A 56,225-nucleotide genomic window follows, 5' to 3' on the forward strand; every position below is an offset into this window, starting at 1 on the left:
ACCTCACCGACCACTGTGAGGCGTTCCTGCGTGAGGCGGCCGGGGGCCGTGACGGCCTGCTCAATGTGTTCGTGCCGCACGCCACCGCCGGTGTGGCGGTGCTGGAGACGGGCGCGGGCAGCGACGACGACCTGCTGGCCGCGCTGCGGGACCTGCTGCCCGCGGACGACCGCTGGCGGCACCGGCACGGCAGCAGGGGCCACGGCCGTGACCATGTGCTGCCGGCCCTGGTGCCGCCGCACGCGACGCTTCCGGTCATCGGCGGGCGGCTGGAGCTCGGGACCTGGCAGTCCGTGTGTCTGGTCGATACCAACGTGGACAATCCGGACCGCCAGGTGCGGCTGAGCTTCCTGGGCTGAGGTTCCTGGGATGAGCTTCCCGGCCGGGGATCAGTCCTTCTGCGCCGACTGCGGAAGCCGGCGCAGCTTCAGCTCGGTCTTCGTGCCGAAGGCCCAGTCGAGCATCCGCACGGCGTCGGGGTAGCGGTTCGTGGGGTCGTTGAGGATGACGCCCACGACCGTGCGGTCGCCGCGGCGGGCGGCGAAGACCAGGCACGGCCCGGCGGCGGTGCCGGTGCCGGTCTTGATGCCGATCGCGCCGTCGTAGGACCCGAGCAGCTTGTTGGTGTTGTCCCAGCGGTAGGTGCGGTTGACGTTCACGGCCTTCTGGCTGGTGGTCGTCGTCTTGACCACCGTGGCGAGCGTGTCGTTCGTCAGCGCGTACCGGGCCAGCGTCGCGGAGTCGCGCGGGGTGGTGTAGTTGTTCCCGTCGCTCGATATGCCGTCGAACGAGTCGTACCGGGTGTTCGTCATGCCCAGGTCTTCGGCCGTCTTGTTCATCTTGGCTATGAACTGCCGGGTGCGGGCGGCCTCCGTGTTGCCCAGGCCGAAGGTGTCGGCGAGCGCGTACGCGGCGTCACAGCCGGAGGGGAGCATCAGCCCGTACAGCAGCTGACGTACGGTCAGGGTGTCGCCCGTCCGCAGGTCGGCGGTGCTGGCGCCATTGCGTTCCACGTAGTCGCGGTACGACTGCTTGATGGTGATCTGCTTGTCGAGGTCGAGGCCGCGCTTGTTGAGCACCGTGACCGCGGTCATGATCTTGGTGGTGCTGGCCATCTGCCGCCGGGTGTCGGCGTCCTTGCCCCACAGGGCCTGGTTCGCTCCGCTGTCGAGCAGGAACGCGCCCTGTGCGGCGATGTCGGACGGGCCGCCCTCGGCCTGGGCGGTCGTCGCCGTGGGCAGCACGATGGCCAGCGCGACCGCCGAGGCGATCGCAGCCGCGTACCGACGACGGACGGATCTGTTCCTGAGCTCCATGAACGGACCTTTTCCTCGTGAATCGGATATGGCGTGCCGATGATCGCACTAGTAACTCGCGAGGAAAAAACGGAATGTACGGTTCATTCCTGCTGGCCGTCGAAGACCCATGCGTAGGCCCGCGCGGCGTCGAACTCAGCCTGGCCGCCCGGGAACAGCAGCCCCGTCACGCCGCCTCCAGGAAGACGTCCGGCTCGGCCTGCCGCGGGCCACCTCCTCGGCCGAGACCACCGCGGCGAAACGATCCGTCAGGCCGACGCGCCTCAGCACCGCTTCGATGGCCCGGAGCGAGGAGCCGGACGCCACGGCCAGCGGCACCCCGGCCGCGTACGGCCGCTCCACATACGCCCGCATCCGGGGGAACGCCTCGGTGCGCGTGCCCGCCTGCACGGCCGCTCCTCGGGCGACGGCCGCACGGCCAAGCGCCCGCACCTCATGCCCCTGGGTGCCGGGCCCGCCCAGGAGGCGTGACCGAGCGCCTCCCGTACTCCCCGGCGCGAGTGCCTGCGGATTCTCGACTCAGGGGCAGACGTCGACGGCAGCTTGCCGGGGGTGGGCGTCGATCACCCTCGCGGGGCGGTCGGGCGCGCACCCCGCCGTCGCCGATGAGCGCGTGAACGCCTGCCGTGCGCAGGGTGGCCGGGCTCCCGGTCAGGTGGAGCGCTGCGCCGCCCGCCCCACCGACTCCACCAGCGGCACCATCCGGTACGGCACCCGCTCGCGCAGCACCATCTCGGTCCGCGTCCGCACCACGCCGGGCAGCTGCACCAGCCGCTGGATCACATCCTCCAGATGCGCCGGGTCCCGCGCGACGACGCGGGCCATCAGATCGCCGCCGCCCGTTATCGAGAACGCCTCGATGATCTCCGGTACGCCGCCGAGCTCGTTCGCCACGCCGTCCAGATGGCCCTGGGTGACCTCGATGTGGACGAACGCCAGCACCGGGTGGCCCAGTGCGGCGGGGGAGAGGCGGGGGCCGGTCCCGGTGATCACACCGTCGCGCTCCAGCCGGTCGAGCCGCGCCTGGAGGGTGCCGCGCGCGATCCCCAGCAGCCGCGCGTACTCCCGCGCGCTCGTCCTCGGCCGCTCCAGCAGCATCCGCAGGATTCTGGCGTCCAGCGCGTCCACGGCCATGGGCCACCGGCTCCCTCGTGGTCGTTCGTCCCGGCCCGCACTGTACCAATGGCCCAGTCGGCCGGGGTGGAGCCGCTCGGCCCCGTGGAACACGGCCAATGGCCCGCTCGTGGCGCAGCTACTGGGCGTTCTGCTGGGCCAATGGCTCAGTTTTTCCCGGCACTCTTGAGCCAACCGCCGAAGTGATGGTGTGATGGTCCGGTCGATGGCGCTGCGGATTCCCGCGGCGCCTTTTTCATGCCGGGTTTCCCATGGCTCCGCGCCGGGAGCCGCGGCGGTTTCGCATCAGGACGTCGAAGGGGCGGTAATCAGTGCTGAAGAGGGCGTTCGTGGCACCCGATCCGGGCCGGGCCAGGCTGCGGACCGCCACCCGCGCCGTGCTGGGCGTGGGCCTCGCGGTCACCGTCGTGGCACTGTCCGGGCTGCCGCTGACGGCCTCCATCACCGGCGGGCTCGCGGCGCTGCTCGCGTTGTTCACGGTCGCCGACCCGACCGCCCGCCGCCAGACGGTCACCACCGCCCTGCTGCCCGCCGTCGGCCTGCCCGTCCTCGCGCTGGCGACGGCCCTCCACGGGCTGCCGCTCGTCCGGGACGCGGCCTTCCTCGCCGTCGTCTTCTGCGGGGTGTACGCCCGCCGCTGGGGCCCCCGGGGCAACGCCCTCGGGATCTTCGGTTTCATGATGTTCTTCGCGACGCAGTTCCTCCACGCCGTCCCCGCCCAGCTGCCGCACCTGTACGCGGCGGTGCTCCTGGGCCTGGCGGCCGCCGGCGGCGTCCGCTTCGTGGTCTGGCCCATCGAGCGGCGCACCCCGCCGCCCGCGGCCCCGGCACCCCTCGCCGTCCGGGGCCTCGCGCGCGCCACCACCCGGCAGGCCTTCCAAGCCGCCCTCGCCTGCGGCCTGGCCCTCGCCGTCGGCCAGCTGGTCTCCCAGGAACGCTGGTACTGGGCCGTCGGCACGGCCTGGTGGATCTTCGTCAACACCGCCTCGCGCGGGGAGACCCTGGTCCGCGGCTTCCGCCGCGTAGTCGGCACCCTCGCGGGCATCGCCGCGGGCCTGCTCGTGGCCGTGCCCCTGCACGGCGCGCCCGCGCCCACCGCCGCCCTGGTCGCCCTCTGCGTCTTCGGGATCTTCTACACCGCCGCCCCCTCCTACAGCTGGATGATGTTCTTCGTGACCGTCATGGCCGGCCTGCTGTACGGGCTCCTCGGCGTGCTCCACCCCGGCCTGCTGGCACTGCGCTTCGAACAGACCCTCGTGGGCGCGGCGGGCGCGGCCGTCGCCGTCGCCGTCGTCCTGCCCGTCACCACGCACGCCGCCACCGACGCCTGGATCCAGCGGGCCCTGCTGGCCGTGCGTCACTGCACGGCCGAGTCCGCGCGCCGGCTGGCCGGCGACGAGACGGCCGACCCCGCCCCGCACGTCGCCGAACTGGAGCTCCTCCTGACCAAGGTGCGGGTCTCCCTCGCCCCGCTGCTCCACCCGCTCAGCCCGCTGCGGGCGCGTCGCGAGCGGGCCCTGGCGGTCCTCGCCCACCTCGACGACTGCGCCCGGCAGGCCCGCGGCCTGGCGGAGGTCGCCGCAGATCCGGCCGCCTCCCACGACGCCCGGCTGACCGCCGCCTGCGACCGCGTCGAATCCGCGCTGCTGGCCCTCGCCGGCCCCGGCGAGACACCCTGGGCCACGGCCGGGCCCGGCGCGGCCCCGCACCACCACCCCGGTGCCGAGACCGCCCTCGCCCACCTGCGCGATCTGGAGGCGTCCCTGGCCTCGCTGGCCGCGCCGCTGCGGGAAGGGCCGCGCGGGGTCTTCGCCCCCGCCGCCTGAGCGGCCCCGCCCCCGGGCCCTGCCGCCGTGCGGAGCCCTGAGTCCTGAGCCTCGAGCCCCGAGTCCTGAGCCGTGAGCCGTGAGCGGGCGGCGCGCCGGACCGGGGCCCGGCCGGTCGCGGCGTTGTCAGTGCCGCCGTGTAGCGTCGGAGCCACTGATAGTGATCGGTGCTCGACGGGCCACGACGGACCCGCCGGGCCGTGAGGGGGAAGACGGCATGGCGAACGGCAGCGAAGGACACCGGCGCCGGTGGGCGTACATCGGCTCGTTCACCGAGGCGGGCGGCGCAGGCCTGACCGTCGCCGAGGTCGACGCCGTGACGGGCGCGCTCAGACCCGTCCACGCCACCGACGAGGTCGTGAACCCCTCGTACCTCGCGCTCTCGCCCGGGGGCGACGTGCTCTACGCGGTCAGCGAGACCGACGAGGGGGCCGTCGCCGCGTTCTCCCTCGCGGATCCCGCGCGGCCCGCGCTCCTGGGCCCGCCCGTTCCCGTCCGGGGCGACGGGCCCACCCACCTGGCCACCGCCGGCCCGTGGCTGCTCACCGCCAACTACGGCTCCGGCAGCGTCAGCGCGCTGCCCGTGCGCGTGGGCGGGGCCCCGGGCGCCCCTTCGGCCGTGTTCCCGCACCAGGGCGGCGGCCCGGTGCCGGACCGTCAGACCGGTCCGCACGCCCACGCCGTGGTGCCCGACCCCACCGGACGCCGGCTGCTCGCGACCGACCTGGGCACGGACTCGGTGTGGATCTACGGGACCGACCCCGTCACCGGCGCCCCCGGCCCGCACGGGGAGGCCCGGCTGCGCCCTGGCAGCGGCCCCCGGCATCTGGTCTTCCACCCGCGTGGCGACCGCGCCTATGTGCTCAACGAGCTGGAGCCGACCGTCACCGTCTGCCGCTGGGACGGGGCGGCGGGGACGTTGGAGCCCTTGAGCGAGACGCGTGTCGTACCGGCCGGGACGGAGGGGCCGACGTATCCGTCCGCTCCCGTGATCTCCGCCGACGGCCGCTTCCTGTGGGTGGCCAACCGGGGCCACGACAGCGTCGCCACGCTCTCCCTCGACCCCACCGGCGACGAGCTCGTGCTGCTCGGCACCGTCGGGTGCGGCGGGCACTGGCCTCGTGACCTGGCCGCCGGCCCGGACGGACGGGTGCTGTACGCGGCCAACGAGCGCTCCGGGGACGTCACCTGGTTCGCCGTCGACCCGGACACGGGCATACCGGCGCGGACGGGCTCGGCCGTGATCGCGGCGGCGTCGTGCGTGGTCTTCGCCTGAGCCGTTGCCTTGCGCTGCCTTGCCTTGCCATCCCATGCGCTGCGCTGCCGCGGAGCGGTCCCTGCCCCGTCCGGGTGCGGTCCTTGCCCCGTACACGGGGTGCGTCCGCAGGTCCGCAGCAGCGCTGTGGGCCGAAAACGCCGGGAGGGGCCTCCGGCGGCGGAGACCCCTCCCGTGGCGGTACGGGCGGCCGGGTTACCGGGCGGCCGGGGCGCCCTGCGCCGTCGGCAGCGTGATGCCGAGCGCGGCCGCGTACGTGGCGAGGACGAGCTTGCCGACCGACGGGTACTCACCCAGCGGCTCGGCGGCGGCGCAACCGGCTTCCTTCGCCGCCATGGCCGTGAGGGTCTCGTCGACCTCGGGGCCGATGAGGCACGGGGCCAGCGCCAGGTTCCGGGAGCCGGAGGAGCGCAGCTGGTCGGCGGCGCGGGCGACGGCGCCGTCCTCGTCCAGCGCGGCGGGCAGCACCGGCACCGCGAGACGGGCGGAGAGCAGCATGCCGGTGATGCCGGCGGACTGCACGGCCTCCTCGCCGCCGACCGTCGCCAGGACGATGCCGTCAGCGGCCGTTGCGACTGTGAACAGTCGGGCGCGGTCGGCGCGGGCCAGCCCGGCCTCCGAGAGGCGGACGTGCAGGGCCTCGGCGAGCAGCGGGTGCGGGCCGAGCGCGTCGGTCAGCTCGCTGGCGCAGCCGCTGTTCAGTACGGCCTGGCGTATGCGGCGGACGACAGCGCTGTCCGGTCCCGCGAGCAGCGGTACGACGACGGCGTCGGGCGCCTGCGCCCAGACGGCGGCGCCCTCCGGGCCCTCGGCGGCCTCGGCCACGGCCATGCGGGCGTCGCGCTGGGCGGCGGCGTGGCCGAGGACGGCGTCCAGGGCGGGGAAACCGTCATCACCGGCGTCGCCGCCCTCGGTGACGTCCACGTAGCCGATGCGCGCGTCGAGGCCCGGAAGCTCCGAGCGGGCGATGCTCAGCAGCTCCTCGGCGAGGCGGCGCGTGGTGGTGTCGGGCGTCCCGGGCACGGCGAGCACCAGCGGGGGAGCGCCCGCCGGAGCGGCCGCGGGCTCCGGCCGCCGGTGCCGCCCGGGCTGACGGGGGCGCGGCATTCGTACTGGCAGGCCCGGCGTGGGCCCTGTGGGGGAGCTCATGGCGTTGCATGCTAGCCGTTCATACGACTCGTCCGTTTGGGTGGGGGTAAATGATCAAGGTCTGTCCGGCTTTATTCGGCGACTCGTCCGTTGGGTGCGGATGTGATCAGCGAACGACGCGCAGCAGTGCGCCGTCCACCGGCAGTGCGAGCGTGTCCTTGGCCAGCGCCGTGGCCACGCGCAACGCCCCCGTGAGGGGGTCGCCCTGGCAGGCCGTCAGTCGGGCTTGCGGAAGTTGCTTTTGCAATTCCTCCTGGACGGGGGAGAGCAGGGGCTCGCCCATACGGAACAGCCCGCCCGTCAGCGCCACCTCGGGTCCCGTCCCCGGCCCCGTCGTCTCCGGCTCCGTCGCCCCCGTCGTCCCCGGCTCCGCAGGTGACGGGCACGCCGCCGCGGCCGCCGCGGCGAGGTGGCGCGCGGCCTCCCGCAGGATGCCCGCCGCGACCGGGTCGTCCGCCGCGCAGCGTCCCACCTCGGGTGCGAAGGAGGCCAGGACGGCGGGCCGGTCCGGCCGGGGGTAGAGCTTTCCGGGCAGCCCGCACGCCGGGCCGAAGACCGCTTCCAGACGGGTCAGCAGCGCCGGTGATCCACCGACCCGCCCGTCGAACGCGCGCATCGCCGCTTCCAGCCCGGCCCGGCCGATCCAGGCGCCGCCACCGCAGTCGCCCAGCAGATGGCCCCAGCCGTCGGCGCGGCGCCAGCGGCCCTCCGGGCCGAGGGCGGTGCCGAGCGCGATCACGCCCGTACCGGCGGCGACGACCACGCCCGGGCGCTGCCCGAGGGCGCCCGCGTAGGCGGTCACGGCGTCGCTGGCCAGCGCCAGCCGCCGGGCGCCCAGTTCGGCGCGCAGCACTCCGGGCAGCACGGCGTGGAGGTCGTCCCCCAGGGTCGCCATCCCGGCGGCCCCCACGCACACGGCGTCGCAGCCCCGCGATCCGGCCTCGTGGAGCAGCCGCCGGGCGGCGGGCAGCACCCGGTCGAGCAGGTCCGGCGCGTCGATGCCACGCCTGCCCGTACCGACCGGCACGGTCGAGGACCAGGTCAGCGCGGAGCCGCCGCCGTCGGCCGGGGCGAGGGCCACCCGCAGGCCCGAGCCGCCCGAGTCGACGCCCAGGACCGTGCCCGCTCTGCCCCTGCCCGCCGTGCCGGTACGAAGCGACATGGCGCGCACCCTATCGCCCGGGCCCGGCCGGGTGTCAGGGCAGTCGCCAGTCGACCGGCGCCATGCCCTGCCGGGCGAGGAGGTCGTTGGTCCGGCTGAACGGGCGCGAGCCGAAGAAGCCGCGGTCCGCCGACATGGGGGAGGGGTGCGCCGACTCCACGCACGGCACCCCGCCCAGCAACGGCCGCAGATTACGGGCGTCGCGCCCCCAGAGCACCGCCACCATCGGCTTGCCCCGGGACACCAGGGCCCGGATCGCCTGCTCGGTGACCTCCTCCCACCCCTTGCCCCGGTGGGCGGCGGGCTTGCGCGGGGCGGTGGTCAGCGCCCTGTTGAGCAGCAGCACCCCCTGCTGGGTCCACGGGGTGAGGTCGCCGTTGGACGGCCGGGGCAGCCCGATGTCCGTGTGCAGCTCACGGAATATGTTCTCCAGGCTGCCCGGGAGCGGGCGCACCTCCGGGGCCACGGAGAAGCTGAGGCCGACGGCGTGGCCGGGCGTGGGATAGGGGTCCTGACCCACGATCAGTACTCTGACGTCGTCGAACGGCTGCTGGAAGGCGCGCAGCACATTCGCGCCCGACGGCAGATAGGTCCGGCCGGCCGCGATCTCGGCGCGCAGGAAGTCGCCCATGGCGGCGATCCGCCCGGCCACCGGCTCCAGCGCCTTGGCCCAGCCCGGTTCGACGATTTCGTTCAAGGGTCTCGCAGCCACGGCTGCCGTGCCTCCCTGTCCTTGCCTGTGGACGGTGTCGCTCTGTCCGGACGGTGTTCGCCGCGTCCGGACGGTGTCGCTGTGTCGACGCCCTCGCGATGGACGCTGGTGCGTGAGGCAAAGATCGTACGCGAGACGGGGGCGCCACCCGGTGGGGATGCCGTGCCGGGGAGCGCGGACCGGCCGGTGCGACGGCGCCGCGCGTCCTGCGGATTCACCCGTCGTGATGCCCGGTACCAAGCACCCGCTTGTCATCCTTTATGACTTAACCTCGGGCGGGCCTTGACGTGTCGGACGGGCGCCCGGGCCGCGGGGAATGTAAGCAGGAAGCATGCGCCTTCAGCACCGCCTGCCGGAGCCCGGCGAGTCGTGGCACCCCAGCCGCGCGCTGATCGCCGTGCCGCTGGGGCTGATCGGCCTGATCGTGGCGGTGGACCTGCTGACCGCGCCCAACATCCACCTCGGCCCCCTGCTGGTCGTGGCCCCCACGATCACCGCGGTGTTCGCCGGCCCCCGGCTCACCGCCCTCATCGGCGCCCTCGCCGTGGTCGCCCAGATCCTCATCGGCGTCTTCCACGGCGGGCTGTGGACGTCCAACCACCAGGCGCAGATCATCTCGCTCGTGGTGATCACCCTGTTCGTCGTGGTCTTCCGCTCCGTCCACGAAGGCCACGAGAAGGCGCTCAGCCAGGCCCGCTGGGTGGCCGACGTCGCCCAGAAGGTCCTGCTCAGGCCGCTGCCGGCCCAGCTGGGCCCGCTGCGGATCGCGTCGGTGTACATCGCGGCGGAGGCCGGGGCGCAGATCGGCGGCGACCTCTACGCGGCCGTACGCACCCCCCGGGGCGCCCGTGTGATGATCGGCGACGTACGGGGAAAGGGGCTGATGGCGGTCGGCGACGCGGCCCTGCTGCTCGGCGCCTACCGCGCGGCCGCCCATCGCGACCCGCCGCTGCCCCGGCTGGTCGCGCACCTCCAGAACGCCGTCTACTCGGAGCCCGAGGAGCCCACCGGCGACACCTCGGCCGGGGAACGGTTCGTCACGGCCGCCGTCCTGGACATCCCCGACGACGAGCAGGTGCTCCGGCTCATCAATTGCGGCCACCCGCCGCCGATCCTGCTGCGCGACGGCGAGCCGACGGAACTGGCGGTACGGGACCCCGCCCTCCCCCTCGGCGTGAACGGCTGCGTCACCGAGGAGGACTACGAGTCCGAGACCTTCCCCTACCGGGACGGCGACCTCCTGCTGCTCTATACGGACGGGGTCATCGAGACCCGTGACCCCGACGGCGTCTTCTACCCCCTCGCCGACCGGCTCCGGGCGTGGCGGGAAACCGACCCCCAGCGGCTCGCCCAGCGGTTGCACAGCGATCTGGTCGCTCACGCGGGCGGCTTCCTGGGCGACGACGTCGCCCTCATCGCCATCGAACGCCGGCCCGCCTGACCGGGCCCATCCCGCCCAGCGGGACGATCGCCCGCGAACCGGCGATGCGACCACCGGCCGTCAGCTCACCGCCCCCTCGCTCGAGCGCGCGGCGTGGAGCAGGCCCTCCCAGTCCGGGATCTTCACCGTGCCCCGGCCCAGCCGCCGTCCCAGCGCGGCCTCGGCCGCCTCGATCCCCAGCCAGCCCGGCCACTCCACCGGCTCCCCGCCGGCCGCGCGCAGCGCGATGAGCGGGTCCTCGGCGGGCTCGGCCGGGCGGCGTGCCAGGAGGGCCCGGGCGTCGGCGAGCAGCGCGCCCGCGGTCTCCTTGGCGCAGGGGCGGTTGGTGCCGATGACACCGGTCGGCCCGCGTTTGATCCAGCCCGCGACGTACTCGCCGGGCGAGGGCGCCCCGTCCCGCAGCACGCGTCCCTGGTCGTGGGGGACGGTGCCGAGGTCCGGGTCGAACGGCAGTCCCGGGATGGGCACTCCGCGGTAGCCCACCGAGCGCAGGACCAGCCGCGCCTCGATCTCCTCGAACCGTCCGGTGCCCACGACGCCGCCGTTCCCGTCCGGCGCCGTCCGCTCGAAGCGCACCGCCCGTACGGCCTCGTCGCCCAGCAGGGCTACGGGCCGCAGGAAGAACCGCAGCCGGATCCGCCGGAGCCCGTCCGCCTCCGGCCGTCCGGCCCACCCCCGCAGTACCTCCACATTGCGGCGGGCGGCCGCGGGCAGCGCGGAGGGGTCGGCCCACGCGGGGTCCAGCGCGGCCTCGTCGGCCCGTACGTGCGCCCCGGCGCCCGGCAGGGCGCCCAGTTCGCGCAGCTCCTTGGTGGTGAACCGGGCGTGGGCCGGGCCCCGCCGGCCCACCATGTGGATCTCCCGCACCCGGCTGGCGGCGAGCGCGGCCAGGGCCGCGTCCGGCACGTCCGTGGGCCGTAGGTCGTCCACGCGGCGCGCCAGCACCCGCGCCACGTCGACGGCCACGTTGCCGACGCCGATGACGACGGCGGAGCGCGCGTCGAGCGCGAACCCGCCGGGCGCGGCGTCGGGGTGGGCGCTGTACCAGGAGACGAACTCGGTCGCCGAGAAGCTGCCCGGCAGGTCCTCACCGGGGATGCCCAGCCGCCGGTCGGTGGCCGCGCCCACGCAGTAGACCACCGCGTGGTAGAGCTCCAGCAGCCGACGCGGTGTCACCTCGCCCGGGCCGTTCCCCACCGCGACGTTGCCGAGGAAGGTCACCCCGGGCAGCTCCAGCGAGGTGCGGAGGTTGTTCTGAAGCGACTTGATCTTCTCGTGGTCCGGGGCGACGCCGTAGCGCACCAGCCCGTACGGGCAGGGCAGCCGGTCGAGCACGTCGACCCTGACGCCCGGCACCGTGTGCTGTTCCACGAGGGACTGGGCCGTGTAGACACCGCTCGGTCCCGATCCGACGACTGCGACGCGAAGCACGGGGGCTCCTTCCCGCGGGTGCGTCCAGGATCGCATCGACGGCCGTTTCACGGCAGGGCAGAAGGGCCACACGGGTGCGGTTCCCCAGGGGTGGAGCGGGCCGGGGGGCCGTCAGACCCCGGGGGCGGGCGGCGGTTCGCCGGGCGGGAAGCCGAGCTCCCAGGCGAGCGCGTACCGCTGGAACAGCTCCGCGCGCAGCCGCTCGGCGGGCATCGGCGCCCCCGGCAGCAGGATCGCCACGACCGAGCCCATCAACAGGGCGCGCAGCAGGCGGTAGTCGGTCTCCGGGTCGGTGGAGCCGTAGCGGGCCATGGTGTCGCGGAGCAGGGCGGCGAGGCGCTGCTGCTCGGGGCACTGGATGAAGCCCTCGGCGGTCAGGATGCCCGCCATATGGGTGCGCATCAGCCTGGGCCGGTCCCGGGCGAGCCCCAGGACAGAGTCGATCGCGCGGGCCAGCAGGTCGTGCCCCTCGCGCGTGCGCGGTTCGCGCTCCAGGCAGGCGGCGAGCTCCAGGTGCATCAGCCGGTGCACGGCGGACTGGAGCAGCTGCCGCTTGCCGGGGAAGTAATAGGAGACCAGCCCGCGCGCCGTACCCGCCCGGTCCGCGATGTCCGCGAGGGTCGTGGCCTCGTAGCCCCGCTCGTCGACGAGTTCGACGGTCGCCCGCAGCAGGCGTTCGATGGAGCGGCGGCGCAATTCCTCGTTGACCGCCGGGCTGCGCGGAGACATTGCTCTTAACTCCTGCGTTGACTGGCTCCGAGCCAATATACTCAGGAGGGTGGCCGGTTGTCCCTCCCGGCGGGCGGGACGGCGGTTCGTCCGCTGATGTCCGGGTCATGCGGGGGATGATCCGGACATCAGCGCTCACGCGTGTCCGGTCGTCAGCCCGAGAGCTCCCCGGCGTGCGGGGCGAGGACGCCCGCGCCGACGAGGGCGAAGAGCAGCAGCCCCAGCAGAATGCGGTAGATCACGAACGGCATGAAGCTCCGGCTCGAAATGAACCGCATGAACCACGCGATGACGGCGTATCCGACGACGAACGCGACGAGCGTCGCGAAGAGCGTCGGCCCCCACGCCGTGTGCCCGTCGCCCGCGTCCTTGAGCTCGAAGAGCCCCGAGGCGAGCACCGCGGGCACGGCCAGCAGGAAGGAGTACCGGGCCGCCGCCTCGCGGGTGTAGCCGATCAGCAGGCCGCCGCTGATCGTGGCGCCCGACCGGGAGACGCCCGGGACCAGGGCCATGGCCTGGCAGAAGCCGAAGACCAGGCCGTCCTTGACGTCGAGCTCCGTCAGCCCCTTGCGCGTGCGTACGGCCCGGTGGCGGCCGCCCGTCGCGTCGCGGGCCGCCAGCCGGTCGGCGACGCCCAGTACGACGCCCATGACGACGAGGGTCGTGGCGATCAGCCGGAGGTCCCGGAACGGGCCCGCGATGGCGTCCTTGAGCAGCAGCCCCAGCACGCCGATCGGGAGCGAGCCGACGATCACCAGCCAGCCCGTCATCGCGTCGTGGTCACGGCGGGCCCGGCGGTCGGTGAGCGAGCGGGACCACGCGGAGACGATGCGCGCGATGTCCCGGCGGAAGTAGATGAGGACGGCGGCCTCGGTGCCTATCTGGGTGATCGCGGTGAACGCCGCGCCGGGGTCCGGCCAGTCCGCGAAGGCGGCGGTCAGTCGCAGATGGGCGCTGGAGGAGATCGGCAGGAACTCGGTCAGTCCCTGTACGAGCCCGAGGACGAGGGATTCGAACCAGCTCATGAAGTCTGCGCCATCCAAAGCGGGGGTCGTGGCGTGGCCCGGAACGGTGGCCCGTGCCGGCGCGGCGCCTTGATCCGGTGGGATGGTCGCAGAATGTCACGCTCGGTCGAACTGGCGTCTGTCGTACCGGCGTTCGTGGCGATAATTCACTCACTGGACGGCCGGGCGTCACCGGTGGTTCGCCCGTCCCGGCGCCCGCGTCGCCGCCAGGCCACGACGACCGCCGCCAGTCCGGTGACGGCCAGGAATCCCGCCGCGGCCAGGAACACGGGGGACGTGGGGGAGGCCGCGCGACTGCCCGCTATGACGTAGGCGGCGGTGTTGGGCGCGCTCCCCAGGGCGGTGGCCAGCAGAAAGGGCGCCCAGCCCATCCGGGAGACCGCGGCGCAGTAGTTCACGCCGGCGAACGGCAGCCCGGGGAAGAGCCGCAGCGCCAGCATCGAACGGAAGCCGTGGAGGCTCAGCTGCCGGTCGGCGGCCGTCAGCCACCGCCCCCGTACCAGGGGCCGCAGGGCGTCCTGCCCCAGTAGCCGGCCCAGCCCGAAGGAGAGCGCCGAGCCCAGCACCGTCCCCACCACGGCCGCCGTCGTGCCGAGCGGCGCGCCGAAGAGGGCGCCCGCCGCCAGGCTCAGCACCGGGCGCGGGACGAACGCCGCCGTGCACAGCCCGTACGCGCCGGCGAAGAGCACCAGTGCCGCCACCCCGCCCGACAGCCGGTCCGGCCAGCCGCCGGTGAGCAGGCGCTCCGGATGGAGGAGCAGCACGGCCACGACCGCCCCGCCGACCAGCGCGACGAGCAGCCCCAGCCGGGCCCGCGGGGACAGCAGCGCACGGGCGCGGCGCTCGGCGGGGCCGGGGGGCGGCGCGGCGGTATCGAGCATCGAAGGAGCGTAACCGACGTGGGCGTATGGACGGTGTGATCTTGGCGAGAAGGCGCAGAAGCAGAAACGAACGGTCATTTTCCGTTCGCCCGCCCGGCCCGCCGGCGTGCGGGGAAACGCAGCGGAAGAGCAGGCGGAAGAGCAGGCGGAAGAGCGGAGGGAAGAGCAGGGGAAAAGCATTCGACGGGCTCAGGGCCGTGCGCGAGCATCGCGCTTGGGGGCCGGGGCGGTCGGGCCCGGGGTACGGGCGACAGTGCCGCCGCGGCGCCCCGCCCACCACGTCCGGAGAGTTCCGGAGAGTTCCGGAGAAGCCCGGAGCGCTTCCGCAGACCCCTGAGAGAAGGAGCCATGACCCAGCAGGCCTATGCGCGCACCAAGCCGCATCTCAACATCGGCACCATGGGCCACCTCGACCACGGCAAGACCACACTCACCCGCGCCATCGCCGCGCGCCTCGGCCGTACCCCCACGCGATGGGTCCCGGCCGGACCCACGGTCGCCACCGCGCACGTCGCCTACGAGACGGACACCCGCCACTACGCCCATGCCGACCTGCCCGGAAACCCGCGCTTCGTCGGGAACATGCTGTCGGGCACCGCCGGGCTCGACGGCGCGATCCTCGTCGTCTCGGCGCTGGAGGGCGTCCGGCCGCAGACCGCCGAGCATCTGCTCCTCGCCCGCCGTGCAGGCGTGGAGCACTTCGTCGTCGCCCTCACCAAGGCCGAGGCGGCCCGGCCCGAGCGCGCCGACGTCGTCGAGGCGGACGTCCGGCGGCTGCTCGCCGCGCGGGGCGGCGACGGCCTTCGCACCCCTGTCGTCCCCGTCGTCCGGGTCTCCGCGCTGGGCGCGCTGCGGGGCGTGCCGCGCTGGACCGCCTCGATCGAGGCCTTGCTCGACGCCGTCGACACCTGCCTGCCCACCCCGGTCCGCTACACGGACGCGCCCTTCCTGCTGCCGGTCGAACGCGTCCTGGTCGTGCCGCGACGCGGGACCGTCGTCACCGGCACCGTCGAGCGCGGCACCGTCCGCCCGCGCGACCTCGTCGAGCTGCCCGAGGGGTACGGCCTCACCCATGTCCTGGGCGTGGAGACCTTCGGCCGCAGCATGGAGCTCGCCCAGGCGGGTGACAGCGTGGCACTGCTGTTGCGCGGCTTGCAGGGAGACGAGGTACGGCGCGGGGACGTGGTCGCCGCGCCGGGCAGTGCCACCGTGCACCGGCGCTTCACCGCCCGGGCGCGGCTGCTGACGGCGGCCGAGGGCGGCCGGCGAACTCCGGTCCGCACCGGCTTCCGGGCCCGCTTCCACCTGCGGACCGCCGAGGTCACCGGGGAGATCGGCCTCGGGCCGCGCGGCAGCGCCGGCCCGGGCGGGAGCGCGGCCCTGACGGTCGGGCTGGACCGCCCGCTCCCGGTGCGGGCCGGACTGCCCTTCGCGATCCGCGAGGGCGGCCGCACCATCGGCACCGGCACGGTGACGGCCGTGGCGGCGTGAGCGGGCGCCCGGCTGACGTGAGCGGGCGCCCGGTAGGGATGGGGAACAGGACAGAAGGGGGAACAATGGGGGAGTGGACGAACCAATACCCGTGACCCGCGAGGTCGACCATGGCACCGCCAAGCTCATGCCCGACGTGGACCGGGCGCGGGCCTGGCTGCTGACCATGGACGGCGCCCCCCAGTCGTACGTCGACCTCGACGACCCCACCCACCTCGAATTCGAGTACGCGCGCCGGATCGCCCACGTCCTCGACACCGTCGCCGAGCCGGGCGGCCCGCTGACGCTGCTGCACCTCGGCGGCGGGGCCCTCACCCTGCCCCGCTACGCGGCCGCGACCCGCCCCGGCTCTCGCCAGCGGGTCGTCGAGGCGGACCGCGGCCTGATCGAGCTGGTCGCCGAACATCTGCCGCTGCCCGCCGGGTCGGGCATCGAGGTGTGCGCCGGGGACGCCCGGGCCGCGCTGGAGGCGGCACCGGCCGGCTCCGCCGACATGATCATCGGTGATGTCTTCGGCGGCTCCAGAGTCCCCGCGCACCTCACGTCCCTGGAGTACGCACACGGCGTCGCGCGGGTGCTGCGGCCGGACGGCCTTTACGTGGCGAACCTCGCCGACGGCGCGCCCTTCGACTTCCTGCGCGCCCAGGTGGCCACGTTCGCGGCCGTCTTCGAGCACCTGTGCCTGATCGCGGAGGCCCCGATGCTGCGCGGCCGCCGGTTCGGCAACGCCGTCCTGGTCGCCGCCCACCACGAGCCGCCGCTCGCCGACCTCGCCCGCCGCACCGCCTCGGACGCGTTCCCGGCGCGGGTGGAGCACGGGGCGGCCCTGGAGCGGTTCGCCCGCGGCGCGGTGCCGGTGCGCGACGCGGACGCGGTGGCCTCGCCGGAACCGCCGGGCGGGGCGTTCACGGTCGGCTGAGCGCGTACGGGCCGTACGGCTCGTACGGCCCGTACGCGCTCCCCGGGCAGGGCGCGTCCCTCAGGATCCGTCAGGTCCGTCAGGATTCGTCAGGAGGAGACGAGCGGCCTGAGGGTGCTCATGACCTTCTTGACGGTGTCGTCGGAGACCTCCCGCTGTCCGCCCTTGACGCCGGAGAAGACCCAGACGGCGAAGTCGCCGTTGGTGTCCTTGAAGGCCACGCTGAAGGCCTTGCCGTCGCTGGAGCACTTGTTGGCCTGGGGCACGCCGGTCACCGTGGTGGTCGCGGTGGCGCCGCTGATGCCGTGGTCGCTCTTGAAGGGCGTGGCCTTGCCGATGTCGTACTTGCCCTGCTTCTTCTGGTCGAACATCGCCCACGCCCAGGCCGCCGCCTCGTTCTGGGCGGCCTCCTCCACGCTCTTCGCGCCCTGGCCGCCCTTGGTGCCGGCGATCCCGGAGGAGTAGGTGTCGTCGGTGCCCCGGTCGTTCTTGACCGAGCACTGCTCCCGCTGGAAGTAGGCGGGCGAGGACATGGCCTCGGCCAGCTTCATGCCCGACTTGTCGGCCTCGTCGCCGATCCGCACGGCCGCCCCGTCCTGGGGCACGTCCCAGTCGGCGGGGACGTCGAAGGCGAGGTGCCGCTTGGAGTTGACGACGACCTTCCAGCCGTCGACCACGGGCTTGACGCCGCCACCGGCCCGCGGATTGTCCAGCGGCGCCTGGGAGCCCGCGGCGGGCGACGGGGCCTGGGCGGACGCCGAGGGCTTGGTGTCCTTCGCGGCGGGCGCCGGGTCGTCCTTGCCGCCGTCGTCCTTGAGGACCAGGAAGCCGGTGACGCCGGCCGCGATCACCACCGCCGCCGCCACGGAGATCGCGATCACCGTGGTGCGCTTGTCCCGGCCGCCGCCCCCGCCCTGCGGCTGCGGAGCGCCGGGCGCCCCCGGCGGCGTCCACTGGGGGGCGCCGGGCGGCGGGGTGGGCGGCGCCCCGGCGGGCTGCGTCGCGTAGGGATTGGGCTGCTGGTAGCCCGGCTGCTGATAAGGGTTGCCGCCCTGGGGTTGACCCGGCACCTGCTGTGCGTACGGGTTCGCGTTCGGGTCCTGCGGGTTCTGCCCGCCCCCGGGCTGCTGCTGTCCTGGCCACATGGCCGACAACCATAGAGGCCGCGGGTAACGGTTGTGGTCGTCACCCCTTCCCGATCGTGCTACCGATTGGTAACTTACCGGCATGTCACAGACCACGCCCTCGATCGGCGACGCCCTCGCGGCCACCGTGCCCATGGTCCGCACCCTCAACCTCGTCTTCGACGAGATCACCGCCGAGCGCGCGGTCCTCCGGCTGCCCGACCAGCCCGACTACCACAACCACGTCGGCGGCCCGCACGCCGGCGCGATGTTCACCCTCGCCGAGTCCGCCAGCGGCGCGATCGTCCTCGCCGCCTTCGGCGACCAGCTCTCCCGCGCCGTACCGCTGGCCGTCAAGGCCGAGATCGGTTACAAGAAGCTCGCCATGGGCCCGGTCACCGCGACCGCCGAGCTCGGCCGCCCGGCCGCCGAGGTCGTCGCCGAACTGGACGCGGGGCAGCGCCCGGAGTTCCCGGTGCGCGTCTCCATCGCCCGCGAGGACGGCGCGGAGACGGGCGAGATGACGATCTGGTGGACGCTGCGGCCCAACAAGTAGCTGCCGCCAGAAGTAGCTGCTGCCCTGAGAGGGAGCTGATACCGACCGGCGAGACGTCCGTGGCGGCCCGGCCGCGATCCACCGCTCCGGCGCGGCCACGGACACACGCCGGCGGAAGGCGGCCGGCGGGTGCGCATGCCCCCTCCCCTGGCCGTGTCACAGCAGGGCCGACAGCATCGGGTGGGAGGTGGCGAGGAGGACCAGCCCCGTCGCGGCCGCCGCGAACGGCACGATGCGCAGCGGGCTGACCAGCAGGAAGCCCGCGTGCAGCAGGACGGCCAAGGCGAGAACGACGGGCGCGGGGAGCAGGCCGAGCACGGCGAGTCCGAGGAGGAGTTCGCCCAGGGCCGTGAAGACGGCGACGATGCGGCAGACGGTGCGCGGTGCGGGCCGGAGGAGCAGTGTGCCCAGTGCGGCCTGCTTCGGCCAGGGCAGGAAGTCGCGGTTGCCGGCGGCGGCCTGGGCGGCGTTGTAGACCAGGTTGTCGATGAGGACGCCGCCGTTCATGAAGTGCCGCGACCGCACTTTGCGCAGCCCGGCGACCAGGTACAGCTGTGCGGCGAAGAAGGAGGCGAGCGCCCCGCCCGCCGCCGTCCACGACGGGCCGCCCACTGCCCGGCCCAGGCCCGCCACGGTGAGGCAGCCCGCGAGGATCGCCAGACACACCCCGGCGTACCGGACGCCGCCGTACCGCCGGTTGACGAACACCAGGACCAGGACGGCCGCGGCACACCCGCCGAGAGCCGTGGCCGTGCCGCGCCCTGGGGCGAGCCGTGCACCGACGCACGCGACCGCCAGCGCCCCTCCCGTCGCGAGCATGACGTGCGCGAGGCGGCGGTAGCCGGCGAACGCGGCGGACGACGTCCAGCCGTGGCCGACGCGGTAGACCCGGCCGCCCGGGTAGTTCCGGGCGACGGCGCGGGCGTCGGCCATGACGACGCCGGCGTGCCACACCACGGCGACGGCGAGCAGCAGCCCGGCACCGAAGGCCGCGGTGCTCACGGCGCCCCGCCCAGCGCGTCGGCCAGGACGCGCCATTCGTGCCCGGCGGGCAGCCGGGCCACCCGCAGGCGGTGCCGGCCGGGATCGTAGTGCACCTGCCAGCCGCCGTCGGAGCCGATGATCAGGCCGTGCAACGGCATGTCGAAGCCCGCGCCCTCGAGCAGGTTCCGCAGCTCCAGGACCGTCAGGTAGTGGCCCGTGGGGGCGATCAGCAGCCGGTGAACCGGCAGCACGGTCAGGTCGTCGGGCCCGGACCACAAGTAGCCCTTGGCCGAACCGGAGTACATGCCCCAGGAGAACGGGCGGTTCGGCGAGATCCGCGCTCCCCACACGACGAACGCGGCCAGCAGCACCACGGATGCGGCGGTCAGCGCGGTGGAGGCCCAAGCAGGCACGGCCCGGCCCCCGTTCAGCGAGCGGCCCGGTAGACCGACACGTGATAGGGGCAGCCGTCCCGGAACGGCGCCCCGCCCCAGCTCCCGTACCGCTCCCGCAGCTCCAGCCCGGCCGCCCGGGCCATCAGGTCCAGCTCGCCGACGCCCGCGTAGCGGAAGGAGACATGGAGGTGCACGCTGCCACTCCCGTCGCCCGGGGTGATCGCGTAGTGCGAGTGGTACCGCTGAGCGGCGCGGTCGAACCGGCGGTAGCGCACGACCAGATCCCCGCCCCGATTGGGTACCACGCGGCCGCCCGACCACTCCGCACCGACCAGGACCTCGGGAACGATCGCGTCCAGGACGAAGGCGCCGTCGGCGCCGACCAGCCCGGCCGCATGGCGGAAGCAGCGCGACTGGTCTTCCTGGGTGGGGAGTTCGAAGAAAGTGCCACCGGCGACGAAGACCACGTCGACCGTCCGCCCGTCCGCCGGCAGCCGGGTGAAGTCGCCGATGGTCACCGGGATCCGGTCACCGCCGGGCTTGGCCGCCAGCCGCGCCGCCATCTCCGGCGACGCGTCGACCCCCTCGACCCTGACGCCGCGCCGGGCCAGCGGCAGCGCTATCCGGCCGGTGCCCACGCCCAGTTCGAGCGCGGTCCCGGAGCCGGCGAGCCGGGCGAGGAAGTCGACGGTGTCGGCGGTGAGTGCCTCCTTGCCGAACCAGCTGTCGTAGCGGTCGGCGAACCGCCGCGTGTACGGGGCGGCCGTGGCGGGCTCCGGCGGTTCGGGGGCCTCCGGGGATGCGGACACAGGCTTCTCCAAGGGGCTCAAGGGAAGGGCGGGGGAAGAGTTTTGGGAAGGGGCCGGGCGCACGGGCCGTCTACGGTCAGCCGAGCGGGTGCGGAAGGCGCTGCCGGGCCGTTCCGCCGGGCGACGTCGCCAGGTCCGGTTCCTTCGCGGGCAGACGCCGGGCGCCGGGGGCGACCACACGCACCACCACCGGATCGCCGTACCCCGCTCCTGGAACGGAAGAGTCCACCTCGACGACGTCCTCACCGGTCCGCTCGGCCAGCAGACGCGGCAGCGCGCTCGCCGCCGGAGCCTGAGGCCGAGCCCGACCCTGAGCCCGAGCCGCTGTCGGCCAGGGCGCCGTGATCGCTCCCCGCAGGAGAGCGGTGAGGCTGTCCTGACGGTGGAAGGCGTGCAGGGCGTGTTCCAACGGGCCGTTCGGCGGCCGTGACGGCCCATGCTCCCGCATCCTGTCCCATACGGCGCCGGCGCTCGCGGTGCCCATGCTCCAGCGCACCATCAGTGCCTCGCGGACGGCGGAGACCGCGGCCGCCGCCGGGTCCCCCGACGTGGCGCGGGCACCGAAGCTCTGTCGTGTCCCGTCGTCCGTGTGCAGACACGCCACCACGCACGCGGTGCTGCCCGGGCCGGGCAGCACGAGGCACCGTTCCCGCAGGCCCAGCACGGCCAGTACCCGCCGCAGGTTCTCGCCGAGCGGCGCCGGTCCCGACGGCGTCCGGCGGAGTGCGTTGTCGTACCAGGCGTGCCAGAACAGGTCGCGTTCGAGGATCTCCAGCATGGCGTGTTCACGCGCCCGCGCGGCCGTGAGGTGCGCCGCGAGCCCCGTGGAGCCGGGGCGCAACGGTGCCGGACAGCCGGCGGGCGGACGGTGCGCCAGGTAGACGGCGCACGCCGGTACGAGCACCTGGCCGCCGCCGGTCAGCGAATCCGCCGGCACCCAGGGCAGCGTCGCCTCCCGCACCTCGGCCAGCGGCCGCAACTCCGGCCAGGCCCACGGGTCCAGGGCGGGCCGGCCGCGCCGCCGCAGCGACGCGTACGACGCGACGACGGCCCTCTCCCGCGCCCGGTGCCCGGCGAGAACGCTGTGCACTCGCTCCATCAGCTCGCCCCGGGCCCGCCGCACGACATCCGCCCGGTCCGTGCCGGCAGCCGAACCGATGATCACCGGCTGCCCTCCGGCCGCGTCGTTCGCCATGAAAGCGTTACTGCGCGCGGCTGTTCTGCCGAGCACGAACCCGGGCGCGTCAGGGAACGGCCGCACTGTCTGGACCGGCCAGTCGGGAAGCCCTGACGGTGGCCCGGCCGTGCTGCCCGCCTTGCCGGCGCTACCCGAGCCACCCGTGGAACCCGTCACGAAGACCGCTTCGGCCTGCTCCAGCAGCTCCCTGCCGGTATCGGTCAGCGCCCCGCTCCTGCCGCGCAACGTCGCCGCGCCTCGTCTGCCCCGGTCCAGCAGGAGGGCGTGGCGGGCCCGTACGGCCGGTCCGTCCGGCAGCCGCCGGTACAGCAGCACGCTGCGGGCCAGCACCACGACCTGCTGGAACAGGCCGGCCAGGGGGCGCGGGTCGGGGCGTAGCGGAGTGCTCAGCAGTTCCCGGGCGCCGGACGCCCGGAGGAAGGGGGCGGAGGCGGCGGCCGCATCGCACCGGTTGTGGGTGCCCTCGTGCACCAGTGCCTCCGCGAGCCGGACGTGGCCGGCCGGCCCGTCGGGCTTGTGGCCGGTCAGCCGTCGGCTGTTGACGAAGACGGCGCCGTGCACGGTGAAGTCGGTGAACCCGTCGATCCCCCAGCCGCCGAGGAGCACCACCTGTCGCAGTGTCACCTCCAGTTCCGCGGACATCCGGGGCCAGCTCGTGCGCAGCGTCCGCCACGCCTCCGCGAAGACCTCCCGCTGCCCGGCATCCCAGTCGATCACGGCCGCCGTGCGCGCGGTGGGGGAGCCGTCGTCCGTACGCGGCCTGCCGGACCCGATGGTCCCGCCGGGGCGTCCGTGGCCTCCTGCTCCGCCGGCCGGTTCCGGAGCCTGCCGCAGTGCCCGCAGGACGCTCGCCTCCAGGTGTCGCTCCCCGGGAGGCGCCAGGTCCACCGCCCACCCGGTACGCTCCGCCGTGCGCCGGGCCCGGGCCGCGCTGTCGCGGGACCGGAGCACCACCATGCGCACCTGCTCCGTGGTGTGCTCCCGATCCGGGGGTGACGGGTGTTCCCCCCGTGTCAGCTGCAACCGGTGGGCCAGCGCGTGCATCCCCGGGTAGCTCAGATCGTCCCGCTGCCACGTTCCGGCGGCACAGCCGGCGGATGTGAGGACCCCGGCCACCAGGCCGCCCAAACGGTACTCGTCACGCGCGGCCGGTCCGGCATCCGGTTCGATCCGCACACACCCTCCTGAAGCGTCGTCCCGGCGGCGCGCCTTCACCGGTGGCCGGTCCGGCGAAGCGCGGCCCGGCCACCGGCGATCGATCGAGGGTCAGTCGTCGTCCGGAAGGTCGATCATGAGGGCGTACTCGGGGAGCTCCTCCCCGCCCACGACCTCGATCTCGAGCTCACGTACCTCTTGCATCTAGTGCTCCTCCTCCTCGTCGGAGGTCCGCACCGGCCGCGGTGAAGACTCAAATCGACCGTGACACTCCGGAACCGGGGAGGCAACGGTGAGTATCGGACATCGTGTCCCGCTGATCCGGTGCGGGCTCACGGCGCCGTCGGTGGATGCCGCAGAGGTGGCCAGTGGCCCGTCAGGGCGCGGTGGCGGGGCCGGCCACAGCGCGACCGCCGCGAGTGCGGCGGCCAGCGCGATGACGCCGAGCACCGCGGCGGTCACGGGCGGCCCGGCGCCGGCGGCGAGCCATCCGGCAAGCGGGTAGGTCAGCAGCCAGCAGCTGTGGGAGAGGGAGAACTGGGCGGCGAACGCTGCGGGAAGGTCCGCGTCGGCGGCGGAGCGACGGATGACCCGTCCGCCCGGGGTCAGGACGGCGGAGGAAGCGGCCCCTGTCAGTGCCCAGACGAGGTGGAGCGCCGCCCAGGACCAGGTGCTCGGGGCAACGGCGGTCAGCGCGGTGGTCGCGGCCAGGACCGCGGGCAGTGCGAAGGCGGCGGGCAGCATGACGGCACGGTCGCTGACCTTGGCCAGTACACGAGGCAGGGCGAGGGCGGTGAGCATGGAGCCGGCTCCGAAGGCGCCCAATGCCGGCGACACCGCTCCGGCGGGCCGGTGGAAGTGGTCGCGGACGACGACCACGGTGTCGACGTAGACGATCGCCCCGGCTGCGGCCACGGCGAGATCGAGAGCGAGCAGGGCCCGCAGGCGGGGAGTGGCCCAGAACAGGCGCGAGCCGAACGCGACCTCGGCGTGGACGCTGCCGGTGCGCTCCACGGGCGCGGGCTTGGGCAGGACGGCGGACAGGACCAGGGCGGCGGAGGCGAGGAAGCCGGCCGTGGTGCCCGCGAACAGCCAGTTGTAGGAGACGAAGGCCAGTAGCCCGGCGGCCAGCGCGGGGCTGAAGAGGCTTTCCAGGTCGTAGGCCAGGCGGGACAGCGACAGCGCCTGGGTGTAGTCGCGCTCTTCCGGCAGCACCTCGGGGATGGTGGCCTGGAAGGTCGGGGTGAAGGCCGCGGAGGCCGCTTGGAGCAGGAAGACCATCACGTAGATCTGCCAGACGTGGGTGACGAACGGCAGGGCGAGCGCGACCCCGGCCCGCGTCAGGTCCATCGCCACCATCAGCGCCCGCCGGGGTATTCGCCCGGCGAGCGCGCCCGCGACCGGGGAGATGGCGACGTAGGCGACCATCTTGATCGCCAACGCGGTGCCCAGCACCGCCGACGCGTTGTTCCCGGCGATGTCGTACGCCAGCAGCGACAGCGCCACCGTCGCCAGGCCCGTTCCTGCCAAGGCGACGACCTGGGCGGTGAACAGGTGGCGATAGGTGCGGTCGCGCAGTACGGACAGCATGGGCCCCGTCCCGGTCAGCACGGTATGACCTGGCCATCGTAGACGTCATGTGCGTACGTGTGCACATATCGATTCCGGCCCTGCCCTGCCTGTAGGCCCCGGTGTCCTGGCTCGGATACCAGCCGCAAAGTAGGTCGCGGCCGGCCGGACCCGCCCCGTTTCCAGGTGCTGGGCGTCTCGGCCTCACCGCCCGGGTCTTTGGCCCGTCTCACATGTTTTCGAGGTTGTCGGCAACGGTGGAGGTCGGGGTGTGGAGGGCGTCGAACGCCTCGAGGACGGGGGTGTGGAGGTATGCGCTCTGGATCCGGATGCGGTCGGGGCCCGGGGCGGGGTCGGCGTTTCCATGGGCCTCCTGCGGGCGCGCCTGGTGGAGATCGGCGATGCCGAGCCCGAGTTCGGCGTCGGCGAAGGCGGCTTCGATTTGGTTGTGCCGGCGGAGCCGGCGCAGCGGCTCGTCGACTCCCACGGGGATCGTCCCGGCGAGGTGCGCCGACAGCTTGTGTCCGTCCCCTCGCCCTGGGCCGGGTGCGTTCAACGGTCCGCGGCACTGGGGGTCGTCGGGTCCAGGCGTTCCGTTCCCACGTGCCCGGGCGCCGCGTTCTCCAGGTCGTCGATGCTGCCGGACATGATCGTGCGGATGTGTTCGGTGATGTGCCGGAGCGGCCAGTCCCACCACGCCACGGCGAGGAGCCGGGCGATGTCCGCGGCGTCGCGGCGGGTGCGGATGAGCCGGGCGGGGTTGCCGCCGACGATGCCGTAGTCGGGGACGTCGCCGGTGACCACGGCGCCGGCGGCGACGATCGCGCCGTGCCCGATGCGTACGCCCGGCATGACCGTGGCGCCGTGGCCGAACCACACGTCGTCGCCGACGACGGTGCCGCCACGGCCGGGCAGGTCGGTGATCAGGTCGAAGTGCTCTGCCCAGGAGCACCCCATGGTGGGGCCATGGGGTGATCTCGGTCTAGCGCGGGCTGTTCGCGGATGCCTCGTTCAAGGTGGTGACCGCACCCGGACCGGTGGCCCGTCGCGGGGCCGTGGAGCCTTCCGCGACCTTGGACCTCGCGAGCCACAGGCCGGTGAACACGGCGGTGGCCAGGGTGACGGCGCCGGCTGCGAGGAAGGCGTTGTCGAGGCCGGTCTCGAAGGAGGCGCCGTCGGCCTGCCGGGTGCGGACGACGGCTCCGAGGACCGCCACGCCGAGCACCGCGCCGATCTGGCGGGTGGTGCTGCTGATGCCTGAGGCGAGGCCGCCTTCCTGCGGGCCGACCGCCTGGATGGCGGCTCCCGTCAGTGGGGACATGGTCAGGGCGAAGCCGGTGCCGACGATCGCCAGCCGCCACCACACGTTCCCGTAGCCGGTGTCGGCGTGCACCGTGCCGAGCGCCAGCAGTCCCAGGCCGGCCAGAGCCAGGCCGGTGGTGACCACGACGCGGTAGCCGTACCGGGCGGCGAGCCGGCCCGCGTACGGGCTGACGATCACCATGGCGAGGGACATCGGCAGGGTCTGCAGGCCGGCGCGCAGGACCGAGCTGCCCTGGACGTACACGAAGAACTGGGAGAAGAAGAACGACGAGCCCATGAGCGCGAACCCGACGACGACCATGGCGGTGTTGGACACGGTGAACAAGCGCTGCCGGAACAGCCGCAGCGGCAGCATCGGCGCGGAGCGGCGCGCTTCGACGGCGACGAAGGCGGCGAGGAGGATCACCGCGGCGGTGAAGCTGCCCAGGATCAGCGACGAGGTCCAGCCGCGGGCACCGCCCTCGATCAGCCCGTAGGTCATCGTCCCCACACCCAGAACGGACAGCACCGTCCCCGGGACGTCGATCGCGGAGGCGCCGGGATTGCGGGTCTCTTCGAGGCTGCGCAGACCGGCCAGCAGGAGGACCACGCCGATGGGCAGATTGACCAGGAAGATGGCGGGCCAGCCGAAAGCGTCCGTCAGCGCACCGCCGGCCACGGGCCCTGCGGCCAGGCCGATTCCGCTGAGCCCGGCCCACAGCCCGATCGCCTTGACGCGTTCCTGCGGCACGGGATGGGCGGCGGCGAGCAGCGCGAGCGAGGCCGGGCTCAGCGCGGCGGCCCCGATGCCCTGCAACACCCGGCCGGTGACCAGCCAGCCGAGCGAGGGCGCGAGGCTGCACAGCACCGACGCGGCGGTGAACACCGCCACGCCGGTCAGGTACACCCGCTTGCGGCCGAACCGGTCGGCGAAGACACCGCCGGACAGCAGCAGCATGGCGACCAGCAGTACGTACGCGTCGACGATCCATTGCAGACCGGTCAGTTGAGTGTGCAGCCGGTGCTGCATATCGGGCAGCGCCGCCCCGACGATCGTGTTGTCGAGCAGCACCATGAACTGGCCCAGGCAGGTCACCGTGAGCAGCACGGCCCGGTGTGAACGACTGCCTACGGCCGCAGGCGAAGCCGCCATGGGGATTCCTCTCGATCGTTGGTCGCGCCCGGCCATGGCCGACGGGGCCGGTGGTGCCCCTGAGCGCTTTAAAGCAGTCGGCGACTGCGTTAGGCGACTGTATGAGGCGTCGCTCGTAAACGCAAGTGGCGGCTGCGTTAGGGTGGGGGCATGAACGAGAAGGAGCGGGCCCGGCGGCCCGGCGGGCGCAGCGCCCGCGTCGCCGCGCAGGTGCACCAGGCCGTCACCGAACTGATCAGCGAGCGCGGCTACGGCAACTTCACCGTCGGCGAGGTGGCGGCCCGCGCTGGCGTGGCCGACAGCAGCGTCTACCGCCGGTGGGGCAGCCTGGAGAACCTGCTCGGCGAGGTGGCGCTCACCCGCCTCAACGCGCAGTCGCCGATGCCCGACACCGGGAGCCTGTCCGGCGACCTGCGCACGTACGCGGCCCAAGTGGCCCGTGAAATCACCGGACCCGACGGTCCGGCGGTGCTGCACCTGGCCGTCGCCCTGTCGAGCAGCGGTCAGCGGGGCCTGCAGGCCGGTGCAGACCTCCGCGCCGAACGCACCCGGCAACTGCAGTCCATGCTTGATCGCGCCCGCGACCGTGGCGAGCGCGCACCCGACGCGCTCGACGTGCTGGACCACATCCTGGCCCCGATGTACATCCGCGTCTTGTTCGGCATGGGCCCGCTCACCCCGGACTACGTCGACGGGCTGGTCGACCGATTGCTGTGACCTCATCCCGGTCCCCGCGACCAGCCCTCGGCCGCGGTGCCAAGGCTCCGTGCTCGCCGGCACCCGCCCGGCCGGCTCGGGCATCCGGCCCTTGGCCGGCTCACGCGGGCTGGCTGAATCCGTCGGCTGACGGGCCGTCGCCGCGCGGGGTCGCGTTCCGCGACGTGACGGGCGACCGCGTCGACTCCGGGACGGGCGTACCGCTCCAGGGAACGGACCGTACGCGGGGCGGCCCCGCCGGGAGGGGCCGGGGTCAGTCGTGGGGCGGCAGCGAGCCGATCTGATGGTCGGCGACGTTCAGCGCCTCGTCGACCAGGCGTCGCAGATGCCCGTGCCGCAGGGAGTACACGACGCGGCGCCCGTCCTTGCGGGTGACGACCAGACCGGCCAGGCGCAGCTTCGCCAGGTGCTGGCTCACGGACGTGCGGGCCGCGCCGGTGGCTTCCGTCAGGGTCGTGACATCGGCCTCGCCCCGGCCGAGCCTCTCCATCAGCGCGAGCCGGGTGCGGTCGGAGAGCAGGGTCAGAACCGACGCGGCGACATCCAGGCGCTCGCCGCTGTCACGCTGCTGCGAACGCTGCGCATCTGCCATTTCCGTGCTCAGCCCCATCCCGACATCGTAGAGGTGGGTTGCGCACCTGTGCACACATGTCGCCGGTGCCGGTTCAGTACAGGTAGATGTCGGTGAGCAGGGCCGCGGCAGCGGCTACGAGGGCGTAGCGGACGGCCGTGCGGGCGGGCCGGGCGGCGAGGGGGCCCAGGCCGAGGGCCAGGGACGCGGTGGCAAGGGTGAAGACGGCCGATCCGGTGTCCTGCCAGCTGATGGGGAAGACGGCCACGGGTGCGTCGGTGAAGAACTGCTCGCCGTGCGCGGCACGGAGGATGGTGTTCCATGCGAGCGGGCCCGCGGCCGCCGCGAGTGCGGCGGTGGTCAGCGCCGCACGGTCGCGGCACCGGGCCGCGAGCAGGAGCAGAGCGGCGAAGACGGCGGAGAGGACGGCGCCGTAGCCGATCTGTGCCCAGCCGATCATGACGGTGGGGCCGATGCGGTCGCGTCCAGGGCCGGGCGCAGGGACTCGGCGAGGGCGACGCCGTCGCCGGTGGCCCAGAAATGCAGGTAGAACAGGCGGGGCTGTTCGTCCTGGCCGTGGTTGTGCAGTTCGACGATGTCGATGTGACCCTTGCGCAGAGCTTGGATGACCTTCTGGGTCTCGGCCTGGGTCATCACGAAGTCGCCGTTGATGGCGGCCTTCGCCGCCTTGACGCCCTTGGCCAGGGTGACCGGGTCGCCCATGGCGTGGATGTGGGTCCACCAGGCGTCGGGCTGCTGGGAGAGCAGGTGCTTGTGCACGGCGGTCTGGTCGATCCCGGCGGCCTGGAGCGCGTCGGTGACCTTCTGCAGCTCCGGTTCGGTGACCACGAGGTCTCCCATCAGCACGGCCCCGTCCTTGTACTGGGCGAAGGCCGCGTAGCCGCCCAGGGACAGCCCGGGCTTGACGGCGACGTCGTGGGAGGTGACCTTCAGGTCGGTGCGGGGCAGGGCGACGCGGTAGACGGTGCCGCCCATCAGAGTGCTGCTACGGCCGAGGGTGTCGGCGACACCCTTCCAGTCCGCGGCGGTCGTGGTCCTGGGCGGCTCCGGCTGCCCGCCCTGGTGAGGGCCGGTGTGCCCGGCCGCTCCGGCGGCGGTGACGCCGCCGACGGCCAGCGCGGACACCAGCGCCGTACCGGCTGCCAGCCGGGTACGCCGGAATTGCACGTGGCGGAACATCGCTCCTCCTCTGGACGGAAGCGCAAGGGAAGCGCAACGGCCGCACGCCGTCCGTACGGCCCACACATCCCAGGCAAGCGACAGATGATGAAGCTGCGATGAAGGTGCTCCCCGATGGGCGGTATCTTCACGACGCCTTCATGATCGACGGCAAGGCTTGTTCCCAGCACGGGACGAGGAAGAGGTGATGCCGGTGCGAGTCCTGGTGGTCGAGGACGAGCCGAAGATGCGCACGCCACGCTGCTGCGCCGGGCGCTCACCGAGGAGGGCTATGCCGTCGACACCGCCGCCGACGGCCCTCAGGCGCTGGGCCTCGCCCGGGCCGCCACGTTCGACGCGCTCGTGCTGGACGTGATGCTGCCCGGCCTCGACGGCTTCGAGGTGTGCGCGCGGCTGCGGCGCCAGGGGGAGCGGGTGCCGGTGCTGATGCTGACCGCCCGTGACGTGATCGCCGACCGCGTCGCCGGCCTGGACGGCGGTGCGGACGACTACCTCACCAAACCCTTCAGCCTCGACGAACTCCTCGCCCGTCTGCGCGCCCTGATCCGCCGTGGGCCCGCCGAACGCCCGCCGGTACTCCAGGCCGGGGACCTGCGCCTGGACCCGGCGACCCATCAGGTCCGGCGCGGCCGGACGGAGATCACCCTCACCGCCAAGGAGTACGCCGTGCTCGAAGCCCTGCTACGGCGCCCGGGCACCGTCCTGACCCGCGACATGCTCGTCGAGCAGTGCTGGGACTTCGCCACCAGCCCCTACTCCAACGTCGTCGACGTCCACATCCGCTCGCTGCGCGACAAGATCGACCGGCCCTTCGGCACCACCGCCATCGAGACCGTCCGCGGCGCCGGCTACCGCCTGCGCCGGGACGGCGGCCGTCCCCGCCCCACCAGCGCCCCGCCCTCGTCATGATCAGCAAAGTGCCGCTGCGGATCCGGCTGACGGCCATCTTCGCCCTGGCCATGGCCGCCGTCCTGGCCGCCGCCGGCTACCTCACCCTGAGCCGCTTCGCCGAGTCCCGGGACGAGTACGCGGGACGTGCCACCCCGGCCCAGCTCCTCGCCGGCCAGGACGCGTACGCCGACCTGCGCCGCGAACTGCTCACCGCCCTGCCCCTCGTCTTTCTCGCCGCCACCGCCGGCGCCTACCTCCTGGCCGCCGCCGCGCTCCGCCCCGTGGAACGCCTGCGCGCCCAGGCCGCCGCCGTCACCGACACCACCCCGCACCGGCGCCTTCAGGTCCCGCCCAGCCGCGACGAGATCGCCTTCCTCGCCGCCACCCTCAACGCCATGCTCGACCGTCTCCAGGCCGCACTAGAGCGCGAGAAGCGGTTCGCCGCCGACGCCGGCCACGAGCTGCGCACCCCTCTCAGCCTGCTGAAGACCGAACTCGACCTCGCCTTGCGACGCCCCCGCACCCCCACCGAGCTGACCGCGGCCCTCACCTCCGCCGCCGAGGAGACCCAGCGCCTCGTCGACCTCGCCGAAGACCTCCTCCTGCTCGCTCGCACCGACCAGGCCGACCACCGGCCCCGCGGCCCGCACACCATCGACCTGCCGCCCCTGCTGGAGCGGATCACCGCACGCCACCGAGCCGCCTTCCCCACGGCGGTCCTCACCGTCGACTGTCCCTCCCGCCTACAGGTGGTCGCCGAGCCCTCCCGGGTCGAGCGGGCCCTGACCAATCTGGTCGGCAACGTCCTCCAGCACGGGCGCGACCCCGTCGAGATCACCGCACACGAGACCCGGGGCCACGTCGAGATCCACGTCCGCGACCACGGCCCCGGTTTCCCGCCCGACTTCCTCCCGGCGGCCTTCGACCGCTTCACCCGCGCCGACCACGCCCGCACCACCGGCGGCACCGGCCTCGGCCTGGCCGTCGTCGCCGCCATCGCCCGCGCCGTGGGCGGCACCTACGGAGCCACCAACCACTCCGACGGCGGCGGCGATGTATGGATCACCCTCGCCGCCCGCCGCTGACCGCCCCGTGGAACAACGGGGAACGCCGCCCGGCCGCCGCCGCAGCAGCGGCCGGGCGGGCGGTCGTCCTACGTCGAAGGCCCCACCCGGGTCGCCCGGGTGGGGCCTTCATCGGTTCACGGGCTCGGTCAGGAGGTGGAGCCCTTCAGGTCCGCTATGACGAGCACGGTGACGGTCGCGCGGAACTGGAAGGCCGGGTTCGTCCGGGCGGTGGCTTCGTGCGGACGCAAGTTGGCGCGCACGACGACCGTGGCCTTGCGGCGGGCCTTGTTCTTCACCTCCAGCGAGACGGACGCGCCACCGATCGGCCATTCCGACGGGTTGCCGCTGACGAAGCTCTCGAGCTTGTACGACTGGATCGCCGCGTCGACGACGTAGCCGTCGCTGTCCTCCCGGATGTCGCCGCCCGGAGATTCGAAGTCGTAGGTGCCAACCGCCTCTTCTCCGGTCGGGGTAATACGGAGCTGGAGTTCGCGGGTCTTGAACGCGAGCGCCATGACTTTTCCTCCGATGGAAGTCGGGAAATTGATTTGGCCCGCTGCGCCGGTGAATTCGGTGCGGTGGGCTTGCGGGTCATTGTTAGCACGCCTCGCAACGCATCCGACAAATCGATGAGGAGCGTGGCGGAAGATTTCGGCCAGCCTCTGATTACGATGCGGATTCAACTTTATTGGCGGCATTTTTGAGCCGCTTCCATCCAACGGCGTTTACGTGCGTTTATGCCTGGTGAGGGCGTTCTTGACGCCATGTCGGCGGCAACGGTAACCGGACCCCGGATCCTGAAGATCGTAAAGCCCGGGTCCGGTGCGGCCCGCTGGCCGGATACCGTGGCGTTTACCGAAGCGGACTGCTCCGTTTTGCATTTCTTTATCGGCCCACCGGTAATGTCTTCCCCGGCTCGAACGGACAAGTGAGAGGTGGGCGGAATGCCCTTCGTCATCGCTCAGGGATTACCCGTGCCGGCGCGTCTGGCCAAGGGTCAGCAGGAGTTCTTCGCGATAGACCTCCGGCTGACGCCCGGCAGTGCGCCGATCAGTGGCAAGAAGGAAATGATCTGGGTGGAGTTCCCGATGGGGACGGTGTTCCCCAAAGAAGGGAAGGTCTATTACCAACCCCCGAAGAAGCCCCGGCAGGAGCTCGCGTACGACCCTTACGACGAGGCGAACCGGCGGCTTCAGTTCACCCACTCCATCCATCTCGGCGACCACTCGGACGAGGCCGACGGCTTCTACTCCATCAGCGTCCAGGTGCTGCCCGACGCCTTCGAGGACCTGCTGTGGGGGCGGCTGGGGATCGGTACCGCCACCGCGCCGCTGCGCATCCAGGTCGGGCCCGTCGGGCCTCGCCCCGTGCCCGGGAACCTGATCCGGAACGGCGGTTTCACCGACGTCCGCTTCCGGCCCGGCAAGGACTGGCGCCCCCTCGAGGGAGTCCTCTACGGGCGGGAGGCCCAGAAGCTCGACGCGTGGACCGTCGGCGAGTACAAGGGCAGGGGAGTCTGGGCGGCCTCGAGGACCGGCGAGCCCGGCAGGCTCATCGACCTGATCAACGGTGACGCCGACGGGCACCTCCCGGCCGACGCGGATCCCCCGTTCGACAAGGGCGAGAACGTCGTCGACATCAACGGCGACGGCACCTGCGGCTATATCGAGCAGACCGTCGACGTCACCCCCGGCGCTCCGTACGAGCTCGCGTTCCACACCGGCTACCACGTCCTGCCCAACCCCGAGGAGCCCTACCGCCGGCCCACCTACCTGCGGGCCGAGGTGCGGTACGGGAAGCCGGGCGCCGAGACCGTCCTGGCCTGGGACGACTACGTCCAGTACTACACCGGGAAGGGCGCCGTCGCCTCCCACGACCCCGACAAGAAGCTCAACGACCCCGGCTGGCGCGAGCGCCGGCTGCCCTTCCGGGTGCCCCAGGGCGTCACCGCGGTGACCGTGCGGTTCGCCAACCCCGGGCGGTCCGGCTTCGACGAGGAACTCGACGCCAACCCCGACGGCAGCTCCGGAATGCTGCTTGCCCACGTACGACTCGGCGCCACCCGGTAACCGCACGACGAACAACGTGGCTCGCCCTGCCCGGACGCGAGGGCGGGCCACCGGCTCCAGTGCCGCCCGCACGCCACCGCCCGAGGAGACGTCCCCAGCCATGAGTACGCCCCGTACAACAGCGCCCCCACCGGGCGAGGACGCCGCCCGCGTCCCCTTATCCGGGCCCGGTACCACGCCCGCCACCACCACCTGCGATCTCGAACTGGTCATCCCGGCCTACAACGAGGAACGGCGCCTCGCCCCCACCGTGCTCGCCCTCGCCGACCATCTGCGCGGCATGCCGTTGACCGCCGCGCTGCGGGTGGTCGACAACGGCAGCAGCGACCGCACGGCCGAGTGCGTGGACCGGCTCGCCGCCTCCGGCGTCCCCATCACCGTCACCGGGTGCTCCCGCCGTGGCAAAGGAGCGGCCGTGGCCAGAGGGATGGTCACCACCAGAGCCCGCTGGGTCGGCTTCTGCGACGCCGACCTCGCCACCCCCGCCACCGCGATCGACGACGCGGTCGCTCTCCTGCGGGACGGCCGGCAGGTCGTCGTCGGATCCCGCCGCTGCACCGGGGCGAGTGTCCCCGTGCGTCAGCCCGCTCTGCGGCGGCTGGGCGGGGCCGGGTTCCGGCTGGCGACGCGGCGGTTCTCCGGGCCGGTCAAGGACACCCAGTGCGGGTTCAAGTTCTTCGAGGTCGAGGCCGCGCGGCGGATCTTCGCCCATGTCACCACCACCGGCTTCGCCTTCGACCTCGAAGTGATCGCCCGTGCCCGCGCCCTCGGGCTGAGCCTGGCCGAGTTCCCGGTCGTCTGGAGCGACCAGGAGGGTTCCAGCTTCCGGCCGTTCGCCGACGGTCGCCGGGTGGCCGGCGAACTGTGGCGACTGCACCGGACCCTGCACCGCCTCCCGCCCCGGGTCGTCCACCACGCCCCCGCCGCTCGTGCTGTCGGGGAGGCGGAATGAACCCGACGGACTTACGGACCGCCCTCCCCGCCACCCAGGACTGGCAGGGCCGGCACGTCGTCGTGTGCAACTGGCGCGACGGCCGCCACCCGCAAGCGGGCGGAGCCGAGTTGTACTGCGAGGAAGTCGCCCGGCAGCTCCATGACGCGGGCGTCCGTGTCACTTACCTGACCTCACGCCCCCAGGGCACCGCCCGCCGCGAGGACACCGGCTTCGGGGCAGTGGTTCGCGGCGGCGGCCGGTTCACCGTCTACGTGTTCGCCCTGCTGTGGCTGCTGCGCCACCGCCGCTCCGTCGACGCCGTCATCGACTCGCAGAACGGCATCCCCTTCTTCACCCCGCTGGTGCTGCGCCGCCGCACCCCCGTCGTGCTGCTGATCCACCACGTCCACCAAGGGCAGTTCGCCCTGTGGTTCCCCCGTCCCATCGCCGGTTTCGGCCGCTGGCTGGAGGGGCGGGGGAGCGGTCTGGTGTACGGGCGGCGCGCGGTGTGCGCCGTATCGCCCTCCACCCGGGCCGAGATCCGTAGGCGGCTCGCCGTACGCGGCCCGGTGCACTTCGCCCCCGCCGGCCTCGACACGGTTCCGCCGCCCGCAGGCCACCCCCGGCAGCGGGCCGCCGCGCCCCGCATCGTCTGCGTCGGCCGGATCGTCACACAGAAGCGCGTGGACCGGCTCGTCCAGGCCATGCCCGCCCTCCGCCGCGAACTGCCCGACGCGGAACTGTACATCGTCGGCGATGGCGAGGCGCGTGAACAGCTCGCGTCACTCGTGGACGAACTCGACGTCGGCCACTGCGTCGTCCTGCACGGCCGTGTGCCACAGGAGGAGCGGGACGTCCTCGTCGACTCCGCGTGGATCACCGCCACCACCTCCCTCGCCGAGGGCTGGGGCCTGTCGGTGATGGAGGCCGCGGCGGCCGGGGTGCCCGCGCTCGCCTACGATGTCCCCGGCCTGCGCGACACCGTCCGCCACGACGTCACCGGCTGGCTCCTCGGGCCCGACGACGATCTCGCCTCCGGCCTCGCCAAGGCCCTGCGCGCCGTGGAGTCGCCGCGGGACGCGGCCCGCTGGGAGGCGGAGTGCCGGGAGTGGGCGGCCGGATTCAGCTGGACGGCAACCGCCGCCCACCTGCTCGCCGCGCTCACCGCCGAGGACGGCCGGCTGCGCCGGACCGGCCGGGGGAAGGCCGCCGAGCGGCGCACCGTCACCGACGCGTGCACGCTCGTCAGTGCCCCGGCCGAGCTCCTCGCACGCGCCGATCTCGTCGCCCTGCGCACCACCGACCTCATCGACCTCACCGGACCCCGCCCCGGGTTGCTCCTCCTCGGCGCCGACGAGCAGGACGCCGAAGCCGTCCTGGCCCGTATCGGCGTGGACACCAGTGACCCGAGGGTGTCCATCCGCCTCGCCCGCCACCACGACATCCTCGGCTGGCAGGCCCACCCCCCTGCCCGGGCGCGGCGAAATGATACGGGCCACCGCCGCGCCACCACTTGGGCCGCCGCCCTCGGCGCCCTCTTCGCCCTCGCACTCGCCCTGCGGCTGACTTTCATCGGGCGCTCGTACGACGTGCACGTCGACGAGCTCTACTACACCGCCATCAGCCGCCACCTCGCCGACGGCCAAGGGCCCGTCTTCGACGGGCAGTTCTTCGCCCTCCATCCGCCCGCCCTCTTCGCCTTGCTCGCGGCGTTCATGCGGCTGACCGGCCGAGCCTCCGGCGACCTGCTCCACCAGGTGCTGGATCTGCGGCCCGTCGTGGCCGTCACCGGGGCGGTGACCGTCGTCGCGGTCACGGCGCTGCTGCGGCGTGCGGTCCGGATTCCGTTGGTGCTGCTCGCCGGGTTGTTCCTGGCCCTGGACCCGTTCCTGAACCGCTTCGACAGCCGGGTCATGCTGGAGACCCAGGCCGTGGCCGCCGCCGCGCTGGGCATGCTGGTGCTCGCCCGTACCCCGGCCACTCCACGCGGCCGGGTCGTCACCGGGGTGGGCGCGGGGCTGTTGTTCGCGCTGGCGGTGACGACCAAGGAACCGTACGCGCTGGGCACGTTCGTGCCCGTCACCGTCCTGGGGATCGCCGCGAGCGGTGACGTGCGACGGCTGCGGCTGACGGCGGCCGCCGTCACTGCCGGCGGGTACGCGGTGTACGTCGTGACGGTGGTGGCGACCGGTAACTGGGCGCCCTGGTGGGCGCAGAAGACCGACGGGATCGCCCGCGCCCTGGGCATCAAGCAGATCAGCGGCTTCAACAGCACCGACGGCTCGATCTCGTTCACCGACCGGCTGTTCGTCCAGCTCGGCCAGTTCGCCGTCCCCTACACGCTGATCGCCCTCGGCACCGTCGCCACCGCATGGCTGCTGTGGTGCCGCGTCCGGCGGCCCGAGCTCTTCACGGGCCGCCCCGGGCGCACCTTGATCACGGCGTGGGCCGGGTGCACGTTGCTGCACCTGATGTACGCGGTGGCGGTGGGCACTCTTGAGGAGCAGATGTTCTACCCGCTGGTCGTCACCAGCGCCGCCGCCCTCGCACTCGCGGCCGACGTCCTCCTGCCGACCGGGGGCACGGAGATCAGGGCGGTGGCCGTCCTCGCCGCCCTTGCCCTGACCATGAACGGTGTCGTTTGGGCACGCGTCCACGCCCGCCACGACGACGCCCTGCGGCGCACCCTGGCCTGGTCCCGTGCGCACCTGCCCGAGGGCGGCGTCGTCGCGGCCACGGACGAGGGCACGTCCTTCGTCCTGCCCGGTGCGCGGTTCGCCGACTGGCGGACCACGGCCGACCTCCGGCGCGACCGCGTCGACTACCTCGTGTTCTCCACCGAGCTGGTGAAGCAGGGGTACGCGCGGATCGGCTCCGGGCTGGCCCGGGTGCTGGAGCGCGAGGCCCGGCTCGTCCACAGCGAGCCCGGCAGGACGGTGGGGGCGCTGCGCGTGTACGACGTCCGGGCGCTGGTCGCCGTCGGATCCGGCTCCGGAAAGGCGGGGTGACGATGGTGACGACGACCGCCGCTCCTGCCCTGTCCACCGCGCTCCGGGGGAAGGCGACGGCACAGGGAGCCCTGCCCCTCGCCCTCTCCGCCGTGCTGGTCGGCATGGGGAATTACGGGCTCTCCCTGTTCCTCGTCCACCGTCTGCCCGCAGCCGACTTCACCGTTTACGCCGCCGTCTCCTCGGTCCTGCTCAGCGTGGGTACCCTCGCCGGTGCCACGGTTCCCTGGGTGCTGGCCCGCGAGGTCGCCGACAGCGCACCGGGCGGCGCACGACGACGGATGGCGGTGCGCACCTGCCTGTGGCTGGCGCTCGGCCTGGCCTTCCTGACAGCCGTCGCGGCGTGCGGGGCCGTCGCCTCGTACGCCGGTCCCGGCCCGCTCGCCGGGCTGGCGGCCGCATGCGTGACGCTCTGGCTCAACTCGGTGGGGGCCGGATACCTCCAGGGCCGCGAGCACTTCGGTCGGCTGGCCGGGCTGCGGGTCGCCGAGGTGGCCGTCCGTGTCGCCGTCACCGTCGGGGCCGTCGCGGCCGGGTGGGGGAGCGCCGGGGCCATCGGTGCCTTCGCCGCCGGCGCGGCCGTCACCTCGGCAGCAGGGTTCGTCGCCCTGCGAGGGGACATGAGGAGGACCGCGGCGTTCGACGCGGGCGAACCGACGCCTGGACGCCACGGGTTGTGGCGGCATGCCGCCGTCATCGGTGGCATCCAGGTCCTGACCTGTGTGCTGTTCACGCTGGACGTGGTCGTCGCCACGGCGGTACGGGGCGGCTCGGCCGGCCTGGCGCCGTACCAGGCCCTGCTCGTCCTCGCCCGGGTACCGCTGTTCCTGTCGACCGCCGTGGCCACCGTCGTCTTCCCCCGGCTCGCGGCGGGCCCGTCGTCCACCGCACGCAACGGCTTCCGTGGCGCGCTGCGGCTGCACTGGATCACCGGCGCCGCCATCACCGTCACGATCGCCACCTGTCCCGACACGATCGTGGGGCTTGCGCTGCCTCAGCACTACACAGCGTCGGCCGCGCTGTTGCCGCCGCTGGCCCTGGCCGGGTTCGCGTGCGCCACGACCGCCCTGACCAGCGTCGTGTTCCAGACCTGGGGCCCGGCCCGGTCGACCGTCGTCACGCTGGCCCTCGCCTGCCTGGCCGCAGGCGCCGGCTACGCCCTCACCGCCGACCGTCCCCTGGCCCTGGCCTGGTGCTCGGCCGCCGTGACCTGCACCGTCGCGCTCGTGACGGTCGGCCGGGCGCGGCGCCGGGTCCCCGGGCTCGGCCCGGCGGCGGGGGCCACCGCACCGCTCGCCATGGCCGCCCTGGCCTGCTGCGCGCTGTTCGCCCTCCGGCCCTACCCCACGCTGTGGGCCCTGGCGGCGCTCGCCGTCCTGGCCCGGGCGGCACTCGCGATCCGCACCCGGCCCCGCCGCCCCGGCCCGTGCCGCGTGCTCCACCTGGGCTTCGAGGATCCCCGGCGGCCCGGCGCGGGTGGCGGCTCGGTCCGTACGCACGAGGTCAACCGGCGGCTGGCCGCGCGCGGAGTCGAGGTGACCGTCGTCGTCGCCCCCTGGCCCGGCGCCACCGAGACCGTCCGCGACGGCGTCCGGTACGTACCGCTGCCCGCGCGTCTCGGGCCGCTGGCCCGCAGCCGTTTTGCCGCGCAGATCGCGTACTTCGCCGTCGTCGTCACTCGGCTGCCGTGGCTGACGCGCCGTCATGACCCGGACGTCGTGGTGGAGGACTTCGCCGCCCCGTTCTCGTCCGTCTGCGTCCCCCATCTGACCCGCAGGCCGGTCGTCGGGCTGGTGCAGTGGCTGTTCGCGGCCGACAAGGCGCGTGAGTTCCACCTGCCGTTCGGCGCCGTCGAGCGACGCGGGCTCGCCTCGCACACCGCGTTCCTCGCGGTCGGCGACGACCTCGGCGAGGAGCTGCGCCGGCGCAACCCGGCCGCGCGCGTGGAGGTGATCCCCAACGGCGTCGACCGGGCCGCGTTCGACCGGCCCCGCGTCGAACGCGGCGACCACGTCCTCTACCTAGGCCGCCTGGAGATCACCTCCAAGGGCCTGGACCTGCTGCTGCGCGCCTACGCCCTCGCCGCCCCGCACACCACCGCCGACCTCCACATCGCCGGCGACGGCCCGCATGCCGCCGACGCCCGCGCCCTGGCCACCGAACTCGGCGTCGCCGACCGCGTCCGCTGGCTGGGCCGCGTCGACGGCCCGGCCCGCTTCGACCTGCTGGCCTCGGCCCGGCTGGTCTGCGTGCCCAGCCGCCGGGAGACCTTCGGCATGGTCGCCGCCGAGGCCCTGGCCACCGGCACCCCGGTGCTGGCCTTCGACATCCCCCGCCTGCGCGACCTGGTCACCGACGACGTGGGCGTACGCGTCCCGCCCGGCGACCTCGACGCCTACGCGGCCGCCCTGGCCGCGCTCACCCGCGACCCGGACCGCTGCGCGGCGCTGGGCGCGAAGGGGCCGCCGACAGTGGCCCACCTGGACTGGGACCGGATCGCCGCCGCACAACTCGCGGCCTACCACCGGGTCACCCCGGACGACCGGCTCCCGCACGAGGCACCCGTCACCGACGGGTGACCACACACCAAGAAACACAGAGAAGAAGAGGAAGAAGAGACATGGCATTCCACATCACCCAGGGCAACCCGAACCCGCTGATCCTCCAGCCGGGGACCAACGCCTCGTTCACGATCGAGGTGTACGTCGACGGCAACCCGGTCGAGCCCGGCGAGATCATCCAGGTGAAGCTCCCCGAGGGCCTCGTCTTCCCGCCCACCGGCGAGATCCGTTTCATCAACCTGGACTCCGGCATCAACCGGCCGCTGCCGATCGAGAGCCGTGACCCCGACGGGCGTCTCGTGCGCTTCAAGGCCGAGGGGATCGGCAACAAGCCGGAAGGCTTCTACTCCGTGAACGTCCTGGCGGCGGCGAGCGCCGCCCCCGGTGACCGCACTGTCACGGACGGCCTCACCATCGGTGCCACCTCGGCGAAGCTCAGCTTCCGCATCAGCGCTCCGCAGCCGGTGGAGCAGCGGGTGTACGGAACCGTCGCGGCCAACGGCGGCGTGATCTCCGGCTCCGGCTTCACCGCGAGGCATTCGGCGACGTCGACCTTCACGATCACTTTCGCCAAGCCCTTCACCTCCCCGCCCGTCGTCGTGGCCTCTGCGGCGTTGGGGAGCGCGTCAGCGATCGTCACGGTCGCGAGCGTCTCCACCACTGCTGCCGTGATCTACACCGCGAGCACGAGCGGCACCTGGGGTGCCCTGCCGTTCCACTTCATCGCCATGGGCCCGACGGCTCCCAAGGCGTAACCGCACCGCGCCTCCTCCCCCTGGGCCCCTCCGCCGCTCCCTACGGCGGAGGGGCCCTTCCCCGATGGGAGGACGCGATCTCCAGATCTACCCAGGCACACACCCGCCCGGCACCGGATGACGGCGACCGAGCCGCCAGCCGTGCCGTGGCCCGGGCCGGCTCACCGGCGCCGGATCAGCCCCGCACGTGCCCCAGCACGGCCCCCATCGCCCGCTCCACGGCCCGGCGCGCCTCCTCGGTGTGGTCGAGCGTCTCGAAACCGTGGTGGGCAAGCGGCACGTCGACGATCTCGACGGCGGCCGCGCACTTCTCGGCGGCGGTCAGGAACTCCGCGACCGTCGCCGCGATCTCCGGCCGCTCCAGCTCCACGCGGGTGAGGACGAACGGCAGCCGGCCCGCCCGCTGTATCGCCTCGGCGGGCCGGAACCGGTCCGGGACGGACCCGGGCCAGTTCGGCATCGGCGCGAGGACGGGGTAGGTCGCGGCGACGCAGCGCAGCCACGGCGGGGGAGCCGCCAGCCAGTCCGCCGACAGCAGTCCGCCGCCGGAGAAGAACCACAGCGCCACGCGCTCCGCGTCGACGCGCGGGTCGGCCCGGACGAGTTCGACGGCCGCCGCGACGTCCTCGGCCGCGCGCCCGAAGTCGGCCAGGTCGTGCAGCCGGTGGTCGACCGTCACGCCGACCGCTCCCAGGCTCGCCGCGTACCGGCCGTAGCCGGTGAAGGTGGCCGAGTCCCGGGGCGTCGGCCGCACGTCGGCGGGGAACGGGCCGCCGTGGACGAACACCACCGCCGGCCGGGGGCCGTCGGCGTCCGGAAGGTGGAGATCGACCCGCCCCACCCGCTCGCGGGGCCGCTCCGGCACGTCCAGGAGGAACGATTCGCTCCGCGGCCGCTCGTCCACCGACAGCCGGTGCCCCTCGCCCGCGGCGGCCCGTACGAGCACCCCGGCGAGCTCGGCCGGACACGAGAGCATCGGCCAGTGCCCGGTGGAGAGCTCGAAGAAGCTCGCCCGGGATTCGGCGAGCGCCCGCATCCGGGGGTCGCCGAGCCGTACGAACGCCTCCACCATCTCGATGCCCGCACCGTTGGCGGTGCACAGCACACCGGTCGCCGGCAGGCCGGAGACCTCCTCCGACAGCCTGAGCGGCTGGGTGAACGTGCCCGCCGGCTGCGGCGCGGCGAGCCGGGTCAGCCGCTCCAGCCCTTCCTGCGGGACGCCGTCGAGGCTGCCCCAGCGTCCCCACTCGTCGAGAACCGGCGCGGGGATCGGCCGGTCGCCTCCGTCCCGCCCAGCGAGCAGCTCGTGGACGACCGGGTCGGGCACCCACTTGAGCGGCGCGTCACCGTCCTGCGGCAGACCGGAGTCCAGATAGACGACCCGGGCCACCCGCCCCGGGCGGCGGCCCGCCGCGCCGAGCACCGGGTGGATGCCGTAGCCGTGCCCGACCAGCACCACCTCCGGAGCGTCCACGCGATCGATCGCCCGCGCCACGTCCTCGATGTGCGTGTCCAGGTCCGTCCCCGGCCCCGCCGGACGGGCCCGGTCGCCCAGGCCCGTGAGCGTCACCGGGTGCGCCTCCGCCCCCGCCGACCTCAGCCCCGCGATCACCTCCTGCCAGATCCAGCCGCCGGTGAAGGCCTCGGACACCAGAACGAATGCCGTCATGCGCGTCTCCTCGTACGCCGTCGTCCACGGGCCGGCCGATCGGGCCGCCCGCGCTCGTCGGTACGGTAGGAACTCCACCTGGGGGAGGTTCAACCCGTTGTCCAGCGACGACACATGGAGCATCGGAGAGCTCGCCGAACGCGCGGGCACCACCGTCAAGACCGTCCGCTTCTACTCCGACCGCGGCCTGCTGCCCGAGGCCCGGCGCAGCACCGGCGGCCACCGCCGGTACGGCCCCGAGGCCCTCGACCGGCTCCGGCTGATCCGCTCGCTGCGCACCCTGGACCTGCCGGTCCCCGATGTCGGGCGGGTCCTCGGCCGGGAGGACGCCCCGGACGGCGCTGCGGACGGGGTCCTGGACGGTGTCCTGGAGGACGTCATCGCCGAGCGGCTGCGGGAGATCGGCTCGCGGATGGCCGCCCTGCGCTGGCGCGAGGCCGCCCTCCAATTGCTCCGGGACTGCCCGGCCGGGGAGCGCGCCGACCGGCTGCTCCTGATCGGCTCCATCTCCACCCCGCCCAGCACGGCCTCGCTGGTGCGCTTCTGGCGGGCATGGATCCCCCGGAGGCTCCCGGCCCGGCTCGCCTCCGCGATCGTCGACCAGGCCGTGCCCCCGCCCCCCGAGGACCCCACCCCCGCCCAGGTACTGGCCTTCGCCCGGCTGCACGCCTTCGTCTCGGGCGACTGCAACGGCGCGGACAACAGGCCCGCCGTGCACCGGCCCGAGGAGGGCTACCGCCCGGCCGTGCTCTACGACGGGCTGATCGAGGCGTACGCCCTGGCCTCGGCGGAACTGCGGGCGGGGAGCCCGGCGCGGCCCGGAGAGGCGCTCGACTGCTTCGTCTCCGCCTACGCCCACTCCCGTGGCACGCCCGACACCCCGGCCTTCCGCCGGCTGCTCGGCGGCCAGCTCGCCGCGGATCCGCGGATTGACCACTACTGGGGGCTCGTCGCCGAGCTGATCAGCCCGCCCTCCGGCCCGCCCGAGCCCACCGCGGGCTCCGCCCACGCCTGGCTCAGCGCCGCGCTGGACGCCGACACGGCCCGGGAGGCCGCCTGAGCCGGACGGCTACCGGCAGGTCGGAGAAGACGGTGTGGCGAAGATGTGACCGTCCCGCCTCAACCAGCGGACCCGGATCCGAGTCTTCACCTCCAGGTAGGCTTCCGGCGTGCGCGACATGGCGCGCCGGAGGCAGGTCGTACACATCGGGCCGCGCGCGAAGCGGGTCGTCAACCGGGGAGGATCCGGCGTTGCACATCCAGGAATGGCTCGAGACAGTTCCGGCCATCGCCGTCTACCTTCTGGTGGGCGGAGTGATCGGTCTGGAGAGCCTGGGCATCCCGCTGCCCGGTGAGATCGTGCTCGTCAGCGCCACGCTGCTCGCCGCCTCGCAGGACCACATCAACCCGTATGTGCTCGGCGGGTGCGCCGTCGCGGGTGCGATCGTCGGCGACTCCATCGGCTATCTGATCGGCCGCAAGGGCGGCAAGCCGCTGCTGGACTGGCTGGGCCGCAAGTTCCCCAAGCACTTCGGCCCGCAGCATGTGGCCACCGCCGAGAAGGCGTTCACGAAGTGGGGCATGTGGGCCGTCTTCGTCGGCCGGTTCATCGCCCTGCTCCGGATCTTCGCGGGACCGCTCGCCGGTGTGCTGAAGATGCCGTACTGGAAGTTCCTCATCGCCAATGTCCTCGGCGGCTTCGTCTGGGCCGGCGGCACGGTCGCGCTGATCTACTCCGTCGGCAAGGTCGCCGAGGAATGGATCGGGAAGTTCTCCTGGCTCGGCCTGGTGGCCGCGCTGCTCTTCGGCCTGGGGTCCTTCGTGGTGATGCGGGTCAAGGCCAAGAAGGCCGCGCGCGAGAGCGAGGCGGCCGCGGGGCAGCCCGCCGAGGCCGAGGCCGTCGCCGCCGCGGAGTGACGAGGACGCCGTACCGGACGTCGTACCGGTCGTACTGAAGGCCCCCGGGATTCGGGTGAATCCCGGGGGCCTTCGGCGTATCCCCGCGGAGCGGGTCGTCATCGTGCGCGGGACGCGGGACGCGGGGGGTTACCGTTTCCGGGGCGCGGAAGGCGCCGGCGAATCCGAGGGAGGGGTCAGGGCGATGACGGAACGGGCACTGGTCAAGGCGGTGGCGGGCAAGGAGCCCGCGGTCGACCCGGAGGCCTTCACGGCCCCGACCTCCGTCGTGCTCGGCGACGTCACCCTCGCGGCCGGGTCGAGCGTCTGGTACCACGCCGTGCTGCGCGCCGACTGCGGCCCCATCGAGCTGGGCGCCGACAGCAACATCCAGGACAACTGCACCGTGCACGTCGACCCCGGCTTCCCGGTGCGTGTCGGCGAGCGGGTCACGGTCGGGCACAACGCCGTACTGCACGGCTGCACCGTCGAGGACGACGTGCTGATCGGCATGGGCGCGACCGTGCTCAACGGCGCGGTGATCGGCGCCGGTTCGCTGGTGGCCGCGCAGGCGCTCGTGCCCCAGGGGATGCGGGTGCCGCCCGGCTCGCTGGTCGCGGGCGTGCCCGCGAAGGTGCGCCGGGAGCTGACCGAGGAGGAGCGCGAGCATATCCGGCTCAACGCCGCGATGTACCTGGATCTGGCGAAGGCCCACCGCGAGGTGTTCCAGACCGAGGTGTTCCAGACCGGGGTGTCCTAGATCATCGAGGTGTCCTAGATCACTGAGGCGAGTTCCGTACGGAATCCGTCATTCCGGCTTTTTTCACCCTACGCTCACCGAACGCGACAGGAGAACCACAAAAACGATACAGACTCACCATGGAAAGCGGTCATGAACAGACATATAGCAAGAGCCGCGAAGGTCCTCGCCGCGCCGGCCTTGGCCCTGACCTTCCTCGCACCTGTCCTCGCCGTGACCGCGACTCCCGCGGCCGCCGCCGCGACCGACGCCTACACCTTCACCAACCCCAACGGCACCCTCAACGCGACGGGCAACAACGACGGGAACCAGATCTCCGTCACCCCCGACGGCACCAACTACACGAACTGGCGCCTGATCAAGCTCGGCGACCCCGGCACGTTCAACATCGCCAGCGCCTCCTCCGGGAAGTGCGTCTACGCCTCCCAGCCCGCCGTGCAGCAGTCCTGCGGCAAGGACGGCCAGCAGTGGCACTTCCGTCCCGTCGACGGCAAGCCCAACGCGTTCGGCATCGCCCGCCGCGACGACCGCAGCGGCACCGAGTACTGCATGGACAACCGGGGCGGCCTCCACCTGTGGGGCATCCTCGCCCAGCCCAACATCTGCAACGGCAGCGCGGCCCAGGAATGGACGGTCCCCGCGTCGAAGGCGGCCGAGGCCAGGCAGCTCGCCCTCGAGTACTACGCCGACCTGTGCTCCAAGAAGACCTCCACGTGTTCGTGGACGCAGAAGTCCGAGGGGCAACCGGAAGTTCTGCCCCGTCAGCCCGCCTCGTCGGTCTGGTACAACGACACCAGCGCGACGATGAAGCAGGTCTTCACCACGATCTACCGCTCCGGATGGTCGCAGGCGTACTCCGCGGGCGTGTCGACCTCCGCCGGCGTCTCCGGTGTCTCCGTCCCGGTCCAGGCGATGATCTCCAGTCAGCTGACCGCGACGACGGTGTACAGCTCCGACGAGACGACGATCAACGGCATCGCCGTGGACGTCCCGCCGAAGAACTATGCCTGGGTCGACTTCGCGGCCGTCGGCAAGAAGGTCACCGGCACGTGGACGTTCAACACCGACAACCAGCCGTGGACCATGGACGCGACCGTCACCGTCCCCGTCATCAACTCGACGGCCGGATCCACGATGTACATCGCCCGCACCAGCAGCGACCCGGCCGGCAGCAGTGGCAGTACGACCAGCCCTGATGTGAAGCCGCAGACTTTCGCCACGACCACGACGAAGACCTTCAGCCTTCCTGCGGGAGCTCAGGTGACGTCGTCCAACGGCACCGTCACCGCGACGGACACCGACGGCACTGTTGCCACCATCCTCCCCACCACGCTGAAGGACACCGACGGCACGACCCACAAGGTCGGCCTGACCGTCTCCGGCAACACGGTGACCCAGACCGTCGAAGGCGTCACCGGCGACACGATCACCGGCACCATGAGCCCGCCGGTCTTCTCGGTGAGAGCAGGAGCGGCCGCACCCGCCGCCGCGAAGGCCCTGGCGAAGACGGCCGCCATGGCGCAGCCCGCCGCGTCCGGCGACAAGAGGGGCCGCATGAACTGCATCGGGGACAAGATGGGCGAGGGGGCCACCTTCGGCCTCCTCGGTGCTGCCCTGGGACAGCCCGAAGCCGTTCTGGGCGGAGTCTTCGGCGGCCTCGTCATCGGCCTCGCCCAATGCACCAGGTGACCTGACCCACTGCTGAACGACCGCGTCCCCCTGCCTACGGACTGGCAGGGGGACGCGGTGTTTTCTTGGGAGCAAGGGGGCGAGGCGACGCCTCAGGTCGTCTGTCCCTACCCGGCCGTCAGCCCGTCGCCAGCAGGACCGTTCCGACGAGCGCCAGGCCCGCGCCCGCGGCCTGCACCGCGCGCAGCCGTTCGCTCAGGAAGCCCCGGGCGGCCAGCGCGGTGACCACCGGGTAGAGGGAGGCGAGGACGGCCGCGACGGTCACCGGGCCGTTGTTGGCCGCGATGCTGTACGTGCCGTTGGCGGCCACGTCGGACAGGCCGACGAAGGCGAGCGCGGGCAGCGCCGAGCGGATGCCCTGCCAGCCGCTGTCGGGGAGGGCCGGGGCACCCCGGCGGACGGAGGCGTAGAGGGCGCCGGCGCCCACCACCACATTGCACAGGCGCTGGACGAAAAGGGCGAGGAAGAGCCCGGTGAGGTTGTGCGAGGCCTCGGCTATCAGCGCCATCACGGAGCCGAAGCCGAAGGCGGCGACGAGCGTGAGCACCAGGGTCTGGCGCTGTACGGGCGCGCCGCCGAGCCCCGGGCCGCTGGCCAGGACGACGCCGGCGACGGCGACCGCGATGCCCGCGAACTGGAGCAGGCCGGGGCGCTCGCCCAGGACGAGCCCGACGCCGAGCGGCACCGCGACGCCGCCGAGCGCGCCCAGCGGGGAGACGACGCCCATCGGGCCGAGGGCCAGGGCGCGGTAGAAGGCGAGCATCGCCGCCGGGCCGACCACGCCGGCCGCGACCGCGTACCAGAGCTGGGGGCCGGCCTCGGACCAGCCGCCGGTGGCGACGACGATGGAGCCCAGCGCGGCCACGGCCAGCAGCTGGGAGACCAGGACCACGGTCAGGGCGGGCATGCGCCGGGTGAGCAGACCGCCACCGAAGTCGGCCAGCCCCCACATGAGGCTGGTGGCCAGGGCGAAGACCGGTGTCATGGGAAGGACCTCGCAGTACAGTGTGGTGAACAGTGGAGTCCGGGACACCGTAGTTCATCATTTTAAACTTGGCGAAAAAATATATTGGACGGGACCGAACGTGACGGACCTCGATCAGCTCACACAGTCCCTCGCCCGTAACCTCAAGCGCTGGCGGGGCGAGCGCAACTTCACCCTCGACGCCCTGGCGGCCCGCTCCGGGGTCAGCCGCGGCATGATCATCCAGATCGAGCAGGCCCGGACCAACCCCAGCGTCGGCACCACGGTCAAGCTCGCCGACGCGCTGGGCGTCAGCATCACCACCCTCCTCGACTACGAGCAGGGCGCGCGCGTCCGGGTCGTCCCCCGGGAGCAGGCGGTGCGGATGTGGTCCACCGAGGCCGGCAGTCACACCTCGCTCCTCGTCGGTACTGAGGCGCGCGGCCCGCTGGAGCTGTGGGAGTGGCGCATCGTGCCCGGCGACAGCAGTGCCTCGGACGCCCACCCGCCCGGCACGGTCGAGCTGCTGCGGGTCACCGCCGGGGAGCTCACCCTCGTCGTCGACGGGGCGGAGCACCGGGTGCCGGCCGGCAGCTCGGCCACCTTCGAGGCGAACGTGCCGCACACCTACCGCAACGACGGCTCCGAACCGGTCGAGATGACCATGGCGGTGGCCGTGCCGCCCGCCCGCTGAGACGCCCCGGCGCCGCGGCGGACGGGGCTGTTACCGTGACGATCATGAGCGAGAACCCGACGCCCATGGAGGCGTTCGACGACGTCGGGCCCGCCGTGGAACGGCTGGGGCTGCTGGTCCCGCCCGTGGCGGAGGCGATCCGGGGCTGGGGCGGCCCGGTGCCGGTGGAGGAGCTGCTCCACGTCGACACCGCGGCGGAGAAGGCCGACACCGCCGTCCTCGTGGCCCACTACGGGCAGTGGCTGCTGGAGAAGTCCGCGAACTGCGTGATCGTCGCGGCGCGACGCGGCGGGGAGACCTCCCTCGCCGCATGCGTCGTCCTCGGCCACACCCGCGCCGACGTCAACGGCGTCGTACGCCGCCATCTCGGCGCGCGCAAGGTCTCGTTCGCGGCCATGGACACCGCGCTCGCCGAGACGGGGATGGAGTACGGCGGCATCACCCCGATCGGACTGCCCGCCGGCTGGCCGGTGCTGGTGGACGCGGCCGTCGCCGACAGCCCGTACGTGCTCATCGGCAGCGGCGGCCGCCGGGGCAAGCTCATCGTGCCCGGCAAGGCCATCGCCTCACTGCCGGGTGCCACCGTCCTGGACGGGCTCGCCGGCTGACACGTTCGGTCGGCCGGCATCGGCCGTCCGGCCGGCACCGGCCGTCCGCCGTGACACGTCGAGCGACAGCGCCAGCGAATGCTCGCCGAAACCGAGGCCGCGGTACAGCCGCTCGGCGTCGTCCGTGGCATGGAGATCGACGCGCGTGACGCCCCGCTCGGCGAGCCAGTCGAGCAGCGCCTCCGTCGTGGCGCGGGCGAAACCCCGCCCCCGGTAGGGGACATCGGTGCACACGTTGAAGACGAAGCCGAACAGGCCCGTCGGATGCCCCGGGGCGGGCAGCCGCTCCTCGATCCGGCCGACCGCGCACGCCGCCAGACGCGGTACCTCTCCCGGGCCGGTACCGCCGAGGGCCGGTTCGCCGTCCACGACGAATCCGACGAGCCCCGGCCGCCCGGTCTCCGTCTCCGCGAGCTGCCGCCGCGCTGTCTCTTCGGCCGCGGCCTCCCAGGGGCCGGGGGAGTCATGGCCGTTCATCGCGGCGAACATCACACGGCGCAGCCGGACGATCTCGGCGGCGTCCTCGGGGCGGGCCATACGCGGAACGATCATGGACTGACGCTAGCGCACGGCCCGCCGTGCGGACCTGGCTTCCGGCGGAGCGCTCAGCGCAGCCGGGGGATCTCGATCGCGGGGCAGCGGTCCATGACCATCGGCACTCCCGCCGCGCGCGTCCGCTCGTACGCGTCCTCGTCGATCACGCCCAGCTGGAACCAGACGGCCTTCGCGCCCACCGCGACCGCCTCGTCCGCGACCGCGCCCGCGAACTCCGAGCGGACGAAGACGTCCACGACGTCGACGTCGAAGGGGATGTCCGAGAGCGAGGCGTACCCCCGCTCGCCGTGCACCGTCTCGGCCTTGGGGTGCACGGGCACGACGCGCTTGCCGTGGCGCTGGAGGAACTCGGCCACGCCGAACGCCGCGCGCTGCTCATTGGCTGACAGACCGACCACCGCCCAGGTGGGGCCGGTCCCCTCGATGATCTTCCGGATGATCCCCGGTTCTGCGTACATGCCCGCTCAACGAGCTTCCCCACCCCACCATTCCCGGGATCACCCACGAGATCCGGCCAAGATCCGGACCGGATCCGGGGACGAATTAGGCTTACGGAATGCACGACGAATACCGGACGGTCGCGCGCGAGGGCGTGCACGAGATCGAGATCAACAAGTCGCGCTTCATCTGCGCGCTCGCGCCCGCCGCGACCGAGGAGGAGGCACAGGCCTTCATCGCCCGGATCCGCAAGGAGCACCCCACCGCGCGCCACAACTGCTGGGCCTACGTCATCGGCGCCGACGGCTCCGTCCAGAAGGCCAGCGACGACGGCGAGCCCGGCGGCACCGCGGGCGTGCCCATGCTCCAGATGCTGCTCCGGCGCGAGACCCGCTACGTCGTCGCGGTCGTCACCCGCTACTTCGGCGGCATCAAGCTCGGCGCCGGCGGGCTCATCCGCGCCTACGGCGGCGTGGTCGGCGAGGCCCTCGACACCCTGGGCACCATCACCCGGCGCCGCTTCCGGCTGGCGACCGTCACCGTCGACCACCAGCGCGCCGGAAAGCTGGAGAACGAACTGCGCGCCACCGGCCGCGCGGTACGGAACGTGACCTACGGCACGGGCGTCAGCATCGAGATCGGGCTGCCCGAGGCGGACGTCGAGTCCTTCCGCTCCTGGCTCGCCGACACCACGGCGGGCTCGGCCCGGCTGGAACTGGGCGGGGAGGCCTACGGCGACGTCTGACGGACGACGGGCCACCGCCCGCGTCCGGCCGATCGTGCCACCCGGCCCCCGCCTGGATGCGAAACTGGGGGACAGGTTTGGACAGAGTGCCGTCCGGTACGGACGCGACGCGTGCGCGTACCGGAGACGACAGCGGAGGGGACGAGACGATGCGGGCCGGAGCCGTCCTGTGAGACTGCTGCACACCTCGGACTGGCACCTCGGACGGTCCTTCCACCGCGTGAACCTCCTGGAGGCCCAGCGCGCCTTCGTCGACCACCTCGTACGGACCGTCCGCGAGCACCGCGTCGACGCCGTGCTCGTCGCCGGCGACGTCTACGACCGGGCCGTGCCCCCGCTCGCCGCCGTCGAGCTCTTCGACGAAACCCTCCACCGGCTCGCCGAGCTCGCCGTCCCCACCGTGATGATCTCCGGCAACCACGACTCGCCCCGCCGCCTCGGCGTCGGCGCCGGGCTCATCGAGCGCGCCGGGATACACCTGCGCACCGACCCCGACGGCTGCGGCACGCCCGTCCTCCTCGCCGACACCCACGGCGACGTCGCCTTCTACGGCCTGCCCTACCTCGAGCCCGCCCTCGTCCGCGAACGGCTGGGCGCCGAGCGGGCCGGGCACACGGCCGTGCTGCGGGCCGCCATGGACCGGGTACGGGCCGACCTCGCCGGGCGGCCCGACGGCACCCGCGCCGTCGTCCTCGCCCACGCCTTCGTCGCCGGGGGAACCACCAGCGACAGCGAGCGCGACATCACCGTCGGAGGCGTCGCCGCCGTCCCCGCCGAGGTCTTCGACGGCGTCCACTACACCGCCCTCGGCCACCTCCACGGCAGCCAGGCCATCACCGACCGCGTCCGCTACTCCGGCTCCCCGCTCGCCTACTCCTTCTCCGAGGCGAACCACCGCAAGACCATGTGGCTGGTCGACCTCGACGGGGACGGCACCGTCACCGCCGAGCGCCTCGACTGCCCCGTGCCGCGCCCCCTCGCCCGGATCCGCGGCCGACTGGAGGAGCTCCTCGCCGACCCGGGCCTCGACCGGCACGAGGACGCCTGGGTCGAGGCCACCCTCACCGACCCGGAACGCCCCCACGAGCCCATGGCCCGGCTCACCCACCGCTTCCCCCACACCCTCAGCCTGGTCTTCGAACCCGACCGGGCCCCCGAGGACCCCCTCGCCTCCTACGCCTCGCGGCTGCGCGGCCGCACCGACCAGCAGATCGCCGAGGACTTCGTGGCACACGTACGCGGCGGCGACGGACCCGACGCGGCCGAGCGCGCCGTGCTCACCGCCGCGCTCGACTCCGTCCGCCTGGACGAGGCCGCCCGCGAGGTGACCCCGTGAGGCTCCACCGGCTCACCCTGACCGCCTTCGGGCCCTTCGGCGGCACCCAGCACATCGACTTCGACGAACTCGCCGGCGCGGGGCTGTTCCTGCTCCACGGGCCCACCGGCGCGGGCAAGACCTCCGTCCTCGACGCGGTCTGCTACGCGCTCTACGGCGGTGTGCCCGGCGCCCGGCAGGGCACCGGCCTCACCCTGCGCAGCGACCACGCCGATCCCGCCACCGCCACCGAGGTCGTCCTCGAACTCACCGTCGGCGAACGGCGTCTGGAGCTCACCCGGCGCCCCGAGCAGCCCCGCCCCAAGAAGCGCGGCACCGGCTTCACCCGGGAGAAGGCGTACAGCGCGCTGCGCGAACTGCCCGCCGGGGCCACGGAGTGGAAGGGGCTCAGCCGCTCCCACGACGAGATCGGCGAGGAGATCACCCGGCTGCTCGGCATGAACCGCGAGCAGTTCTGCCAGGTCGTCCTGCTGCCCCAGGGCGACTTCGCCCGCTTCCTGCGCGCCGAGGACGGCGCCCGCGCCCGGCTGCTCGGCCGCCTCTTCGACACCGGCCGCTTCGCCGCCGTGGAGGAACACCTCGCGGAGCTCCGCCGCACGGCGGAGGCGCGGGTGCGCGCGGGCGACGAACGCCTGCTCGCCCTCGGCCACCGGATGCGGCAGGCGGCCGCGGACCCGTCCCTGCCGGAGGTGGGGACGCCGCACCCGGCGACGGTGCCCGACACCGCCCCGGGCGCGGCGCGTCAGGCGGCTCCGCCGCCGGGCGGGGCCGGGGACCCGTCGGCCGTCAGGACCCAGGGCCCGGAGGGCGCCCCGCCGACGCCGGCATCCGGCTCCGCGGGCGCCGGGTCGGCCCGCCGGGCCGGGGCGAGCGGCACGACGGCCACGGCTCCCCGGCGCGCCGGGCGCGTGCCCGCGCCCCGGGCCGGGCGGGGGGCGGTGGCCGTGCCGCTCGTGCCCGGGGACGCCGGGCTCGCCGAGGCCGTGCTGGAGTGGGCGGCTCTCGCCCGTACGCACGCGCGGGAGCGGCGGGACATCGCCGACGCCGCGGCCCGGGCCGCCGAGCGCGGGCATCACGTCGCGCGGCAGCGCGCCGACGAGGCGCGGGACCTGGAGCGGTCGCAGCGGCGGTACGCCGACGCACTGCGGCGTGCCGCCGCCCTGGAGGAGGGGCGGGAGGAGCGGGACGCGCTGCGCGAGCGGCTCGCGCGGGGGCGGGCGGCCGAGGTCGTCGCGCCCGCGCTGGAAGCGCGCGACCGGGCCGAGGCCGGGCACCGGGCCGCGGCCGAGGCCGAGCACCGGGCCAGGACGCCGCTCCCCGCCGAACGCCGCGAGGCGGGCGCCGAGGAGCTGGGCGCCCTGGAGCACGCCCTGCGCGAGGAGCTCGGCGGTCTCGCCGCCGCCCGCCGGGACGAGGACCGCGCCACCGCGATCACCGCCGAGACCAAGGGCCTGGAGCGGGCCGCCGACGCCGACGAGGCCCTCCTCGCCGAGGCCGCCGACTGGCTGGCCGGCTGGGACGCCGCCCGCCGGGACCACCAACGGCGCGTCGACGAGGCACAGGAGGCCGCCGGGCAGGCCGAACGCCTCGCCACCCGCCTGGAGACCGAACGGCAGCGGCTCGCCGCCGCCCGCCGCCGCGACGGGCTCGCCCATGAGGTGTCCGCCGCGGAGGCCCGGCTGCTGCGCGCCCGGGAGGAGGCCGTCGCCGCCCACGAGCACTGGCTCGACCTCAAGGAACGCAGGCTGCGCGGCATCGCCGCCGAGCTCGCCGCCGGGCTCACGCCCGGCGCCCCCTGCGCCGTGTGCGGCGCCACCGAACACCCCGGCCCGGCCCGCGCCGACGCCGGACAGGTCGACCGCGCGGCCGAGGAGGCCGCGCTGGCCGCGAGCCGGCGCGCCGAAGAGGCCCGGGACGCGGCGGACCAGGCGCTGCGGCCGCTGCGCGAGGGGCTGGCCGTGGCCGCCGCCGACGCGGGCGAGGCCACCGTCGCCGGCCTCACCGCCCTCGTCGACGACCTGGCCCGCGCCCACGCGGAAGCCCGCGCCGCCGCCGAGGACCTCCACCGCGCCCGCCAGGCCCTGGAGAGCGCCGAGCGCGAGCACGAGCGGCGCCGCGCCGGACAGGAGGAGGCCCGGCTGCGCCTCGCCGCCCACGCCACGCGCCGGGACGGCCTCGACGCGGAACTCCGGGCGCTGACCCGGGAGCTGGACCGCGCCCGGGGCGGCGCCGAGAGCGTCGCCCACCGCGCCGCGCTGCTGGAGCGCCGGCTGGGCCTCGTCGCCGGCGCCGCCGAGGCCGCGCGGGAGACCGCCCGCACGGCGGACCGGCTCAAGGAGGCCGACGACCGGCTCGCCGACGCCGCCTACCGCGCCGGTTTCGGCACCCCCGCCCAGGCCGCGCAGGCGCTGCTGAGCGCCCCCGAGCGACGGGAGCTCGAGGAACGGGAGGAGGCGTGGCGGCGCGAGGAGGCGGCCGTCGCGGCCGAACTGGCCGACCCCGGCCCGGCGGAGGCCGCCGCGCTGCCGCCCGCCGACCCGGAGGCGGCCCGCGCGGCCGCCGACGCCGCGACCCGGCTGCTGCGGCACGCCTCCGCCGAGGAGGCCGCCGCCCGGACCCGCTGCGACGAACTGGACCGGCTCTCCGCCGAGGCCGTCGCCGACGCCCGCCGCCTGGCCCCGCTGCGCGCGGAGTACCACCGGGTGGCCGAGCTCGCCTCGCTCGCCGCCGGCACCTCCGCCCGCAACGAACGCAAGATGCGCCTGGAGTCGTACGTCCTGGCCGCCCGGCTGGAGCAGGTCGCCGCCGCCGCGACGGTCCGGCTGCGGCGGATGTCGGGCGGGCGCTACACCCTCGTCCACTCCGACGCCCGGACCTCCGGGCGCGGCCGCTCCGGCCTGGGCCTGCACGTCGTCGACGCCTGGACCGGCAGCGAGCGCGACACCGCGACGCTCTCCGGCGGGGAGACCTTCTTCGCCTCGCTCGCCCTCGCCCTGGGCCTCGCCGACGTGGTCACGGAGGAGGCGGGCGGCGTCCGCCTGGACACCCTCTTCATCGACGAGGGCTTCGGCAGCCTCGACGAGCAGTCCCTCGACGAGGTCCTGGACGTCCTGGACTCGCTGCGCGAGCGCGACCGCACTGTCGGCATCGTCAGCCACGTCGCCGACCTCAGACAGCGCGTTCCCGCGCAACTGCACATCGTCAAGGAGCGGTCGGGCTCGTCCGTCCGGCACCGGGCGGCGTCCGCCGGCTGAGCGCGCGGCGGGGCAGCGGCGAGGAGTAGACCACGCTCGTGGTCACGGCGCCGAGCCCGCCGACCCGGCCCGCCACCTCCTCCAGGTGACGCATGGAACGGGCGGCGACCTTCAGCACGAAGCAGTCGTCGCCGGTGACGTGGTGGGCCTCCAGGATCTCCGGGGTCGAGTCCAGCAGATCGTGGAAGGGCTTGTAGTTGCCGTTCGGGTAGCGGAGCCGGACGAACGCCAGCACCGGCAGACCGAGCCGCTCGGGGTCCACCACCGCGGTGTAGCCCTCGATGACGCCCGCCTCCTCCAGCCGGCGGACCCGCTCGGTCACGGCGCTGGCGGACATGTTCACCGCGCGGGCCAACTCGGCGTAGCCGGCCCGGCCGTTGCTCTGGAGGGCGTCGAGTATGCGCCAGTCGGTGGCGTCGGGGGAATAGCCGGTCATGTGCGATGTCTAGCAGGGGATTCCCCGGTAGGGCAATGGTTTCACCGTGGATCACAGGTTCCGGCCGCCGGTCACGGACCGTAGATTTCCGGGCATGACCGCAACCGTCGCCCGGGCCGTCAGCCCCGTCCTCGCCGTCCCGCCCGCCGATCCCGCCGCCGCGGCGGCCTACTTCGCGGCCCGGCTCGCCTTCCACACCGACGTCGCCGACGTCCACGCCGCACTGGCCACCGGCCGCGCGGACTTCACGGTGGTCGACTCCCGATCCACCGCCGCCTGGGACCAGGGGCACGTCCCCGGCGCGGTCCATCTGCCGACCGCCGACGTCCCGCGGCTGGCCGCCGGGCTCCTGGACCCCGCCGTGCCCGTCGTCGTGTACTGCTGGGGGCCCGGCTGCGACGGCGCCACCCGGGCCGCGCTCGCCCTCGCCCTCCTGGGCTACCGCGTCAAGGAGATGCTGGGCGGCATCGAGTACTGGATCCGCGAGGGCTACGAGGTGGAGACCCGGGAGGGCAGGAGCGTCCGGGAGCCCGATCCGCTGACCGCCCCGGCCGGCGCCGCCGACTGCGGCTGCTGACGGCCGCGCCTGCCCCCGGCCGCCGACCGGCTGCCGCCCCCGACCGGCCGTCGCCCCCGACCGGCTGCCGCACCCGGCAGGGCGCGGCAGCCGT

At 73.7% G+C, this 56,225-nt stretch carries 51 protein-coding genes and 2 pseudogenes (1 of these 53 running past the window's edge); 25 read left to right on the top strand and 28 right to left on the bottom strand.

The window, feature by feature from the left end:
* Positions 1–359: the 3' portion of a secondary thiamine-phosphate synthase enzyme YjbQ gene (locus ACFYZR_RS22705; RefSeq protein ID WP_126917100.1), read on the top strand. 64 nt of this gene lie to the left of the window's left edge; only the last 359 of its 423 coding nucleotides appear in the window; its start codon lies off the left edge, out of view; its stop codon occupies positions 357–359.
* A gap of 30 nt (positions 360–389) precedes the next feature.
* On the opposite strand, the gene ACFYZR_RS22710 is transcribed toward ACFYZR_RS22705, so the two are convergent.
* The 3 genes and pseudogenes from ACFYZR_RS22710 to ACFYZR_RS22720 form a co-directional block, all read right to left on the bottom strand.
* The gene (locus ACFYZR_RS22710) at positions 390–1,316 is read right to left on the bottom strand and encodes a D-alanyl-D-alanine carboxypeptidase family protein (RefSeq protein WP_391913025.1); all 927 of its coding nucleotides are present in this window, start codon (positions 1,314–1,316) and stop codon (positions 390–392) included.
* Positions 1,317–1,485: 169 nt separating this feature from the next.
* A pseudogene (locus ACFYZR_RS22715) lies at positions 1,486–1,700 on the bottom strand (HAD family hydrolase); the annotation flags it as partial.
* Positions 1,701–1,967: 267 nt separating this feature from the next.
* Complete coding sequence (locus ACFYZR_RS22720) at positions 1,968–2,450, bottom strand: Lrp/AsnC family transcriptional regulator (protein WP_391913027.1); 483 nt, start codon at positions 2,448–2,450, stop codon at positions 1,968–1,970.
* A 329-nt stretch (positions 2,451–2,779) separates the two neighbouring features.
* Between ACFYZR_RS22720 and ACFYZR_RS22725 the strand changes: the two genes are divergently transcribed.
* Both ACFYZR_RS22725 and ACFYZR_RS22730 read left to right on the top strand, forming a co-directional pair.
* Positions 2,780–4,276 (top strand): FUSC family protein, encoded by a 1,497-nt coding sequence (locus tag ACFYZR_RS22725; protein WP_391913029.1) that lies wholly within the window; start codon positions 2,780–2,782, stop codon positions 4,274–4,276.
* A 217-nt stretch (positions 4,277–4,493) separates the two neighbouring features.
* The gene (locus ACFYZR_RS22730; RefSeq protein WP_391913031.1) at positions 4,494–5,552 is read left to right on the top strand and encodes a lactonase family protein; all 1,059 of its coding nucleotides are present in this window, start codon (positions 4,494–4,496) and stop codon (positions 5,550–5,552) included.
* A 195-nt stretch (positions 5,553–5,747) separates the two neighbouring features.
* Here ACFYZR_RS22730 and ACFYZR_RS22735 read toward each other — a convergent pair whose 3' ends face one another.
* From ACFYZR_RS22735 to ACFYZR_RS22745, 3 genes are all read right to left on the bottom strand, one after another.
* Positions 5,748–6,701, bottom strand: a complete 954-nt coding sequence (locus ACFYZR_RS22735) for a sirohydrochlorin chelatase (RefSeq protein ID WP_391913033.1) — start codon at positions 6,699–6,701, stop codon at positions 5,748–5,750.
* A gap of 106 nt (positions 6,702–6,807) precedes the next feature.
* Complete coding sequence (locus tag ACFYZR_RS22740; RefSeq protein ID WP_391913035.1) at positions 6,808–7,863, bottom strand: N-acetylglucosamine kinase; 1,056 nt, start codon at positions 7,861–7,863, stop codon at positions 6,808–6,810.
* 34 nt (positions 7,864–7,897) lie between these two features.
* Positions 7,898–8,575, bottom strand: a complete 678-nt coding sequence (locus tag ACFYZR_RS22745; protein WP_391913037.1) for a uracil-DNA glycosylase — start codon at positions 8,573–8,575, stop codon at positions 7,898–7,900.
* A 331-nt stretch (positions 8,576–8,906) separates the two neighbouring features.
* Here ACFYZR_RS22745 and ACFYZR_RS22750 point away from each other — a divergent pair, with 331 nt between their 5' ends.
* Positions 8,907–10,016, top strand: coding sequence for a PP2C family protein-serine/threonine phosphatase (locus tag ACFYZR_RS22750; RefSeq protein WP_391913039.1), 1,110 nt, complete (start codon positions 8,907–8,909; stop codon positions 10,014–10,016).
* A gap of 60 nt (positions 10,017–10,076) precedes the next feature.
* On the opposite strand, the gene ACFYZR_RS22755 is transcribed toward ACFYZR_RS22750, so the two are convergent.
* The 4 genes from ACFYZR_RS22755 to ACFYZR_RS22770 form a co-directional block, all read right to left on the bottom strand.
* Positions 10,077–11,447, bottom strand: coding sequence for an FAD-dependent oxidoreductase (locus tag ACFYZR_RS22755; RefSeq protein WP_391913041.1), 1,371 nt, complete (start codon positions 11,445–11,447; stop codon positions 10,077–10,079).
* Between the two features lie 111 nt (positions 11,448–11,558).
* Positions 11,559–12,176, bottom strand: coding sequence for a TetR/AcrR family transcriptional regulator (locus tag ACFYZR_RS22760; protein ID WP_391913043.1), 618 nt, complete (start codon positions 12,174–12,176; stop codon positions 11,559–11,561).
* A 152-nt stretch (positions 12,177–12,328) separates the two neighbouring features.
* Positions 12,329–13,201 (bottom strand): undecaprenyl-diphosphate phosphatase, encoded by an 873-nt coding sequence (locus tag ACFYZR_RS22765; RefSeq protein ID WP_391913045.1) that lies wholly within the window; start codon positions 13,199–13,201, stop codon positions 12,329–12,331.
* Positions 13,202–13,347: 146 nt separating this feature from the next.
* Positions 13,348–14,082 (bottom strand): TVP38/TMEM64 family protein, encoded by a 735-nt coding sequence (locus ACFYZR_RS22770; protein ID WP_391913047.1) that lies wholly within the window; start codon positions 14,080–14,082, stop codon positions 13,348–13,350.
* A 348-nt stretch (positions 14,083–14,430) separates the two neighbouring features.
* Here ACFYZR_RS22770 and ACFYZR_RS22775 point away from each other — a divergent pair, with 348 nt between their 5' ends.
* A complete protein-coding gene (locus tag ACFYZR_RS22775) occupies positions 14,431–15,573 on the top strand; it encodes a GTP-binding protein (protein ID WP_391913049.1) in 1,143 nt (380 codons plus the stop codon).
* 73 nt (positions 15,574–15,646) lie between these two features.
* The gene (locus ACFYZR_RS22780) at positions 15,647–16,492 is read left to right on the top strand and encodes a spermidine synthase (RefSeq protein WP_391913051.1); all 846 of its coding nucleotides are present in this window, start codon (positions 15,647–15,649) and stop codon (positions 16,490–16,492) included.
* A gap of 89 nt (positions 16,493–16,581) precedes the next feature.
* On the opposite strand, the gene ACFYZR_RS22785 is transcribed toward ACFYZR_RS22780, so the two are convergent.
* Positions 16,582–17,637, bottom strand: coding sequence for a hypothetical protein (locus ACFYZR_RS22785; RefSeq protein WP_391913053.1), 1,056 nt, complete (start codon positions 17,635–17,637; stop codon positions 16,582–16,584).
* Positions 17,638–17,719: 82 nt separating this feature from the next.
* Between ACFYZR_RS22785 and ACFYZR_RS22790 the strand changes: the two genes are divergently transcribed.
* A complete protein-coding gene (locus ACFYZR_RS22790; RefSeq protein WP_391913055.1) occupies positions 17,720–18,172 on the top strand; it encodes a DUF4442 domain-containing protein in 453 nt (150 codons plus the stop codon).
* A 156-nt stretch (positions 18,173–18,328) separates the two neighbouring features.
* Here the strand turns inward: ACFYZR_RS22790 and ACFYZR_RS22795 are convergent, their stop codons facing one another.
* The 8 genes and pseudogenes from ACFYZR_RS22795 to ACFYZR_RS22830 form a co-directional block, all read right to left on the bottom strand.
* Positions 18,329–19,174 carry a hypothetical protein gene (locus tag ACFYZR_RS22795; protein WP_391913057.1) on the bottom strand — a complete coding sequence of 282 codons (846 nt, stop codon included), beginning with the start codon at positions 19,172–19,174 and terminating at the stop codon, positions 18,329–18,331.
* Positions 19,171–19,569: a hypothetical protein gene (locus ACFYZR_RS22800; RefSeq protein WP_391913059.1), complete on the bottom strand. Its 399-nt coding sequence runs from the start codon at positions 19,567–19,569 to the stop codon at positions 19,171–19,173. The genes ACFYZR_RS22795 and ACFYZR_RS22800 overlap by 4 nt, the downstream gene beginning before the upstream one ends.
* Positions 19,570–19,583: 14 nt before the next feature.
* Positions 19,584–20,360 carry a class I SAM-dependent DNA methyltransferase gene (locus ACFYZR_RS22805; RefSeq protein WP_391913062.1) on the bottom strand — a complete coding sequence of 259 codons (777 nt, stop codon included), beginning with the start codon at positions 20,358–20,360 and terminating at the stop codon, positions 19,584–19,586.
* A 76-nt stretch (positions 20,361–20,436) separates the two neighbouring features.
* Positions 20,437–22,734 (bottom strand): YcaO-like family protein, encoded by a 2,298-nt coding sequence (locus ACFYZR_RS22810; protein ID WP_391913064.1) that lies wholly within the window; start codon positions 22,732–22,734, stop codon positions 20,437–20,439.
* A 183-nt stretch (positions 22,735–22,917) separates the two neighbouring features.
* On the bottom strand, positions 22,918–24,303 hold the full coding sequence (locus ACFYZR_RS22815) for an MFS transporter (RefSeq protein WP_391913418.1): 1,386 nt from the start codon (positions 24,301–24,303) through the stop codon (positions 22,918–22,920).
* A 208-nt stretch (positions 24,304–24,511) separates the two neighbouring features.
* Complete coding sequence (locus ACFYZR_RS22820; protein WP_391913066.1) at positions 24,512–24,769, bottom strand: hypothetical protein; 258 nt, start codon at positions 24,767–24,769, stop codon at positions 24,512–24,514.
* 65 nt (positions 24,770–24,834) lie between these two features.
* A pseudogene (locus ACFYZR_RS22825) lies at positions 24,835–25,206 on the bottom strand (CatB-related O-acetyltransferase); the annotation flags it as partial.
* Between the two features lie 58 nt (positions 25,207–25,264).
* Positions 25,265–26,737, bottom strand: a complete 1,473-nt coding sequence (locus ACFYZR_RS22830; RefSeq protein WP_391913068.1) for an MFS transporter — start codon at positions 26,735–26,737, stop codon at positions 25,265–25,267.
* Positions 26,738–26,887: 150 nt separating this feature from the next.
* Between ACFYZR_RS22830 and ACFYZR_RS22835 the strand changes: the two genes are divergently transcribed.
* The gene (locus ACFYZR_RS22835; RefSeq protein ID WP_391913070.1) at positions 26,888–27,454 is read left to right on the top strand and encodes a TetR/AcrR family transcriptional regulator; all 567 of its coding nucleotides are present in this window, start codon (positions 26,888–26,890) and stop codon (positions 27,452–27,454) included.
* A gap of 253 nt (positions 27,455–27,707) precedes the next feature.
* Here ACFYZR_RS22835 and ACFYZR_RS22840 read toward each other — a convergent pair whose 3' ends face one another.
* From ACFYZR_RS22840 to ACFYZR_RS22850, 3 genes are read right to left on the bottom strand one after another with little or no spacing between them, the layout of a single operon-like run.
* Positions 27,708–28,064 (bottom strand): ArsR/SmtB family transcription factor, encoded by a 357-nt coding sequence (locus ACFYZR_RS22840; protein ID WP_391913072.1) that lies wholly within the window; start codon positions 28,062–28,064, stop codon positions 27,708–27,710.
* A 55-nt stretch (positions 28,065–28,119) separates the two neighbouring features.
* Positions 28,120–28,485, bottom strand: coding sequence for a hypothetical protein (locus ACFYZR_RS22845; RefSeq protein WP_391913074.1), 366 nt, complete (start codon positions 28,483–28,485; stop codon positions 28,120–28,122).
* Positions 28,482–29,225: a DUF1259 domain-containing protein gene (locus tag ACFYZR_RS22850; protein WP_391913076.1), complete on the bottom strand. Its 744-nt coding sequence runs from the start codon at positions 29,223–29,225 to the stop codon at positions 28,482–28,484. Before ACFYZR_RS22850 ends, ACFYZR_RS22845 begins: the two co-directional genes overlap by 4 nt.
* Before the next feature lie 243 nt (positions 29,226–29,468).
* Here ACFYZR_RS22850 and ACFYZR_RS22855 point away from each other — a divergent pair, with 243 nt between their 5' ends.
* Together ACFYZR_RS22855 and ACFYZR_RS22860 are read left to right on the top strand one after the other, a co-directional pair.
* Positions 29,469–30,134 carry a response regulator transcription factor gene (locus ACFYZR_RS22855; RefSeq protein ID WP_391913420.1) on the top strand — a complete coding sequence of 222 codons (666 nt, stop codon included), beginning with the start codon at positions 29,469–29,471 and terminating at the stop codon, positions 30,132–30,134.
* Positions 30,135–30,142: 8 nt separating this feature from the next.
* Complete coding sequence (locus ACFYZR_RS22860) at positions 30,143–31,201, top strand: sensor histidine kinase (protein ID WP_391913078.1); 1,059 nt, start codon at positions 30,143–30,145, stop codon at positions 31,199–31,201.
* A 128-nt stretch (positions 31,202–31,329) separates the two neighbouring features.
* On the opposite strand, the gene ACFYZR_RS22865 is transcribed toward ACFYZR_RS22860, so the two are convergent.
* Complete coding sequence (locus ACFYZR_RS22865) at positions 31,330–31,698, bottom strand: hypothetical protein (protein WP_391913080.1); 369 nt, start codon at positions 31,696–31,698, stop codon at positions 31,330–31,332.
* Between the two features lie 459 nt (positions 31,699–32,157).
* On the opposite strand from ACFYZR_RS22865, the gene ACFYZR_RS22870 reads away from it, so the two are divergent.
* From ACFYZR_RS22870 to ACFYZR_RS22890, 5 genes are all read left to right on the top strand, one after another.
* A complete protein-coding gene (locus ACFYZR_RS22870; RefSeq protein ID WP_391913082.1) occupies positions 32,158–33,252 on the top strand; it encodes a hypothetical protein in 1,095 nt (364 codons plus the stop codon).
* 100 nt (positions 33,253–33,352) lie between these two features.
* Positions 33,353–34,204: a glycosyltransferase gene (locus ACFYZR_RS22875; RefSeq protein ID WP_391913084.1), complete on the top strand. Its 852-nt coding sequence runs from the start codon at positions 33,353–33,355 to the stop codon at positions 34,202–34,204.
* Positions 34,201–37,194: a glycosyltransferase gene (locus tag ACFYZR_RS22880; RefSeq protein WP_391913086.1), complete on the top strand. Its 2,994-nt coding sequence runs from the start codon at positions 34,201–34,203 to the stop codon at positions 37,192–37,194. The genes ACFYZR_RS22875 and ACFYZR_RS22880 overlap by 4 nt, the downstream gene beginning before the upstream one ends.
* A 2-nt stretch (positions 37,195–37,196) precedes the next feature.
* Positions 37,197–39,773, top strand: a complete 2,577-nt coding sequence (locus ACFYZR_RS22885) for a glycosyltransferase (protein WP_391913088.1) — start codon at positions 37,197–37,199, stop codon at positions 39,771–39,773.
* Positions 39,774–39,814: 41 nt separating this feature from the next.
* Complete coding sequence (locus tag ACFYZR_RS22890) at positions 39,815–40,510, top strand: hypothetical protein (RefSeq protein WP_391913090.1); 696 nt, start codon at positions 39,815–39,817, stop codon at positions 40,508–40,510.
* Between the two features lie 175 nt (positions 40,511–40,685).
* On the opposite strand, the gene ACFYZR_RS22895 is transcribed toward ACFYZR_RS22890, so the two are convergent.
* Entirely contained in the window at positions 40,686–42,179 is a 1,494-nt protein-coding gene (locus tag ACFYZR_RS22895; protein ID WP_391913092.1) for an alpha/beta hydrolase, read from the bottom strand.
* Between the two features lie 97 nt (positions 42,180–42,276).
* Between ACFYZR_RS22895 and ACFYZR_RS22900 the strand changes: the two genes are divergently transcribed.
* The 4 genes from ACFYZR_RS22900 to ACFYZR_RS22915 all read left to right on the top strand — a co-directional run bounded on the left by ACFYZR_RS22900 (position 42,277) and on the right by ACFYZR_RS22915 (position 46,524).
* On the top strand, positions 42,277–43,239 hold the full coding sequence (locus tag ACFYZR_RS22900) for a MerR family transcriptional regulator (RefSeq protein ID WP_391913094.1): 963 nt from the start codon (positions 42,277–42,279) through the stop codon (positions 43,237–43,239).
* Between the two features lie 191 nt (positions 43,240–43,430).
* On the top strand, positions 43,431–44,096 hold the full coding sequence (locus ACFYZR_RS22905; RefSeq protein WP_391913096.1) for a DedA family protein: 666 nt from the start codon (positions 43,431–43,433) through the stop codon (positions 44,094–44,096).
* A 184-nt stretch (positions 44,097–44,280) separates the two neighbouring features.
* Positions 44,281–44,835 (top strand): gamma carbonic anhydrase family protein, encoded by a 555-nt coding sequence (locus tag ACFYZR_RS22910; RefSeq protein WP_391913098.1) that lies wholly within the window; start codon positions 44,281–44,283, stop codon positions 44,833–44,835.
* A gap of 132 nt (positions 44,836–44,967) precedes the next feature.
* A complete protein-coding gene (locus ACFYZR_RS22915) occupies positions 44,968–46,524 on the top strand; it encodes an RICIN domain-containing protein (RefSeq protein WP_391913100.1) in 1,557 nt (518 codons plus the stop codon).
* Between the two features lie 118 nt (positions 46,525–46,642).
* Here ACFYZR_RS22915 and ACFYZR_RS22920 read toward each other — a convergent pair whose 3' ends face one another.
* Entirely contained in the window at positions 46,643–47,509 is an 867-nt protein-coding gene (locus tag ACFYZR_RS22920; RefSeq protein WP_391913102.1) for an EamA family transporter, read from the bottom strand.
* A gap of 100 nt (positions 47,510–47,609) precedes the next feature.
* Here ACFYZR_RS22920 and ACFYZR_RS22925 point away from each other — a divergent pair, with 100 nt between their 5' ends.
* Entirely contained in the window at positions 47,610–48,182 is a 573-nt protein-coding gene (locus ACFYZR_RS22925) for a helix-turn-helix domain-containing protein (protein ID WP_391913104.1), read from the top strand.
* 65 nt (positions 48,183–48,247) lie between these two features.
* On the top strand, positions 48,248–48,790 hold the full coding sequence (locus ACFYZR_RS22930; RefSeq protein ID WP_391913423.1) for a YbaK/EbsC family protein: 543 nt from the start codon (positions 48,248–48,250) through the stop codon (positions 48,788–48,790).
* Here ACFYZR_RS22930 and ACFYZR_RS22935 read toward each other — a convergent pair.
* Positions 48,749–49,342: a GNAT family N-acetyltransferase gene (locus tag ACFYZR_RS22935; protein ID WP_391913106.1), complete on the bottom strand. Its 594-nt coding sequence runs from the start codon at positions 49,340–49,342 to the stop codon at positions 48,749–48,751. The two genes, ACFYZR_RS22930 and ACFYZR_RS22935, sit on opposite strands and share 42 nt — an antisense overlap.
* A 53-nt stretch (positions 49,343–49,395) precedes the next feature.
* Entirely contained in the window at positions 49,396–49,803 is a 408-nt protein-coding gene (locus tag ACFYZR_RS22940) for a CoA-binding protein (protein WP_391913108.1), read from the bottom strand.
* Between the two features lie 98 nt (positions 49,804–49,901).
* Between ACFYZR_RS22940 and ACFYZR_RS22945 the strand changes: the two genes are divergently transcribed.
* From ACFYZR_RS22945 to ACFYZR_RS22955, 3 genes are all read left to right on the top strand, one after another.
* Positions 49,902–50,528, top strand: coding sequence for a YigZ family protein (locus ACFYZR_RS22945; RefSeq protein ID WP_391913110.1), 627 nt, complete (start codon positions 49,902–49,904; stop codon positions 50,526–50,528).
* A gap of 169 nt (positions 50,529–50,697) precedes the next feature.
* Entirely contained in the window at positions 50,698–51,864 is a 1,167-nt protein-coding gene (locus tag ACFYZR_RS22950) for an exonuclease SbcCD subunit D (RefSeq protein WP_391913112.1), read from the top strand.
* The gene (locus ACFYZR_RS22955) at positions 51,861–55,118 is read left to right on the top strand and encodes an AAA family ATPase (RefSeq protein WP_391913114.1); all 3,258 of its coding nucleotides are present in this window, start codon (positions 51,861–51,863) and stop codon (positions 55,116–55,118) included. The genes ACFYZR_RS22950 and ACFYZR_RS22955 overlap by 4 nt, the downstream gene beginning before the upstream one ends.
* Here ACFYZR_RS22955 and ACFYZR_RS22960 read toward each other — a convergent pair.
* A complete protein-coding gene (locus tag ACFYZR_RS22960; protein WP_391913116.1) occupies positions 55,066–55,554 on the bottom strand; it encodes an Lrp/AsnC family transcriptional regulator in 489 nt (162 codons plus the stop codon). The genes ACFYZR_RS22955 and ACFYZR_RS22960 overlap by 53 nt on opposite strands.
* 94 nt (positions 55,555–55,648) lie before the next feature.
* Between ACFYZR_RS22960 and ACFYZR_RS22965 the strand changes: the two genes are divergently transcribed.
* The gene (locus ACFYZR_RS22965; RefSeq protein ID WP_391913118.1) at positions 55,649–56,131 is read left to right on the top strand and encodes a rhodanese-like domain-containing protein; all 483 of its coding nucleotides are present in this window, start codon (positions 55,649–55,651) and stop codon (positions 56,129–56,131) included.
* Positions 56,132–56,225 lie beyond the last annotated feature (94 nt).

This window comes from Streptomyces sp. NPDC001678, assembly GCF_042892945.1.
In the GTDB taxonomy this organism is placed as follows: domain Bacteria; phylum Actinomycetota; class Actinomycetes; order Streptomycetales; family Streptomycetaceae; genus Streptomyces.

Excerpts from the sequence above, each read along its gene's own strand:
- ACFYZR_RS22710 (WP_391913025.1), bottom strand. The coding sequence starts at position 1,316 with ATGGAGCTCAGGAACAGATCCGTCCGTCGTCGGTACGCGGCTGCGATC.
- ACFYZR_RS22720 (WP_391913027.1), bottom strand. The coding sequence starts at position 2,450 with ATGGCCGTGGACGCGCTGGACGCCAGAATCCTGCGGATGCTGCTGGAG.
- ACFYZR_RS22730 (WP_391913031.1), top strand. The coding sequence starts at position 4,494 with ATGGCGAACGGCAGCGAAGGACACCGGCGCCGGTGGGCGTACATCGGC.
- ACFYZR_RS22735 (WP_391913033.1), bottom strand. The coding sequence starts at position 6,701 with ATGAGCTCCCCCACAGGGCCCACGCCGGGCCTGCCAGTACGAATGCCG.
- ACFYZR_RS22740 (WP_391913035.1), bottom strand. The coding sequence starts at position 7,863 with ATGTCGCTTCGTACCGGCACGGCGGGCAGGGGCAGAGCGGGCACGGTC.
- ACFYZR_RS22750 (WP_391913039.1), top strand. The coding sequence starts at position 8,907 with ATGCGCCTTCAGCACCGCCTGCCGGAGCCCGGCGAGTCGTGGCACCCC.
- ACFYZR_RS22760 (WP_391913043.1), bottom strand. The coding sequence starts at position 12,176 with ATGTCTCCGCGCAGCCCGGCGGTCAACGAGGAATTGCGCCGCCGCTCC.
- ACFYZR_RS22765 (WP_391913045.1), bottom strand. The coding sequence starts at position 13,201 with ATGAGCTGGTTCGAATCCCTCGTCCTCGGGCTCGTACAGGGACTGACC.
- ACFYZR_RS22770 (WP_391913047.1), bottom strand. The coding sequence starts at position 14,082 with ATGCTCGATACCGCCGCGCCGCCCCCCGGCCCCGCCGAGCGCCGCGCC.
- ACFYZR_RS22775 (WP_391913049.1), top strand. The coding sequence starts at position 14,431 with ATGACCCAGCAGGCCTATGCGCGCACCAAGCCGCATCTCAACATCGGC.
- ACFYZR_RS22785 (WP_391913053.1), bottom strand. The coding sequence starts at position 17,637 with ATGTGGCCAGGACAGCAGCAGCCCGGGGGCGGGCAGAACCCGCAGGAC.
- ACFYZR_RS22790 (WP_391913055.1), top strand. The coding sequence starts at position 17,720 with ATGTCACAGACCACGCCCTCGATCGGCGACGCCCTCGCGGCCACCGTG.
- ACFYZR_RS22815 (WP_391913418.1), bottom strand. The coding sequence starts at position 24,303 with ATGCTGTCCGTACTGCGCGACCGCACCTATCGCCACCTGTTCACCGCC.
- ACFYZR_RS22830 (WP_391913068.1), bottom strand. The coding sequence starts at position 26,737 with ATGGCGGCTTCGCCTGCGGCCGTAGGCAGTCGTTCACACCGGGCCGTG.
- ACFYZR_RS22835 (WP_391913070.1), top strand. The coding sequence starts at position 26,888 with ATGAACGAGAAGGAGCGGGCCCGGCGGCCCGGCGGGCGCAGCGCCCGC.
- ACFYZR_RS22840 (WP_391913072.1), bottom strand. The coding sequence starts at position 28,064 with ATGGGGCTGAGCACGGAAATGGCAGATGCGCAGCGTTCGCAGCAGCGT.
- ACFYZR_RS22845 (WP_391913074.1), bottom strand. The coding sequence starts at position 28,485 with ATGATCGGCTGGGCACAGATCGGCTACGGCGCCGTCCTCTCCGCCGTC.
- ACFYZR_RS22850 (WP_391913076.1), bottom strand. The coding sequence starts at position 29,225 with ATGTTCCGCCACGTGCAATTCCGGCGTACCCGGCTGGCAGCCGGTACG.
- ACFYZR_RS22865 (WP_391913080.1), bottom strand. The coding sequence starts at position 31,698 with ATGGCGCTCGCGTTCAAGACCCGCGAACTCCAGCTCCGTATTACCCCG.
- ACFYZR_RS22875 (WP_391913084.1), top strand. The coding sequence starts at position 33,353 with ATGAGTACGCCCCGTACAACAGCGCCCCCACCGGGCGAGGACGCCGCC.
- ACFYZR_RS22880 (WP_391913086.1), top strand. The coding sequence starts at position 34,201 with ATGAACCCGACGGACTTACGGACCGCCCTCCCCGCCACCCAGGACTGG.
- ACFYZR_RS22885 (WP_391913088.1), top strand. The coding sequence starts at position 37,197 with ATGGTGACGACGACCGCCGCTCCTGCCCTGTCCACCGCGCTCCGGGGG.
- ACFYZR_RS22890 (WP_391913090.1), top strand. The coding sequence starts at position 39,815 with ATGGCATTCCACATCACCCAGGGCAACCCGAACCCGCTGATCCTCCAG.
- ACFYZR_RS22895 (WP_391913092.1), bottom strand. The coding sequence starts at position 42,179 with ATGACGGCATTCGTTCTGGTGTCCGAGGCCTTCACCGGCGGCTGGATC.
- ACFYZR_RS22910 (WP_391913098.1), top strand. The coding sequence starts at position 44,281 with ATGACGGAACGGGCACTGGTCAAGGCGGTGGCGGGCAAGGAGCCCGCG.
- ACFYZR_RS22915 (WP_391913100.1), top strand. The coding sequence starts at position 44,968 with ATGAACAGACATATAGCAAGAGCCGCGAAGGTCCTCGCCGCGCCGGCC.
- ACFYZR_RS22920 (WP_391913102.1), bottom strand. The coding sequence starts at position 47,509 with ATGACACCGGTCTTCGCCCTGGCCACCAGCCTCATGTGGGGGCTGGCC.
- ACFYZR_RS22930 (WP_391913423.1), top strand. The coding sequence starts at position 48,248 with ATGGAGGCGTTCGACGACGTCGGGCCCGCCGTGGAACGGCTGGGGCTG.
- ACFYZR_RS22935 (WP_391913106.1), bottom strand. The coding sequence starts at position 49,342 with ATGATCGTTCCGCGTATGGCCCGCCCCGAGGACGCCGCCGAGATCGTC.
- ACFYZR_RS22940 (WP_391913108.1), bottom strand. The coding sequence starts at position 49,803 with ATGTACGCAGAACCGGGGATCATCCGGAAGATCATCGAGGGGACCGGC.
- ACFYZR_RS22945 (WP_391913110.1), top strand. The coding sequence starts at position 49,902 with ATGCACGACGAATACCGGACGGTCGCGCGCGAGGGCGTGCACGAGATC.
- ACFYZR_RS22960 (WP_391913116.1), bottom strand. The coding sequence starts at position 55,554 with ATGACCGGCTATTCCCCCGACGCCACCGACTGGCGCATACTCGACGCC.
- ACFYZR_RS22965 (WP_391913118.1), top strand. The coding sequence starts at position 55,649 with ATGACCGCAACCGTCGCCCGGGCCGTCAGCCCCGTCCTCGCCGTCCCG.